The organism is Streptomyces sp. NPDC059875 (assembly GCF_042731085.1).
Lineage (GTDB): Bacteria > Actinomycetota > Actinomycetes > Streptomycetales > Streptomycetaceae > Streptomyces.
The window spans coordinates 1-57,671 of record NZ_JBHWJZ010000022.1 but is presented as its reverse complement, the minus strand read 5'-3'; the positions used below and the strand labels follow the sequence as shown (position 1 = coordinate 57,671).

Below are 57,671 nucleotides of genomic sequence, written 5' to 3'. Positions count from 1 at the left end.
AGCAGGATTCCGTGGACCTCGGGGTCCTCGGAGAGCGCGGTGATGGCGGCGACGAGCTCCTCGGTCGTCGTCGAGGCGGGCAGCTCGACGTGCTTGGAGCGGATTCCGGCCTTCGCGCAGCGGTTCTGCTTCATCTTCACGTACGTGACGGAGGCCGGGTCCTCGCCGACGAGCACCGTGGCGAGACAGGGCGTGACGCCGGTGCGGCGGGTGATCTCGGCGGCGCGGGCGGCGGTCTCCTCGACCGTGCGGCGGGCGAGCGCGGTGCCGTCCATGAGGGAAGCGGTGCTGGTGGACATGGGCCACTCCTGGGCGTCGTGGATGACAGGTGATCGCCCAGGCGCACGGCAGCGACGGGTCCGCGCGGGTGCGTGGAGTCCGCCGGGCCGCTCCCCGGTGGTGATCCACCTCAAGCGCCAGTCACGGCCCGGGCCCCACTCTACGTGAGGCCTCCGTGGGGCCGGGGGGCGGTGTCCGGTCAGGGTGCATATGCCGTGGCGTCCGGACGCTTGTGAGCGGCCCGCGCGAGCACGACGATGACCCCGATGACGACGGACGGCACGGTACACCTCGACGTGGAGGCCGAGTTGAGCGATGCGTGGGTGGCGTCGGAGCCGGATGCCGGGGCGCTCCGTCGGGCGCACGAGGCCTTCACCAGCGGGGGCCGGGTGCAGCTCCCTCCGGTACGGCCGCTGGTGGCCGACTCCTGGCGACGCTCGGCGCGGGCCCGCGTGAGCCCGGACGGCGCGGCCCGCGTGGAGCTGGCCGACGAGGAGCTCGCCGAGCACCGTGAAGTGCATCCGCTGTCGGCCGCCATGCCGGTGATCCGGGAGCTGATGGGCGGGTACGCGACGGATGGCGAGCACCTGCTCGCGGTCTGCGACGCGGCAGGGCGGATGCTGTGGGTGGAGGGCCACCCAGGGACGCTGCGCCGGGCGGGCGCGATGAACTTCGTCGCCGGGGCGCGCTGGTCGGAGTCGGTGGCCGGGACGAACGCGCCGGGTACCGCGATCGCCGTGGACCGGCCGGTGCAGGTCTTCAGCGCCGAGCACTTCCGGCGTCCGGTGCAGGCGTGGACCTGCGCCGCCGCTCCCGTACACGATCCGTCCACCGGACGGCTGCTCGGCGCGGTCGACATCACGGGCGGGGACCGGCTCGCGCATCCGCACAGCCTGGCGTTCGTACAGGCGGTGGCGCGGGCGGCCGAGTCCCAGCTTGCGCTGCTCGCTCCCCCACCGGCCGAGGACCGGGTCCGGCTGACCGCGCTCGGCCGCGACGAGGCGGTGCTGAGCGTGGCCGGCCGCCGACTGCGGATGAGCCGGCGGCACAGCGAGATCCTGGTCGTCCTCGCCCAGCGCCCGGACGGGGTGAGCGGCGACGAACTCCTGACGCTCCTGTACGAGGACGAGTCGGTCACCCCCGTCACCCTGCGGGCCGAGCTGTCCCGGCTGCGCGGGCTGCTCGGCGCGGAGCTGGTGCGCTCCCGCCCGTACCGGCTGGCCGCGACCGTCGACGCCGACTTCGCCACGGTCGACCGGCGCCTGGGTTCGGGCGCGTTGTCGTCGGCCCTGTCCGCGTACGCGGGTCCGCTGCTTCCCGGCTCCCGTGCGCCGGGGGTCGTACGCCTGCGCGACCGGCTCGCGAACCGGCTGCGTGCGGCGCTGGTGGACCGGGGCGATCCGGGGCTGCTGGCGGACTGGACGTACAGCGCGTGGGGCGAGGACGACGTGGAGATGTGGCGGGCGCTCTCGGAGGTCGTGCCGACGGCGGGGCAGGCGCCTGTGCTGGCCCGGTTGCGTGCCCTGGACGCCGAACTGTCGGAGGGCGCAACGGGGTTGCAACGTCCGGCTCCGCACACTCGGCGGTGAGCGCCGGCCAGGGACGGCCGGCGCGGTCCGAGGGAGGCCATGTCCATGACCCGTTACGCCGCACCCGGTACCGAGGGCGCGATCATGTCGTACCAGGCCCGCTACGACCACTGGATCGGCGGTGAGTACGTCGCCCCGGCCCGGGGGCAGTACTTCGAGAACCCGAGCCCGGTCGACGGCCGTCCTTTCACCGAGGTCGCGCGCGGCACGGCCGAGGACGTGGAGCGCGCCCTGGACGCGGCGCACGCGGCGGCACCGGCCTGGGGCCGCACGGCGCCCGCCGAACGCGCCGGGGTGCTGCTGCGGATCGCCGCCCGGATGGAGGAGCACCTGGAGGAACTGGCGGTCGCGGAGAGCTGGGAGAACGGCAAGCCGGTCCGCGAGACCCTGGCCGCCGACATCCCGCTCGCGATCGACCACTTCCGCTACTTCGCGGGGGCGCTGCGCGGGCAGGAGGGCGCGCTGAGCGAGATCGACGACGACACCGTCGCGTACCACTTCCACGAGCCGCTGGGCGTGGTCGCGCAGATCATCCCGTGGAACTTCCCGATCCTGATGGCGGCCTGGAAGCTGGCCCCGGCGCTGGCCGCGGGCAACGCGGTGGTCCTCAAGCCGGCCGAACAGACCCCGGCGTCCGTGCACTTCTGGATGGGCCTGATCGCGGACCTGCTGCCGCCGGGTGTGGTGAACATCGTCAACGGCTTCGGTGCGGAGGCCGGCAAGCCCCTGGCCTCCTCCCCGCGCGTCGCGAAAATCGCCTTCACGGGCGAGACGACGACGGGCCGGCTGATCATGCAGTACGCCTCGGAGAACATCAAGCCGGTCACGCTGGAACTGGGCGGCAAGTCGCCGAACATCTTCTTCGACGACGTGTGGGCGGCGGACGACGACTTCCGCGACAAGGCGCTCGAGGGCTTCACGATGTTCGCCCTCAACCAGGGCGAGGTCTGCACGTGCCCGTCCAGGGCCCTGATCCAGCGCGGCCACTACAGCGAGTTCCTGGAGGCGGCGATCGCCCGCACGGAACGGATCGTCCCGGGCCACCCGCTGGACACGTCCACCATGATCGGCGCCCAGGCCTCCAACGACCAGCTCCAGAAGATCCTTTCCTACCTGGACATCGGCCAGCAGGAGGGAGCCAAGATCCTGACGGGTGGTCAGCGCATCGAGCACGACGGCGAGTTGGCGGGCGGCTACTACGTCCAGCCGACCATCTTCGAGGGCGACAACCGCATGCGGATCTTCCAGGAGGAGATCTTCGGCCCGGTCGTCGCGGTCACCTCCTTCACGGACTTCGACGACGCGATCCGCACGGCGAACGACACCCTCTACGGCCTCGGCGCGGGCGTCTGGACCCGCGACGGCAACACGGCCTACCGCGCTGGCCGCGCGATCCAGGCGGGCCGCGTCTGGACGAACTGCTACCACGCGTACCCGGCGCACGCGGCGTTCGGCGGCTACAAGCAGTCGGGCATCGGCCGCGAGACCCACAAGATGATGCTGGACCACTACCAGCAGACGAAGAATCTGCTGGTGAGCTACTCCCCGAAGAAGCTCGGATTCTTCTAGATACGCCCGCAGGGCGGGGCCGGCGTCGGGCAGGACCGTCAGTCATGTCTGCTGGCCCCCTGTCTGTGCTGTACACGGAGCTGGGTAGAACTCGGCACACGCCGTGCTCCGTGGGGTTTGATGTACTTCAGTCGATCAGCGTTCTCGGTAGCCTGATCATCTACTGCATGGAGTGACCATGCGCCCGGCTGGTCTGTACGAGGGATTCCGGCGGAGAGCAATGAGGCTGCGATGAGTGAACTGACGAAACCCGAGATCGAAGTTCCGGGGGGTGATGCTCCCCAGGAGCTGACAATCCGGGACCTCGTCGTCGGGGACGGGCCTGAGGCGAAGCCGGGCAGGGTTGTCCGGGTTCACTACGTCGGGGTCACGTTCGAGTCCGGAATGGAGTTCGACGCCTCCTGGGACCGGGGCCAGCCGTTCAAGTTCGCCGTGGGTGGTGGCAGGGTCATCAAGGGCTGGGACCGGGGAGTCAGAGGGATGAAGGTCGGCGGTCGGCGCGAGATCATCGTCCCCCCGCGCCTCGGCTACGGCAACCAGTCCCCCTCGCCGTTGATCCCGGCGGGTTCCACGCTCGTCTTCGTGGTGGACCTGCTCTCCGTAGTCTGAGGAAGGCCTGCTCCTCCCCGGCCTCTCCATCGGCCTGCCCGCACGCGTCAGCATGTCCGACGGGATCCCACTCCGTCCCGTCGGCGTCATGCGGTGTCGACCGGCGTGGGTCCGTGTCCGGCGACGCTCTCACGTGCCCTCGGCCGGCGGGTGTCCGGGCTCCGTACCGCCGTTGCTCGCCACGAGGCGGCGGCGTGCCTCCTCCGCCGTCGGGTCTCCGAGGGCCTCCAGGATCGCGACCACCTCTGCCAGGGCCTCCTGGGCCTCGGCCGCGCGGCCGTCGGCGGTGAGCTGTCCGGCGAGCCCGTCCAGCGAGCGGGCCAGCCCGAGCAGGTCGCCGATGCGTCGTCGTACGTCGACAGCCTGCTCGTACCAGCCGGTCGCCTCATCGGTCCGGCCGACCGTCCGGCAGACGTCGGCAAGCCCGTGCAGGGACTTGGCCTCCGTCGGCAGATCGGCCGTCACCCGAGCACCGGCCAGGGCTCTCTCGTACTCCTCGTACGCCGCGGTCGGCCGGCCGAGGGCGAGACTCAGCGCGCCGATCTCGGTCCGTGTGATCGCCTCGTTCCGCCGGTCGCCGTTGCTCCGGTGGATCGGCAGTGCCTCCCGCTGGCGTTCCAGTGCCTCCTCGTGGCGCCCCATGAGGCGGAGCGTCCAGGCGATGTTGTAGATGCTGGTCGCCTGCCAGTGGCTGTCGCCGATGGCCTGGCTGATCGTCAGCGCCTCGGTGAAGTGGCGCATGGCGTCTTCGTGGAGACCCATGTCCGACTCCGCCCCGGCCAAACAGATGAGGCTCCAGGTCTCGGCCCACCGGTCGTGCAGGCGGCGGGCCGCCCGGACGGCGGTGTCCGAAAGTGCCCTTCGGTGGACGTCATGCCGACGCAGTCGCAGGTAGTACACCAGCGCCACCGGCAGCTTCCAGGCCACGTCGTCCAGCCCGAGCTCCACTGCCTGGTCCACGGCGGGTACCAGGCCGGGCAGTTCGTTGTCGCACCACGCGAGGGCCGCCTCGGGCCCTGGGAACGGTGCGGCCTCGCCGTGCGCGTGGCGTTCGAGAGGTACGTGCTGACGCTCGGGGACCAGGACCCGGTCCGCGGCGTCCGCCATCCGTAGATAGTGGGCCAGTTCGCGGCCCAGCGCATGTGTCCGTACCTCCGGGGTCTCCTCCGCCGTGACCCGCTCCCGGGCGTAGTCCCGCAGCAGATCGTGGTAGCCGTACCGTCTCGGTCCGGCCACCTCCAGCATGTTGACCGCCACGAGCCCGCGCAGGACCCGCAGGGTCTCCTGCTGGGGCAGGTCGAGCAGCGCGGCGGCCGCCGATACGGAGAAGTCCGGCCCGGCGTGCAGCGCGAGAAGCCGGAAAGCCCGGGCGCCGGCGGGGGGAAGCTGCTGATAGGACCACGAGAACACGGTGCGCACTCCACTTCGCTCGTCCGGCGTGGACAGCGACTCCAGCCGGCCGCCGTCACGGTCCAGTTCCTCGATCAGTTCGCCCAGACTCGTGCCGGAGCCCGCTTGCTGGGCGGCAATCCGGACGGTGAGCGGGAGGCGGCCGCAGCGCCGCACCAGCCGGGCCGTGCCCTCACCGTCGTCGCCGCCCGAAAGCCTGCGGAACAGCTCCACCGCGTGGGGCGTGTCCAGCGGTCCGATCTGTACGGGCGTGGCACCGTCCACTGCGGTCAGATCGCCGAGCCGGTTCCTGCTCGTGACGATCGTGAAGCAACCGGGCGCGGACGGGAGCAGCGGCCGTATCTGGTCGGCGCTGCCCGCGTTGTCCGCGACCAGCAGCACCCGCTTCCCGTCGAGCAGGGAGCGGAAGAGCGCGGACATGGCGTCCAGTGAGCCCGGCATCCGGTCGGCCGGGGCGCCCAGCGCCGAGAGGAACCCGTGGAGGACCTCCTCGGGCGCGAGGGGCGTGAGCCGGTCGTAGCCCCTCAGATTCGCGTAGAGCTGGCCGTCCGGGTACCGGTCCCGCTCCTGGTGGCCCCAGCAAACGGCGAGGGCGCTCTTGCCCACCCCCGCCGGCCCCGAGACCGTGGCGACCCCGTTCGTCGTCATGGCGACCGCGCTCAGCGCGGCCAGGCCGTCCGACCGGTCGATGAAACAGGTCACCGCTCGGGGAAGTTGCCTCGGCACCGGCAGTGTCGGTGCGGGGAGGGCGCCCCCGTGGCCGTGCACGCCGCCGTAGATGATCCCGGCCTGCACCACATGGGTGGCGCGGCCCGCGAAGGCGTTGCTCCCGTCGTCCGTGTTCACGGAGACGCTCCCGCCCTTCGTGCCGTGGACGCGCGGCGGAGAGCCGCCGTCGGGACCGGGGCTGTCGACAGGCGGTCGGTCGCGGTACGCAGGCCGCTCACGAACCGCGCCCCGGCCGGGGCCAGGCCGGCCTGGGCGGCGAGCGCGTCGACGGCGGCGTCGGCCCACGTCAGGCGGCGGCGGAAGGCAGCGGCGGCCTGTGCCGATCGAAGTCGGTCCCGTCCGCGGAGCGTCTCGCCCGGCTTCGGGCCGCCCCGCGTCTCATGGCGTGGCGGCCCGAGGGCACGCGCACACCAGAGTTCTGCCAGGGCGACCTGGACGTAGAGGTCGTGGAGCGCTTCCTCCACCGGTACGGGGACGTTCGACCAGGGCACGCGGAGGGAGGCGGGCCGGGCGGTGTCGAAGAAGTCGTACACGTCCATCAGCGCGTCGAGTTTGGCGCGCTGGAACTCCTGGAGCAGTGTGGCAGCCACGTCGGTGGTTCCGGTGGCCGTCGCCAGGCTCAGCGCGCCGAACGGTGTCCGCCGGAGGGGGGCGGGTGAGCTCCCGTTCCCCGGCATCGGCCGCAGGGGGACCACGACCCGGAAGGCCGCCCGTAGAGGCGTGGCGTACTCCGGAACCAACAGGGTCAGCTCGCGTCCCGCCCGGCTGAGTGCGACCTGCCAGGCTGTCCACTGTCGCGGGGTGAGACGGCCGAGGGCGACGGGATCGTGCCGGGCCATGGGGCCGTGGCGGGCGACGGGATCGTGCCGGGCGACGTCTTCGACGGGAGCGGCACGGTACGGGTCGAGGTCGTCAAGGACCACGGGCAGCCAGGGCGCGGTCAGCCGCCTGACCCCGATCCAGCCGTGCGGCGGCCGGCCTGTCCCGTCGACAGTCACTTCCGCCGTGGGTCCTGTCTGTTCCACCCGTACCGCGCCCAGGCCCGGCAGGTGCGCGAGTCCGTCCCGTACGGGGAGGGGCAGCCGCGTCGTGACGCCGGCGCGCCAGGCGACGGCCGCCGCGACCCCGGCGATGTGCGCCCGGTCGCGCGGTCCGTCCCCCCGGTCGCCCCGCCGGCCGTCCCCCGCCCCCGCAGCGGCCTCGCGGCGAAGGCACCCCCTCGCCCAGGTCTGGACGAACGGGTGACGGAGGACCTCCGCGGTCTCCGCCGGGTGGCTGCTGTCCAGCTCGATGAGGAGTTGTCGCCCGAGAGCCGCCGCCACCGCCAGGTCCGAGGTGTCGCCGTCGGGTGGCTCAAGGCCCGCGACGAGGGCCCTGGTCAGCGAAGCCTGCATGCCCGCGAGGGCCTCCGTGCCCTGGAGGGTTCCCGCACCCGCGGCGAACCGGTCGAAGGCGCCGTCCGGCAGCTGATGGACGTGGGGCGGGGCTGAATCGGCGTCACGCGGAACCGCGATTCCCCGCATCCGCGCCGCCGGGATCTCCGACGCCAGCCGCTTCAGATCGGCGCAGTACACGGAGGGGTTGTCGAACCCGTTGCCGGGCCGGAAGCGGTGGGCGTAGAGACCTCCCCCGCAGACGCGGACCACCGGGCAGGCGAGGCAGGTGACGCACAGGTCCGCGTAGCCCTGGTTGCGGGCCGCGACCCCGGGATGGCCGGCGAGGTGGTCCACGCTGTGCGTGAAGACGGACATGCCGGTCGCCGGGGCGCCGTCGTAGGCCGCCTTCAGGGAGTCCGCCTGCTCCCACGATCCGTCGGTGTCGACGACGGCGAGGGCGACGGGCCCGAGTCCCACGGCCTCGCTGCCACTCGCACCGCCCCAGGCCGCCGCCGCGAGGGCGTCGAACAGGCGAATCGGAACGGGCCGGCCGTCGGCGATCCAGCGTGCGTGGATACGGCCCAGCCAGTCGGCGTACGGCGCGGGCGCCCCGCTCGGCCGGGGCGGCGGATGCGCCCAGGTGGCATGCGGCAGCAGGAAGTCGAGCCGGGGTGGCGCCTGTTCCAGCAGAGCCTCGTACACGGCGATCGGGTCATTCGCGACGTCGACGGTGCAGAGGATCCCGCCGTAGAGGTCGCGGAACTCCTGGCGGCGCAGCAGGTCCAGACCGCGCAGCACCGCGGCATGGCTGCTACGGCCGTTCGCGTACCGACGGTGCCGGTCGTTCGCGCTCCGGTCACCGTCGAGCGAGACACCCACCCGCACACCCGATGCAGCGAAGAGGTCGAGGAACGCCGTATCGAGCGTCACGCCGTTGGTCTGGACGTGCAGGCCGAGCTGGACGACGTCGTCCAGGACGGTGCGAAGCACGTGGATCAGCTCACGCAGGCGCGCGACGCCGAGAAGGAGCGGTTCGCCACCGTGGAGGGTGATGCGCACCGTGGGGATCGCATGCGTTTCCACGTGTTCCGCGATGCGCTTCGCGACCTGTTCCGCGACGGTCGGACTCATGGTCCGGGGTTTCGTCCGCCAGCTCTGGTCCGCGTGCTCGTACACGTAGCAGTGGTCGCAGGCGAGATCGCAGGTGCCGTGGACCTTCAGGACGTACTGGTCGATGAAGGGAGGCACTCGTCCCCACCGATTTCGGAGCTGAAGGCCGCCATCCGGACGGGGCGCTCCGGGGTGACGACGCTGGTGCGGAATTCGGCGACCAGACCGGCGCGATCCGCGAAGAGGCCGGCCAGGGATACATTCCTGAGATCGGGAAGCGGACGCCCGAGAGGTTCGTTGTCGGTCATGGTCACCTTTTCCGCTGCGGCTGGAGATGATGGCCGATCGAGAGTGCTCAGATCTGCGAAAGATGAAGCAGTGGCAAGAGCGGTGACGAGCGAACTACTCGCGAGCAGGCAGGGAAGCCGGCGAATCGCCCCCTGGCCTTCCAGGCTAGCAGCGTGGCGCCCAGCTGTCCCTGCCCTCTTCCCTCCGTAACTCCCGGCGCTTCCCGTACAATCGGCCGCGTGCGCAGGGGACGTGATCGAGTGTCACAGGTCGTTCTTCGGCCCGTCGTCGAGGCCGACGAGGCGCGATTCCTCGAACTGGCATGTCATAGCGCGGCATTCCACCACCCCTGGGCCGAACTACCGTGCACGCCAGACCTTTTCGCCTCCTACCTGGCAAGATCGGACCAGGTGAAGGCCGCCTGCATGGTGCTGTCCCGTCGGGACCAGGGCGACCTCGTGGGAATGATCAACATAAACGGCATCGTGCGCGGTCCCTATCAGCGGGGCATTCTCGGCTATGCCGCGTTCCTTCCCTATGCGGGCCAGGGATACATGTCCGCCGGAGTGGCACTCGCCGTACACCATGCATTCGAAGTCATGGGGCTGAACCGATTGGAGGCCGATGTCCAGCCGGGAAACGCGGCCTCCCGCGAACTGGTCCGACGGCTCGGTTTCCGGAGGGAGGGCCTGTCGCCGGGCTTCATCAGGATCGCGGGCGTGTGGCGCGACCACGAGCGCTGGGCCATCACCGCAGACATGCCCCTGCCGTCCGTGGACGACGGTGGGGGTGGGGAATGACCCCGCCCCTGCCCTCCGTACGCCGGAGGGCAGGCACGGGGGCGGGGGCACAGCGACGCAGGCCAGGGCCCCCGAGGGAGCGGGGTCACTCCATCCTCAGGCCGCCATGGATCTCGCCCGTCTGCACGACGTTCTTCGCCTGGCCGTGAAAGGAGTTGGCGACGCCACCGGCCGCCGCCTGGTTCCACAGCGTCTCGCACTCCTGCCGGAACGACGCGTCGCGCGTGAACTCCTCATCCAGCGCGGTCGCGATCTCCACCTCCGTATCGGGCATGGTCGCGCGGCCCGCGAAGCGCTCCCGGACACGCCGCCACAGCATGGGCAGGGCCGCTCCGGCGGACTCGCCCGCCCCCGTGGCAACCCCAGCCGCGAGGGCCCCGGCGATGGCAAGAGACAAGGGATCCATGGGTGACCTCCACTCGGCGGGTGTGCCCCGTCCATCATGGAGGTACGGGAGCGCACGCCATAGGCCCAGGACAGGGAAAGCGGCGTCAGCCGTCCTCCTCGGCGCACATTGGCGCTGCGGGCGAGGATGCCGGCCCTTCCTTCTCACCCCGCCATCGGCGCACAGGACGGCGACGAGGGCTGTGGCTGCTTCCACCGAGAAACGGGGGCGAAGCGTGCTGGGCTTGGGGCGGCGTGGGGGGCTGAAAGGTCATCATGGGGCCTCCCCTGTCTGGGCACCCACCGGCTCCGCGGGCGCGGGGTGGGCGGGCCGGACGACGTAGGTGCTGCCGCCCAGCAGCGCGCCCTGGAATTCCTGGAGGACATGGAACTCCACGGGCCGGTCCGCCACGCCCTCGGGCAGCCGGACGTTGACGGCAAGACCGCGCGAGCCGCGCTCGGGGTCGATGCGCACGCCTTTCAGCTCGTTCTTGCGGTGCTCGTCGGGCTTCATCGCGTACGAGCGGGCGAAGTCGAACTTCCGCACCTGTCCATTGCGGTCGGTGAAGGTGGCCGGGAGGATCTGGCCCGGGTTCTCGAGCTGCTCCACTCCGTGGCCGGGCTGCGGCCCCTGCGCGTTGCCGAGCTTCTCGAAGGTGATGTAGAGCCGGGTCCCCTCGGGCAGGCTCGCCCAGTCGAACCGTACGGTGAACGGCTGGGGGGTCTGCTTGGGGTTGTTGAGCATGACGACGAAGGCCTTGGACGGGCTGACGCCGCCGGGAACGGAGTCCTCCACCTGGAGGTTCTTCAGCGCGGCATGCTTCCTCGAGGTCACCAGCGTGCCCACGTCGAAGATCTGGGCGGCCCGGACGGGGTCCTCGTCGCAGGTGGCGACGGCCAGGACGCAGGAGTGCTGGGCGGCGGTGGCCGGGAGGAGGAAGTCCCACTCGGCCACGCCCGGTTCCGCCGCCTCCAGCCGGGCGAACGTCCGGGTCGGCCCGAGCGGCGTGTACGCGGTGGCGACGGGGTCGGCGGCGAAGGGCTTGCCGTTGGACCAGAAGTCCGGGGGCAGGGCGGGCAGGCCGGCGGAGGCGTCGGCCAGGAAGGCCCGCACGCGCACGTTCGTCGCCGTGCTCACGCCCCGGTTGTGCACCTGGACGTAGAAGCGGTTGAGTCGGTCCCGACGCGCGGTGCGGTGGGCGATCGTGGTCAGCGCGACGTAGTCGTCGACCACGGTGGGCGTCTGGTAGTTCGGCTCCGGGGCGTCCACGAGGATGTCGGGGCTCTGCCACCACCACATCGTGCCCGGCGTCGCGCTCGGGTCGAAGGGGTCCGCGACGCCCGAAGGGGACGGCTGGACCCGCCCGGAGTCGAGCACCGTGTCGCGCAGATACAGGTCGACCGTCTTGGGCTGCCCCGCGTCGACGGGCCGCTCCCAGACGCTCCGGCCATGGGTGGCCGCGCGCAGCAGCCGGCTCTTGGCGTGGAGGACGAGGTCGAACACCGGCGCGTTGGGCAGGCCCTGGTCCCAGGGGAGCCAGGTCAGGCCGGCGTCCTCGGTTCGGAAGACGCCGATGTCACCGCCGCAGAAGAGCCGGTTGGCGTTCGCCGGGTCGATGACGATCGAGTTGATGGGATTGGCCTGCGCCAGGCCGTTGGAGCGCGAGGTCCAGACGGTGTCGGTCACCCCCCGCCGGTAGACGTGGTCGTTGCTGAACTCGCCGGGCGCCTCGGAGCTGAACAGGCCCGCGAACGTCACCCAGACGGTGCCCGCGGTATCGACGGCGATGTCCGAGACGCACACCGAGGGGAGGGGACCGGCGGTCAGATCGGTGCGCGTCACGTCCGGGGGATTCCATGTCGCTCCGGTGCGCCGGTACTGGTGGACGTGCCCGTCCTTCGTACCGGCGTACACGATCGTGCTGTCGGTCGGATGGACGGCGATCGCCGTGATCGGCGAACCCGGCGCCGCCCAGACCGCCGACCACGTGTCCCCGCTGTTCGCGCTGCGCCAGAGCAGTCCGCCGCCGAAGTAGCAGGTCGTGGGGGTGGCCGGATCGAGCGCGAACGGACCGTAGAACTCGGCCTTGTCGTCGCTGATCCCGCTCCTCTTGGACAACCACGAGGCGCCGGCGTTGTCGGACCGCAGGATGTCCGTGTAGGTGTACTGCATGAACATCCGGGTGGGCTTCGACGGGTCGATGGCCGTGAAGCCACCGTCCCCACCCCTCGACAGGGTCCAGGCCGGAGTCCCCGCGTAGCGCTGGACGCCGTTGTCCTGGGTGCCGCCCAGCATGACGTTCTCCCACTCGGGATGGAGGGAGAGCGACTCGAACTGCAGCGTCGCCAGGTCGCGGTTGCGGTGGCTCCACGTCACTCCCGTGTCGGTGGAGATCTCGACACCACCGTCGTTGGCCGCCCAGCAGGTGGCGGGGTTGCCGGGATCGAAGACGAGGGCATGGTGGTCGGCGTGGACGTCCGCGATGTGGTCGAAGACGCCGCCACCGGTGCTGGAGCGCCACAGGCTGCGCTCGGCGACGAACACGATGTTGGGATCGGTCGGGTGCACGGCCACGTTGAGGGCCCACCAGCTCTGGTCGGTGAAACCGAACACGGCCGTGTGGGTGTGACCCGCCACATCGTTGGTGGTCAGGGTCACCCTCCCACCGCCGGCCAGACGTGCGAACTCCTGTGCCGTGAAAGAGGCGGTGTGCGTATGGGCGGAGGCTCCGGCCGATGTGCTCGTGTACGTGTGGGGAGCTGTCGGCGCGATCATGTCCGCGGCGGGCACGGTGAACTGATGGACGTGCCCCGCACTCGGGAATGTCGTCGACGCCGCCGGGTAGTTGAGGCGCATCGGGACTGCCGACCACGTGGCGCCTCCGTCTGTCGTCCTGGCGAGCGCGGAGAAGCCCGGGAAGAAGGAGAACAACGCGAGGACCAGTGCGGGGTTCCCCGTCTGCTGAGTCATCGCCACCCGCTCGAAGGTGCCTGCCGTGGGCAGCCCGGGGCTGTTGATCACCGTCCAGGCGGACCACGTCCCGTTGGTCCTGGTGCTGGTCCACAGGGCCTGGCCGAAGGCGGCGGCGATGACCTTGACGGTGCCCTGGGGGCCCGGCATGCGCAGGACCACCATGTCGCTGAACAGGCCGAACTCGTTGAGGACCGTCCAGTTCACGCCGCCGTCGGTGCTCTCGCAGACACCGATGCTGGAGGAGAGCAGCAGGCGCTGGCCCGTCGAGTCCGTCGGATCGAACACCAGGCGGGTGATCTCGGCCCGCTCGAAGTGCCCGATTCCCAGCTCCGTCCAGGTGTCCCCGCCGTCGGTGGAACTCAGCAGCCCGCTGCCGTAGTAGGTGTCGGCCGAGGACTGGAACTCGCCGGTGCCCGCGACGATGTGGAGATGGTCGTTCGGGTCGATGGCCAGGGTGCCGATCGCCAGGCTGCGTTGGAAGTCCGACTTCGGGGTCCAGGTCAGCCCGCGGTCGGTGCTCTTCCACACTCCGCCGTTCGCCGTGCCCAGGTACACCGTCTTGGTGTCGGTGGGGTCGATGGCGATCGCGAGGGAGCGGCCGCCGTAGCCCGTACCGAAGGACACCACCGGTCCTGGGCCCATGGGGGTCCAGTTGGTGTCGCCCGTCACCGGCGGCGCCGGAAAGGTGCCCGGGCCCTGGTCCGCCGTGGCCCGCAGGCCCGCCTCGATGCGGTCCCGACGCTCCCGCAACGCCCTGATCTGCGAGATCTGCGTCTCCCGAACGCCGGGCGGGACGCGGCCGAGGTGGCCGAAGCGGCGCTCCCAGTGGAACCGCTCGCGCTCGAAGGGGCTGTCGCCCTCCTCCTGCTCACCGGCCGCGGCCGCCTGCCCCTCGTCGAGGTCCGCCGGCCGGGCCTCGCCCCCTGGCCTTTCCCCACGCGCCGTGACCACCACGGTGGTGTGCGCGTCGCCCTCGTACCCGTCCTGGGCGAACCCTTCGCCCCTGTCCTCGTATGTCGCCCCGATGTGATGCTCGCCCGGCTCCAGCCGTGCCGTCGAGAGCCGGCAGAGGAAGGTCCCGCTGCCGTCCGGGCGGATCGCCTCGCCCTTGTCGCGGGCGGGATCGGGCACGGTCTGTCCCCGCAGTACGCGGTTGGCCAGGACCGCCTGCCCGTCGACCGTGAGCCGGACGGGCCAGCTCTGCCAGCCTGTGCCGTGGATATCGAGCGGCATGCCCTGCCTGCATTCGTGGAGGCTGGCCTCCAGGAGGGGGGTGGGGGCCGATCCGCCCTCGGACCGGCCCGTGCTGTTTCCGTAGCCGTCGTCCATGAATCTCACGATAGGCGCAGGTCAGAGGCGTCGCCTGTCCAAGCTTCAATGTTTGAACGGGGGTCGATGCCGGTGTTCCGCGGGCGTTCTAGGGCGTGGGGAAGGCCGGGGCACGGGTGGCGAGGGTGTGCGTGTTCCCGGCTCCGTCGGTGATCTGGGCAGTGGTGTCGCGCGGCGGATGGTCCGACGTGAGGCCCAGCAGGAAGCCGCTGTTGCCGGCCGCGACACCGGGGGTGCCGAAGTCGATGGTGAGCCGGTTCCCCCGCTGCGTGACGGAGACGGGCCGGACCGTTCCCGAGCCGCCCTGAGCGATGACGAAGAGGTCCGATCCGCCGGTTCCGTCGTAGTCGACACGGCTGACGGGCCCGAAGTCGAGGCTGAGCATGCGGACGGCCGACGCCGGCAGCGGACCCGAGACCGGTGTCATGTCGACGCGGTACTCGTACGGGTACTTGCCGGCACCGACCGAGCCGGCGATGCCGCGCGGGTACAGACGTGACTGGAGCGAACCCGATCCCGTGGCACCCGCGATCTGGATGGCCGGCGCGATGTCGTTCGGCACGGCCGTGCCCGAAGGATCAAACACGCACTCGATGATGGTGGACGTCACATCCACCGCGCGCAGGGCCCACTCGAACGGCTGCAGCGTGCGGCGGATCACGCCCTGGCACACGGCGCAGAAGGGCGTGAGGTTGCGCATCATGCAGTTGAACGCCGGCCGGTACAGACCGCAGTGGTAGTAGCCCGCCCCCTCGAAGGCGCCGATCGTGCCCGCCGCCACGGGGTTGGCCTGCGGGTCGCACACCGCGCAGTTGGCGTTCTTGGATGTGGGCATCGCGGTCGTCGCCTGCACCAGCGCCGCCCATTTGATCGTGGTGCGCCCGGTGTCCAGGGTGACGTTCGGCGCGGTGGGTTCGGTGCCGGTGTAGGAGTCGTGTCCGGTCTCCGAACAACTGACCCAGGACTCGTACTCGTCGGCGAGTCCGAACCCGGAGTGTCCCAGCTCGTGCGCGGCGACCGTGACCCAGTTGGCGCTCGTCGACGTCACGGCGATGGTCCCGCCCGAGCCTCCGTACTTGGCGCTGTTGACCACGACGATCGCCTGGTGCCAGGCCGGGACCTGGGCCTTGAGCACGCCTTGCACGATCGACGTGTCGGCCGCCAGCAGTCGGGGGAGCCCGCCGAAGCAGTAGGTGGCGTCGAAGTAGGTCTTCGGAGTGGCTCCCGTCCCGCCGCAGGACGCGGGGTCGTCGGCGCCGCTGTCGGTGGAGGTGACGTCCACACGGTGGATGTTGATCCGGCCCTGGACCGCGGGCTCGTTGAACGGCGGCATGGCGAAGAGCTGGCTGACGAAGAACTGCGCGTCCGTGTGCCACTGCACCATCTCGCTGCTCCGGTAGCCCTCCGAGAGCAGAACGAGGTTCCACCGCGAGGCAGTCGGGCCGCTGTTGTGGAGCAGCGTCGTACCGAGGACGGTGCCGTCGCCGGTTCCCATCAGGACCCGCCTCCCTCGGTGCCGTGGCCCAGCTGGTACCGGCCGATCGTCTGTGTCCGCACGGTGGTGCGCAGCAGCGCCACCTCCTTGGCCTCCGCCAACGCGGGCACCAGTGCGAAGAAGCGTCCCTTGGGCTGGTTGATCGGCTTGTGCGTGAACGGCCGGTCCGGATCGGTGGAGAGGACCTCCGCCTCTTCCCTGATCGGGTTGTCCAGCGGACGGCTGTGGATCCGCTGTCCCCGCGCGTTCAGTATGTCCACGCGGTAGCCGACCGATACGTCGGGCTGTTCGGCGGCGGCGGGGCTCAAGCCGATCGACAAGCCCTGCTGTCCGGCGGGAGCGTCCGGAATCACCAGGTCGACCGGCTCGCTGGCCACCAGTTCGATGTGTTGGCCCCGGTACTCAAAGGTGAGCCGTATCGCACCGCTCATCACGCACGCCTCCTCGGATCCGGGTTCGACGCACACGGTCGCCACCCCCAACCGGACCATCATCGGATGCAGCCCGCCACACCGGGCGAACAGCCCTGGGCAAGGTGCGCCGGGCACCGGTGGGTGAACAGGAGGGCGGTCGGGTTACTCCGAACAGGTGGCTCGCTGCCGGTGCCCGCAGGGCCGTGGGCGACCACCGGCGGGCGGCCGATGGCTCCGGGCGCCGACGGCCGGGCTCGTCGGCGTGCGTGCCGGGCGACGCTAGAACCAGTTGAGGGTGAGTGGAAAGGCGGTGCCGGCAGAGGCTCCGGTCGCGTCTGTGGCGGTGACGGTGATCTGAACGGTCCCCGAGCCCCATGGCTTGCCGCTGATCCGACCCGTCGCGGCGTCCAGAGTCAGCCCCCAGGGCAGCCCGCTCGCGCTGTAGCGCAGAGGAGGCCTCCCTCCGGTCGCGGTGAGCTGGATCGTGCAGCTCTGGTTGAACTTGCATGTCTGCGGGCCGGGGTTGGCGACCTTGAGGTCCCCGGTGGGCGGCGGCGTGGTGCCGTCACAGCCGGGAGCAGCCTCCGCGGGCAGCGCCACACGCCAGATCTGGTTGTCGTTCTCGGAACCCACCAGGAGCGTGGCGCAGTCGGCGTACGTCACGATCTCACCCTGGGGCTGGGCGGGCAGCGCCACGTCGGCCAGCTTGGCTCCGGTCGCCGCGTCGTACACCGCGGCCGTGTTCGCCCCCAGGGGACCGCCGCTGCGCAGGATGTAGGACTTTCCGGTGGGCGAGAAGGCACCGTCGGTGGCGAAGACGGGTCCGGGTCGGACCGGGGTGAGGGTGTTGAGCTGTCCGGGCTGCGGCGGCAGCGGCGCCTTGTAGAGCTGACCGGGGGCGCCGATGAGCTTGCTGGCGACGTACAACTGCCCGGTCGCGGGGTCGGCGAGGAGCGATTCGGCGTCATGGCGGCCGTCGGAGTAGGCGAAGCGGTAGGTGACGGGGGTGACGGTGGCGGCTCCCGCGAGCGTGTCGGGTTCGGGGAAGCCGTGGACGGTGAGCTCGGCGCGGCCGCTGAAGTTGTCACCGATGTCACCGACGAGGATCACCGGGCGGCCGGCCGGGTCCTTGCCGAGGGCCAGCGCCTCCCAGTCCGTGTTGGAGGTGCCGGCGACGGTGAGGGTGGCTTTGAGCTGTCCGGTGGGTCCGCTGCAGTCGACCGCGAACACCTGGTTGCTGTTGCCGCTGTCGTTGACGGCGTAGAGGACGCCGGGGTGGCGCGTACTCATGGCGAGCCCGCTGATCTCCGCCAGGCCTGCGGGCAGGGTGCACGTGCGCTCCGGGGCCGAGGGCGCCGACAGCACCGCGGGGCGCCCGGCCTTCCCGGGTGCGGATGCGGGTGCGGACGCGGATGCGGATGCGGCTTGCGGTATCGGCCAGAGCAGGACGAGGCTCGCGGCAGCCGCCGCGACGCGTGAGGGTGCGAGGAGTCGGGACATGCGCACAATGTGGCGGCGAAAGCCGCAGTTCCCAAGCGCCGGACACTGCGCGTTGAGCATGAACCGATGCCGGGCGGGCATGGCGCGCCCGGGGCAACTCCCATGGCCGGCCGGGGGAATCAGCGACTGGGCTCGCGGACGGGCGAGTTGTGCCGAGCGTGTGCGAGGAAGGCCCGCGCAGCACGGCTCAGGGGGCGTCTGGCGTGCACGATTCCCACGGGCCGGAGCAGCGGCGGTGTGAAGGAGCGGACCTCGGCGCGGCGGCCGAAGGCCCGTAAGACGACGTCCCGGTACCAGATGAGCGAGCCCCGGCCGTCGATCACGCCGGTCACCCAGGCCAAGCGTTCGTTGACCTCCAGCGTGGGCGCGGGCCGTACCCCGAGGACGCTGAACATCGCCTCCAGCTCCGTACGGCGGCCCGTTCCCGGAGCCGGCAGCACCATGTCAAGACCGTCGAGCATCCGGAGGGGCAGCGGGTCGGGCAGTTGGGAGCCGAGCGGCGAGATCAGGACGACCTCCCGCTCCTGGATGTGGTGCGCCGACAGCTCCTTGTCCACCGGCAGGTCGACCAGCCCCAACTCGGCGGTGCCGTTGACGAGTTCCTGCACAAGAACCTCCCGGCTGTCGTGCTGGTGCAGGCGTACGTCAATGCCGGGGCTGCGCTCGGTGAAGGCAGGTACGAGATCGACGGCAAGGTCGAGCGCCAGGGTCGGCGTGGCCACGACGTGCAGGGTGGCGCGGGTGTTCTGCCCGTGCGGGGCTCCGACGTCCTCGATCGCCTCCACCGCGTCGAGCACCGTACGGGCGAGCCGGACCACGCGGGTGCCTTCGGGTGTGAGGTCCACGCCGCGCCCGCGCCGGGCGAGCAGCTCCACTCCGAGGTCGCGCTCCATGGCCTGAACGGCCCGGGAGAGGGCGGACTGGGCGACGAACACCGAAGCCGCCGCGCCGGTGATGGAGCGGCAGTCCGCGACGGCGACGAGATATCGAAGCTGCGCGAGTGTGGGGGTCATGACCGGACGGTAACCCCAGGATCGTTCAGGTGTAAGGGGCAGCAGAGTGAACAACCGACCGATTACGGAAGCCCTCATACCAGATCGGCTGCGAGCCATACCGACACGGCATGTCCGGCCGCACGGCCGGGCCGCGCCGCCGTGCGGAAGGAATGGCTCCGGTGCGTGCAACAACGCAGGCCGAAGCGGTGGGAGCGGTCGCAGGCTGCGGATTTCGCAGCAATCGCCGGGCGTCCAGAAGCAAATGGACCCTACCAACACGGCCGTTGACACTCAGAGGCGACCACCGCACGATGCAACGCGGCACGACGAGGTTACCGTCGGTCACCCATGGTGAGTGCCCCTCCGGAGGGGCGTGGGCGGACCCTCGCCACCCCCGTTCACCTGCCCTGGTCCGCGCCGCACCGTCCGCGCCATCGCTCCGAGCCCCGTCTGTTCCGCCCGCTCGCGCTGCCGTTCCCCGGCCCGTTGGCCCAGCCCGTTCACCCCTGCCCGTTCGGCCTGTCAGGAGCGCCTGTGACACCCCAGCCGACCCGTTCCGCCGCCCGCGACCTCGTCGTCGCGGTCAGCCCCTTCGAGGAGCCCAACCCCAGGATCGTCGTGGCCGCCGAGCGCGCCGGCGCGCTCGGCCTGCTCGATCTCGGCAGAGATGCCGGCCTTGCCCGCCGCGCACTGGCCGAAGCTGCGCGGACCCTGCGGCAGCCCTACGGCGTACGCGTGCCGGCCGGCTGCCCGGTCTGGCCGGACGAGCTGCCGACCGAGGTGGACACCGTGCTCCTGGCCGATCCCGCCCAACAGCCGCGCCCAGCAGCCTGGGCAGCCGGCGGGGCCCGACAGGTCTGGGCCGAGGTGACCAGCCCTCAGGAGGCGGCGGACGCCGTGGCTGCCGGAGCGGACGCGGTCGTCGCGAAGGGGCACGAGGCGGGCGGGCGAATCGGCGAACTGACGACGTTCGTCCTGCTGCAGCGACTGCTGGCCGACCCGGACGTAGCGGTCCCCGTCCTCGCCCAGGGCGGCATCGGCCCGCACACCGCGGCCGCGGCCGTCGCAGGCGGCGCCGCCGGGGTGGTGCTCGACGCCCAACTCGCCCTCACCACCGAGGGCGAGGCCGGCCTCCCCGGCGAGATCGCCGCCGCCCTCCGCGCGATGGACGGCAGCGAAACCCTGATCGTCGCGGGCCACCGGATCTACACGCGCCCCGACCTCACCCCGTCCGACCCCGGGGACCTGGTCCACCGGCTCGGCGCCCGCGGACTGCACACCCACGCCCTGCCCGTCGGCCAGGACGGCGCCTTCGCCGCCCGTCTCGCGGCCCGTCACCGCACCACGGGCGGCGTGGTACAGGCCGTACGCGAGGCGGTCACGACCCATCTGGACGCAGCCGTGGAGAGCGCCCCACTGCGGCCGCGATCCTCGGCGCCTCATCTCCCCGTAGCCCAGGGCCCGATGACCCGGGTCAGCGACCAGGCGGCGTTCGCCGAGGCCGTCGCGGGCGCGGGCGGGGTCCCGTACCTGGCACTGGCCGTCATGCCGGGCGACGAGGTCCGCAGCCTGCTCGCCGAGACCGCACAGCGCCTGGGCGCCCGGCCCTGGGGCGTCGGCCTGCTCGGCTTCGCGCCGCCGGAGCTGCGGGCCGAGCAACTGGCCGCGGTGGCCGAGATCCGCCCCCCGTACGCGATCATCGCAGGCGGGCAGCCGGCTCAAGCTGCCCCGCTCGAGGCCGGGGGCACACGGACGTATCTGCACGTCCCCTCCCCCAGGCTGCTGGAACGGTACCTCGCCGAGGGCGCCCGGCGGTTCGTCTTCGAGGGCCTTGAATGCGGCGGCCACATCGGTCCTCGGGCCTCCTTCACCCTGTGGGAGGAGCAGATCGACCGGCTGCTGGTCTGCGAGGACATCCCGGCCCTGGACGTGCTCTTCGCCGGCGGCATCCACGACGAGCGGTCCGCCGCCATGGCCGCCGTCGCCGCCGCGCCACTCGCCGAGCGGGGTGCCCGGATCGGAGTCCTGATGGGCACCGCCTACCTCTTCACGGCGGAGGCGGTCACCGCCGGAGCCGTACTGCCCGGCTTCCAGGCCGCCGCGCTCGACTGCGAGGCGACCGTCCTGCTGCGGTCCGCGCCCGGACACACCACGCGGTGCGCGGCGACCGAGTACGCCGACACCTTCGAGAGGGCCCGGCTGCGGCTGACGGAGGACGGTGCGAGCCCACGCGAGGTAGGGGAAGAGCTGGAGCGGCTCAATCTCGGGCGGCTGCGCATCGCCAGCAAGGGGCTGCGCCACGGGAGCGCAGGACCGGTGCCGGTGACCGAGGAGGAGCAGCGACGCGATGGCCTCTTCATGCTCGGCCAGGCCGCGACCGCCCGGTCCGCCACCACCACGGTCGCGGCCCTGCACGGGCAGGTGACGGACGGCGCGAGCGCCTTCCTGGAGCAGCGGGCGCGGGAACTCGCCCCGGCCGCGCCGCCTTCGGCGGAGGCTGCCGAGCCGCTGGACATCGCGATCGTCGGAATGGCCTGCGCGTATCCGGGTGCGGGGGACCTGGCCGCGTTCTGGGCGAACATCGTCGCGGGCCGGGACGCCGTCACGGAGGTGCCGGAGGACCGGTGGGATCCGGCGCTCTACTTCGACGCCGACCCGGCTCGGGCCGGGGAGCGCACGCCCTCGCGGTGGGGCGGCTTCCTGCCCCCGGTGCCCTTCGACGCACTCGCGCACGGCATCCCGCCGGCCTCGCTGTCCGGGATCGAACCGGTGCAGCTGCTCGCCCTGGAGATCGCGGCCCGCGCCCTCGCGGACGCCGGCTACGGCGGCGAACGCCGGTACGACCGCTCGCGCACCTCGGTGGTCTTCGGCGCGGAAGCGGGCACGGACCTGGCGGGCGCCTACGGGTTCCGCGCCCTCTACCCCGGCTATCTCGGCGAGATGCCTCCGGAACTGGACGCCTCGCTGCCGAGGCTCACCGAGGATTCCTTCCCGGGCGTGCTGGCGAACGTCATCGCGGGCCGGATCGCCAACCGGCTCGACCTCGGCGGCGCGAACTGCACGGTCGACGCGGCCTGCGCCTCGTCGCTCGCCGCGCTGGACCTGGCCTGCCGCCAACTCCGGTCCGGCGACAGTGACATGGCGCTGTGCGGCGGGGCCGACGTGCACAACGGCATCAACGACTACCTGATGTTCGCCTCCGTGCGGGCCCTGTCCCCCACCGGCCGGTGTCGCCCCTTCGACGCGGCCGCCGACGGAATCGCGCTGGGCGAGGGGGTCGCCGCGGTGGTGCTCAAGCGGCTGGAGGACGCACAGCGGGACGGCGACCGGGTGTACGCGGTCGTCAAGGCCGTCGGCGCCTCCAGCGACGGGCGCTCCCTCGGGCTGACCGCACCCCGCGCCGACGGCCAGCGGCGCGCCCTGTCGCGGGCGTACGAGCAGGCGGGCGTCGCACCGGCCGACGTGGGTCTTGTCGAGGCGCACGGTACCGGCACCGTGGTCGGCGACGGCACCGAACTGGCCGTGCTGACCTCGCTGTTCGATGCCTCCGGGAACGCCGGGTGCCCCCTCGGCTCGGTCAAGTCCCAGATCGGCCACACCAAGTGCGCGGCCGGTCTTGCGGGGCTGATCAAGGCCGCGCGGGCGGTCCATGCCGGGGTACGGCCGCCGACACTGCACCTCGACAGCCCGCATCCCGACTGGCGGGCGGGGGCGGGCCCGTTCTTCTTCGACACCGAGGCCCGGCCGTGGGCGGCGCCCGCGGGTCAGCGGATCGCCGGCGTGAGCGCCTTCGGCTTCGGCGGCACGAACTACCACGCCGTGCTGGCGGGTTACGAGGAGGAGCCCCCTCACGGGCTTGAGGCCTGGCCGGCGGAGCTGTTCTGCTTCCGAGGTGCCGACCACCGCGCGGCGGCGAGGGCGATGGACCGGCTGGTGGCGCGGCTGGAGGAGAACGACAGCGCGGGACGGCCCTGGCCGCTGCGCGACCTGGCCGCCGAAACGGCCGCGTCGGCATCCGGCCCCGTACAGGTCTCGGTGATCGCCGAGAGCCTGGACGACCTCGCCGCCAAGCTGGAGCGGGCCCGCGGCTTCACCGCCGGGGACGGGGTGCACGTACGGGCACCGGGGGCGGATCCCGGGAAGGTGGCGTTCCTCTTCCCCGGACAGGGCAGCCAGCGCCCGGGAATGCTGGGGGACCTGTACGTCGCGTTCCCCCCGCTGCGGGGCCTGCTGGACGAGGCTCCGGCGCAGGTGGTGGCAGCGATGTTCCCTCAGGCGGCCTTCACGCCGCAGGAGCGGTCGGAGCAGCGGGCCGCGGTCACCGACACCCGCGTCGCACAGCCTGCGCTGGGTCTGGCGGGCGCGGCAGCGCACCTGCTGCTCGGCTCGCTGGGCGTCCGGCCGGACTGCGCCGCCGGACATTCGTACGGGGAGCTGACCGCGCTGTGGGCCGCCGGCTCCTTCGACACCGCGGCGCTGCTGCGGCTGAGCGGGCGTCGGGCGTCGGCCATCCTGGACGCCGCCGGGGAGGACCCCGGGGCGATGGCCGCGGTGACGGCCGCCCCCGAGCAGGTTCGGGAGATCGCGGCGCGGGCGGGGTGCGTGATCGCCAACCACAATGCGCCGTCCCAGTGCGTGGTCTCGGGTCCGACGCCCGCCGTCGAGGCCGCCCTGGCCGACCTGCACGCCGCAGGGCTGCGCGGCGAGCGCATCCCGGTGGCCTGCGCCTTCCACAGCGAGGTCGTGGCCGGCGCAGTGGACGCCTTCGCCGCCGAGCTGGCCGGGACGGCCGTGGTGGGGCCCACCGTCCCGGTCTGGTCCACGGCCACGGCCCGGCCGTATCCCGCGGATCCCGCGGAGGTGCGCGAGGTGCTCGCCCGGCAAGTGGCCGAACCCGTGCGCTTCGTGGACCAGATCGAGGCCATGTACGCCTCCGGGGTACGGACGTTCGTCGAGTCGGGGCCCGGCCGGGTGCTGACGGGTCTGGCCGACAGGATCCTGGGCGCCCGCCCGCACACGGCCGTCGCCGTCGACGTTCCCGGCGAGCCGGGCCTGCCCCGGCTGCTCGCCACGCTCGCGGAACTGGCGGCGGCCGGGGTACCGGTCGACCCCGAGGCGCTCTTCAAGGGGCGTACGGCCCTGCTGCCCGAGCGGGCGCCCCGCCGGCCCGGCTGGCTGGTCGACGGCCATCTGGTGCGCACGGCCGACGGCTCGCCGGTGGCGGGCGGCCTGCGGCCCGCCCGGCGCGTGCACGTGCCGCAACCCGCGGCCGCGACGGACCGCCGCGAGGAGACCGTACTGGAGTACCTGCGCGGGGCGCGGGAGCTGGTGGCGGCCCAACGCGAGGTCCTGCTGGGCTACCTGGGCACCGACGCGCCCGCGGCGCTGCTTCGTCCGGTCGCACCGCGACCCGCGGTGGCAGCGGCGCAGGCGCCGGCCGAGGAGGCCGAGCCCGCGGTGGTCCCGGCCGACCGGGGGCCGCTCACCCCGCACGAGGTCATGGACGCGGTCCTGGAGATCGTCCACACCCGCACCGGCTACCCGCGGGACATGCTGGACCCCGACCTCGACCTGGAGGCGGACCTCTCGGTCGACTCCATCAAGCGCGTGGAGATCGTCGGGGCCCTGGCCGACCGCATCGGCCTGCCCCGACAGCTCGACGGCGGCACGGAGTCGGCCGTGGAGGAGCTGTCCCGGATCAAGACGCTCCGCGGGATCGTGGACTGGATCGCCGCCCGGGAACCGGCGGCGCCGACCACCACCCCGGACGGGGCCCCGTCCACGCCGGACGCAGTCCCGGACCCGGTCCGGCCCGCTGTCGAGGCCCAGGCCCGGGCTGTGGCCGGGGCCGAACCCGGCAGGGCCCTCGTACGCCGCCCGGTCCGGCTCCGTGTCGAGACGGCCCCCGCGGGGCCGCCCGTCGCGGGCGATCCCGGAAAGGCACTGGCCGGGCGGACGTTCGCCGTGGTCGAGGACGGGCTCGGGGTGGGGCCCGTACTCGCCGCGCTGCTGGAGTCCCACGGCGCACGGGTGCGCACCGTCCCCGCCGATCAGCCGGCGGACGCCGAAGGGGTCGACGGCCTCGTCGATCTGAGTGCCCTGCAGCCCGGGCCGGATCCCGTTCTGCCCGAGGCGTTCGGGAGGCTGCGCGGGGCACTGGTCGGCGGGGTGCGCCGGCTGATGGTCGTCACCGCGGCGGGCGGGGCGTTCGCACACGGCCCGGCCGCGCCCGATCCGGTTCCGGGTCTCGGGCTGCGCGGGTTCGCCCGCAGCGCCGCGCTCGAATGCCCCGGGGTCCTCGTGCGGGCCGTGGACATCGACCCCAAGGACCGCCCGGAACGCATCGCCGCCCACTTGCTCGCCGAACTGTGCGCCCCGGACGAGCCGGTGGCCGTCGCCTACACCAACGGCACCAGGACCGTCCTGCGCACCGTACCCGCGCCGCTCCCGTACACCTCACCCCCGCGGGTGAACCTGGACCGCGACTGCGTGGTCCTGCTCACCGGCGGGGCCCGCGGCATCACCGCCCGCGTCGCCCTCGCCCTGGCCCGCGCCACGGGCTGCCACATCGAACTGATCGGACGTACTCCCCCACCCGAGGCCGCCGAGGACCCCGCCCTCGCTTCGGCACACGACCGCGTCGCCCTGCGCGCCGCACTGATCGCCGGGGGGCTGCGCACCCCGGCGGAGATCGAGGCGGCCGCGTCCGGGATCCTGACGGCCCGGGAGGTACGGGCCACCCTGGCCGCTCTCCTCGGCACGGCGGCGTCCGTCCGCTACCACTGCGCCGACGTCACCGACGAGGCCGCCGTACGCGCGGTCGTGGCCGGCATCCGGGCACGCCACGGCCGACTCGACGGAATCGTGCACGGTGCGGGCCTGCTCCGGGACTCCCTCCTTCGTGACAAGGACCCGGCGTCCTTCGCCGAGGTCTTCGCCACCAAGGTGGACGGTGCCCGCCACCTCGCTGCCGCCGTCGCCGACGAGGGCACGGCAGCCGGGCCCGCCCCGGCCTTCCTGGTCCTCTTCGGCAGCGTCGCCGGCGTGTACGGCAACCGCGGCCAGAGCGACTACGCGGCCGCCAACGACGCCCTGGACACCCTGGCCCACACCTGGTCCGCGGCCTCTCCGGGCCGCGTCCTCGCCGTCGACTGGGGCCCGTGGGCCGCGGAGGCGGGCGGCATGGTCACCCCGGAGCTGGAGCGCGCATACGCCCAACGGGGCATCGCGCTCATCCAGCCCGACGCGGGCGCAGAGGCCTTCCTGGCGGAACTGGCCCACGGCACGGATCCGCAGGTCGTCCTCATGGCCGACGGGACGGACGGGACGGACGGGACGGACGGGACGGACGGGACGGACGGGACGGACGGAACTGACGAGCCGGACGGCCCGGAGAGGGCTGACGCGCCGAACCAGGAGGCCCACCATGGCTGATCCGGATCCGACCGATGCCGCGATCGTGGGCATGGGCGCCGTGTTCCCCGGTGCCGGCGACCTCGCCGCTTACCGGCACAACCTGTTCGCCGGTGTCGACGCGATCACCGACGTGCCGGCCGGGCGTTGGGATCCGCAGGTGTACTACGCCCCCGACGGGCCGCCCGCCAGCGACCGCTTCTACTGCCGCCGCGGCGGCTTCGTCGACGGCCTCGCCGCCTTCGACCCCACCCGTTTCGGCATCATGCCCGCAGCCGTCGCAGGGGCCGAGCCCGACCAGCTGCTGGCCCTGCACGCGACGGCCGAGGCCATCGCCGACGCAGGCGGCGAGGACCGGCTGCCCGCCGACCGGTCCCGGATCGGCGTGGTGCTTGGCCGGGGCGGATTCATGGGCGTGGCGACCGCCCGCCTCGACCAACGGGTACGCACGGCACACCAGTTGAGCGCCACTCTGCGCGAGCTGGCACCGGAGCTTGGCGCCGACCGGATCGCCGCGATCAGGCAGGCCTTCCAGGGAGCCCTGGGCCCGGAGCAGCCGGAGGCGTCCATCGGCCTGGTCCCGAGCTTCACCGCGGCCCGGACCGCCAACCGCCTCGACTTCCGCGGCCCCGCCTACACCCTGGACGCGGCGTGTGCCTCCTCGCTGCTGGCCGTGGACCAGGCGGTCGCCCTGCTGGCCTCCGACCGCTGCGACCTGGTCGTCGCGGGGGCCGTCCACCACTGCCACATCGCCACCCTCTGGAGCGTGTTCACCCAGCTGGGCGCGCTCAGCCCCAGCGAGCGCATCCGCCCCTTCGACCGCCGGGCCGACGGCACACTCCTGTCCGAGGGGACGGGCGTGGTGCTGCTCAAACGGCTCGCGGACGCCCAGCGGGACGGCGACCGGGTGTACGCGGTGATCCGCGGGGTCGGCGTGGCGGGCGACGGCCGCGCCTCGAGCCTGATGAGCCCACTGGTGGACGGCCAGGTCCAGGCGCTGGAGCGGGCGTGGACGATGGCGGGCCTCGATCCGGCGGCCTCCGGCTCGATCGGCCTCCTGGAAGCCCACGGAACCGGGACCCCGGTCGGCGACGAGGCCGAACTCGCCACTCTGGCACGCGTGTTCGGGCCGCCCGCCGCCGGGCCCATCGGGCTCGGCTCGGTCAAATCCATGCTCGGGCACACCATGCAGGCCTCCGGCATGGCCGGGCTGATCAAGGCGGCGCTCGCCGTCCACGAGGGGGTGCTGCCGCCGACCCTCCACCTCGACGATCCGCACGAGGGCCTGGCCCTGACCCGGATGCGCCCGGTCCGCACGGCCGAGCCCTGGGATCCGGGCAGGGAGCCCCGCCGGGCCGCGGTGAACGCGTTCGGATTCGGGGGCATCAACGCCCACGTGATCCTGGAGGAGGCGCCCCGTCCCCGCGCGGTGCGGCTTCCGGTACGCCGCTTCCTCCCGCCGCCCACCGCGCGCACCACGGTCCGCCCGCGGAAGGCCGCCGGCCCGGCGTCCGTGCTCCTCCTCACGGCCGAGAACCCGGAGGCGCTGGCCCGGCTCCTGGCCGCTCCGGACGCGGCGGCCGCCGAGCGCGGCGGTCCGTGCCGGCTGGCGATCGCCGATCCGACCGCGGAGCGCCGGGCACTCGCGGCGAAGGTCATCGCACGCGGCCGCCGCTGGGGCGGCCGGGGCGGCGTGTGGTTCACGCCCCGGCCGCTGCTCGGCCCGTACGCCGCAGAGGCCGGCGGCAAGCTCGCCCTCCTCTTCCCGGGCCTGGAACCGGAGTTCGCACCCGCCCTGGACGAGGTGGCCGCCCGCCTGGGCCTTGCGGCCCCCGCACTCACCGGCGGCGGCGAGCTCGTCGAGCGCGCCCTCGACGCCCTCGCCACCGGCCGCTTCTTCGCCCGGGTCCTGGCAGAACTGGACATCCGGCCGGACCTGTTGGCGGGGCACAGCCTCGGCGAGTGGGCCGCCATGGTGGCCGCGGGGATGTACCCGCAGGAGGCGGTCGACAGCTTCCTCGGCTCGCTGCGGCCCGGCTCGCTCGCGGTGCCGGACCTCGTGTACGCGGCCCTCGCCTGCGGCGCGCCGCAGGCGGCGGCCGCCCTGCACGGCCGGGAGGGCACGGCCGTCAGTCACGACAACTGCCCCCACCAGTCGGTGGTCTGCGGACCGCCACGGCAGATCGCGTCGGTGCTCGACCGACTGGCCGACGAGGGCGTGCTGGGCCAGGAGCTGCCGTTCCGGTCCGGTTTCCACACGCCCATGTGGGAGCCGTACCTCGGCCAGGTGCGGGCCGCCTTCGAGCGCCTGCCGCTCCAGGCGAGCGAGGTCCCCGTCTGGTCGGCCACCACGGCCGCCCCGTACCCGTCCGATCCGGAGGGGATCCGGGAGCTGGTGATCCGGCACCTGCTGGAGCCGGTGGGCTTCCGCGCCCTGACGCTGCGGCTGTACGAGGCGGGCGCACGGGCCTTCGTCTCGGCCGGGCCGGGCAGCCTGACCGGCTTCGTGGACGACACCCTGCGCGGGACCGAGCACCTTGCCGCCGCCGCCTCCACCCCGCGCCTCTCGGGCATGGACGCCCTCCTGCACCTGACGGCTGCGCTGTGGACGGAGGGCCTGCAACCGCGCTGGGACCGGCTCACCGGCCGGCCCGCACCGGAGCGCACCGGGCGTCCGATGCTGCTCGACCTGGGCTCCCCCCTGGTGCACCTGAACGGCGCCGCCGAGCCCCTCCGGAAGCGCGGGCCGCTCTCCGCCCCGCGCCGCCCGGCCGCCTCCGGACGGCCGGTGCTTCTGTCGGCCCTGGACGCCGTCCTCGACGAGACCGAGGCGGCCGCCCACGCCGTCGCCGAAGCCCTGGCCGACGCGCCCCCGGCCCCGGCAGCGGCCTCGGCCGCCCGCGCCGCCGCCGAAGCCCCGGCAGACACACCCCCGGCCCCGGCAGGGGCCGTCACACGAGCGCCCGCCGCCGAGGCGTCGCGCACGGACACCCGCCGGCTCTCCCTCGACACCCTCCCCTCCGTCCGCGACCACTGCCTCTACCTGCAGCCGGAGGACTGGCCGGAGGACTCCGACCGCTTCCCCGTCGTCCCCATGACCACCATGCTGGAGCTGGCGGCCGAGGCCGCGCTCGCCACCCGGCCCGGGCAGCTCGTCACCGGCTTCGACGACATGCGCGCCTTGCGCTGGCTCCCCGTCGCACCCGCCGTCGACGTCGAGTTCACCACCCGCCCGGCCGACGGCGGCCGCGTCCGGGTGGACATCGGCGACTGCGCGTCGGTCACCGTGCGCCTCGGGTCCGGTCACGAGGAGCCTCCCGCACCCGACCCTGCGCCCCTCACCGCCGAACGCCCCGCGCCGGTCTCCGCCGAGGCGCTCTACCGGGACCGCTGGATGTTCCACGGCCCCCGGTTCGCCGGCGTCCATGAGGTCACCGCCGTCGCCGACGACGGAATCCGCGGAGTACTCCGGGCCCTGCCGGCCCCGGGCGCTCTCCTCGACGCCGCCGGGCAGCTCCTCGGCCACTGGATGCAGCTGCGCCTGGACTCCGACCGCCTGGTGTTCCCGGCCGTACTCGAGCGGACCCGCCTGTACGGCCCCCCGCCCGCGGCGGGCACACTGCTCGCGGCCACCGTCCGCATCCGTGAAGTGCGGCCCGCCTCCGTACGCGGCGATGTGGAGCTCCGTACCCCCGACGGCGCGGTCTGGGCACGCCTTGAGGACTGGACGTACCGCCGGTTCGCCGCCGACGAGCGGGTGTGGCCGATGAAGTTCACCCCGGAGGTGTCCGGGATCGGCGAGCCGCAGCCCGGCGGCTGGTGCGCGGCCACGCGTCGGTGGGGCGACCCCGCTTCGCAGGAACTGGTCATGCGCCGCTACCTCGGTGCCACCGAGCGCGCCGCGTACGAGCGGCTGGCGCCGCGCGCCCGCGCCCCCTGGCTGCTGGGCCGGATCGCGGCCAAGGACGCCTTGCGGCAGCTGCTGTGGGACCGGGGCGCCGGCCCGGTCTTCCCGGCCGAGGTCACCGTCGACCACGACGAGGCGGGCCGCCCGGTCCCCGGCGGCCTGGCCCGCGGCCTGCACGTGACCCTTGCCCACAAGGACCGGATCGCCGTCGCCTTCGCGCACCCCGACGCCCCCGTGGGCATAGACGTCGAGCCGGTGGCCGCAGACCCCGGCGCCCTGATCCGCATCGCGCTCACCACCGACGAACACCGCCTCGCCGAGCGGCTCGCGGCCCGGGACGGGACCGGCCTCGCGGCCGCCGTCACCACCGTCTGGTGCGCCAAGGAGGCCGCCGCGAAGGCGGAGGGCACGGGACTCGGTGGGCAGCTCGTGCGCTGGCAGGTGACCGAGGACCCCGCGGGCGGGCTGTGTGTCCTCTCCCCCGCCGGCCGCACCCACCGCGTACGCACGACGACGTACGAGGGCCATGAGGTCGCCTGGACCGTTCCGCATGTCCCGACCGCCCCGACCACGGGCACCGCACCGCCCCCGCAATCCGCCCCCGCAGTCCTTCCGACCCCGACGGAGAACAGCCATGGCATCTGACATCCTCGCCGAGATCACCGGCATGCTCGTCCGGATCGTCGGCGACGAGTTCCTCCTCGCCGACGAGGTCACCATGAAGACCACGTTCAACGAGGATCTGGCGCTGGAGAGCATCGAGTTCGTCGCTCTCGCCGAGCTGCTGCACGAGCGCTACGGGTCCCGGGTCGACCTGATGGGCTTCCTCGCGGAGAAGGACATGGAGGCGATCCTGGCCATGTCGGTCGGCGAGCTCGTCGACCACATCGGGCGGATCGCCCATGGCGCACTGGCCGCCCTGCCGGTCCGCCCGGTCCCGACGGCCTGACCGCCATGGCCGAGATCCTCGCCAACGCGCTGCGGTTCCACGTACAGCGACTGCCCGCGGCCGAAGTCCCGGCGTCCGACGGTACGGAGGCCGGCCCCGGCACCCCTGTCGTGTTCCTGCACGGCCTCGTCGTCGACAACCTCTCCAGCTTCTACTGCCCGCTGGCCGTGCCGCTGGCCCGGGCCGGGCACGAGGTGGTCCTGTACGACCTGCGCGGCCACGGCTTCAGCGAACGCCCGCCCTCGGGATACGACAGCCGCAGCGCCGTCCGCGACCTGTTCGCCCTGCTGTCCGCCCTCGGGCTCGACGCCCGGCCGGTCCACCTGGTCGGCAACAGCTACGGCGGCACGCTCGCCCTGCACGCGGCTCTCGCCCGCCCCGATCTCGTCGCGGGCCTGACCCTGCTCGAACCGCCGCTCAGCGGCCCCTGGGTGGAGAACATGGTCGACACATTGTCCGTCGCCGCGCTCAGCCTGGAGGACAGTCAGGTCCCCGCCGAACTGTCCTCGCTGCGGCTTCGCAAGGCGGCGAAGCTGACAGCCATCGCCGACGCACTCCTGAACCGCACCACCCTCATCGACGACATCGCGGCCGGCCGCGGCTTCACACCCGCCGACTATGCCCGGATCGACTGCCCGGTCCTGGTGGTCTGCGGGGAGCACTCCGAACTGGTCCCGGGCGCCGCGGAACTGGCCCGGCACACTCGGCGCTGCACGCTGCGGATCCTGCCCGGGCTCGGCCACGACGTACTCAAGGAAGCCAGCGGGGTGCTGCGCGAGGCCCTGCTGGCGCACGCCGCGGCCGTGAGCCGGGCCGGGACGGGAGCGCTGATCGTATGAGGTTCCTGTTCGTCGTCCCCCCGCTCGCCGGGCACGTCAATCCGACGGTCGCCGTAGCCGCCGAACTGGCCGCCCGCGGGCACGCGACCGCCTGGGCCGGGCCCGCGGAGGTGCTGTCCGGCCTGCTGCCCGCGCATGCCAGGCTGTTTCCCTCCGGGGACGCCGAAGGTCCGGAACCCGGCGGGTACGCCGCGCTGCACGGGCGGTGGCGCGACCTGCGGGGTGTCGCCGCGCTGCGGTTCCTGTGGGCGGAGGCGCTGGTGCCGCTGGCCCTCGCGATGATGCCGGGCGTCGAGCGGGCCGTCGCGGCCTTCGCCCCGGACGTGGTGGTCGCCGACCAGCAGGCGTTGGCCGGGGCCGTGGTCGCCCGGCGGCGCGGCATCCCCTGGGCCACCTCGGCGAGCACCTCGGCCGAGTTCACCCGCCCCTTCGCCGGGTTTCCCAAGGTCGGCGCATGGGTGGCGGACCAGCTGGCCGGACTGCTCGCCGAGTGCGGGGCGCCGCCCGGCTGGGATCCCCGGTTCTCGGACCGTCTGGTGCTGGTCTTCTCCACGCCGGAGCTCATCGGGGGCGCCGAGCCCTTCCCCGACCACTACGCCTGCGTGGGGCCCGCCTTCGGGTCCCGCCCGCCGGGCACGGACTTCCCTTGGCAGCGGCTCGACTCCGACCGCCGCCGGGTGCTGGTCTCGCTCGGCACCCTCAACCAGGAGACGGGCTCGCGGTTCTACGGCGCGGTCCTGGCCGCCGGAGAACGGATCGCGGACCGGGTCCAGTTGATCGTGGCCGGCCCCCGGCACCTGGTCGGCCCGGTACCGGCGCACGCCCTGGTCCAGGAGGCCGTGCCGCAGCTGCGGCTGCTGCCCCACCTGGACGCGGTCGTCAGTCACGGCGGCCACAACACGGTGTGCGAGGCGCTCGCCCACAGCCTCCCGCTGGTCGTCGCCCCCATCCGGGACGACCAGCCGATCGTCGCGCAGCAGGTCGCCGACGCAGGCGCCGGGATCCGGGTGCGCTTCGGCCGGGCCAGACCGGCCGACCTGTACGACGCGCTCACCGCCGTACTGGAGGACTTCGGTCCGCACCGCCGCGCGGCCCGGCGGATCCAGGCGTCCTTCGCCGCCGCGGGCGGCGCCGCCACCGCGGCCGACAGGTTGGAGAAACTGTCATGAGCCCATGGGTTTCCTTCGCGATCATGGCGGCACTCGGCGCGGGGACGGTACGAGCGCGCCGCCGCCTGCACGAACTGCCGGCCCTGCCCCCCGACGGGGAGCACCCCGCCGGGGAGGCCTCCAAGGGGCCGCGCCGGCGGCTGCTCACCGCGCGGGGCGTCGCGGCGGGCGCGGGGGTCCTCGCGGCCGCCTGCGCCCACGCCGACCGTGAGGGCCTGGACGTGCTGGAGCTGCTGCCGGCGGACCTGCCCGCGGAGGACGCCCTCGGGCTGCTGCGGCTGGTCGCCCCGACCACGTACCGGCAGGACCGGCTGGCCGCCGGGCGCGGCGCGGGGTACGCCGTGCTCGTCTGCGAGGACGTCCTGGAGCGGGCCGGGGTGGATCCGGATCGGCCCTTCGACCGGGTGGAACTCCTGGAGCTCACCCGCCGTTTGAAGGAGTACGCCACCGCCTCGACGGATCTGGCCGTCGCCCCCGGCCTGAGCTCCCGCGTGGTGTCCGCCGGTGCGGGGAGCCGCGTTGCCGAGCTGCGCGCCCAGGGCCTGCCGCCGGGACTGCTGTCGGCGGTCCAGCTGGCCGGTCTCGTGCTGCTGGCTGCGGCAGCCGTACGGGACGGCCGCTGGGGTGTGGCCGCGGCCGGGCTGTACTGGCTGCAGCCCCTGCTGGTGCTGGGCACCGGCGGCCCGCTGCGCCCCGCGGACCTGGCCGGTGCGAGCGCGGCCCGGCCGCTGCGGTCGCTGCGCGCGGCACTGCGTACGGCCGCCGGAGCCCGGCCGCCGCGGCAGGCCGGGGAGGCGGACCGCCGGGCCGAGTACGCCGCCGAACTCGCGGGCGGTACCGATCGGTTCTTCGAACCGCGGCGCGCCGACTGTCCGTGGTGCGGCTCGCCGCGGCCGGTGGTGCGGGTGCGGATGCCGGATCTACTGCAGGGCAAGCCGGGCCGTTTCACGCTGGAGGAGTGCGCCTCCTGCGGGCACGTCTTCCAGAACCCCCGGCTGACGGTGGAGGGGCTGGACTTCTACTACCGCGATTTCTACGACGGCCGGGGCGGCGAGGGCGCAGGGGTGGTCTTCGGCCGGCTCGGCGCCTCCTACCGGGCGCGCGCCGCGATGCTCGTCCCGTACGCGCGCCCCGTCTCGTGGCTCGATGTCGGCACCGGTCACGGGCACTTCTGCGACGTCGCCCGTGACGTGTGGCCGGACACCCGCTTCGACGGGCTCGACATGGGCGACGGGATCCGGGAGGCCGAGCGGCGGGGCTGGGTCGCCACCGGCTACCAGGGCCAGTTCCCGGACCTCGCCGGCAAACTCGCGGGCCAGTACGAGGCGGTCAGCATGTACCACTATCTGGAGCACACCCGCGACCCGTTCGCGGAGCTCGACGCGGCCGCGCAGGTTCTGGTGCCCGGGGGGCACCTGCTGATCGAACTGCCCGATCCGCAGTCGAGGATGGCCCGTCTGCTGGGTCCGCACTGGCTACCGTGGTTCCAGCCGCAGCACCAGCACCTGATCCCGGCGGCCAACCTCCGCGCGGCGCTGGCCGAGCGCGGCTTCACCGTACTGGCCGAGGAACACGGGCCCGCCCATCAGCACAACGATTTCGTGGGCGCCGTGGCCCTCGTCGCGAACCGGCTCGCCCCCGACCCGCACAGCCCGTGGGCGGACCCGTCCCTGGCCCGGCCCGCGCGGCGCGCGGCCCGGCAGGCGGTGCGGGCGGCCGCGGTGCCGTGCCTGGCCGCGGCGGGCGTGCTGGACGCCGTACGCAGTGCCGTGGCCCGTCGCACGGACGGCGGCAACGCGTACCGGCTGCTCGCCCGCAAGGAGTCGCGGTGAACGCCCCGACCGCGGCGGCGGGTGTGCCGCAGCCGCTGTCCCACCGGGCCACCGCCGACCCGCTGTTCCGCCTGGTCGCCCATGCGCTGGAGACCGCTCACGGCCGGCCGCCGGCCGCGGTGTGGAGCGCCCCGCACGCCTTCCACCTCGGCTCGCCGGGCCTGGTGGCCGCGGCCGGCTGGCCGGTCGCGGCCGCCGCGGCCCCGCGCGAGGACGGCTTGGTACGGCTGAGTTCGCTCAGCCATCCCGCGCAGAGCTGCGATCTGGCGCTGGCCGGCCCCTACCCGGACACCCCGGACTGGGCGGCCCGCCCCTACGCCCTGCTACGGGCCCTCGCCCGGGCCGGGTACGGACGCGCCGGCACGGACCTGCACGTCCAGGGCACCCTCACCGAGGCCGCCGGACTCCGCCTCCCGGAACCGCTCGACTGCGCGGTCGCGCTCGCCGTGGCGGACGTACACACCGCGGAGGGCGAGGCACGGCCCGAAAGGGAGCAACTCGCCGCGCTGATCAGGGAGGTGGCTCCGCGGGACGACGACGCCCTGCGCAGCGCCGTGCTGTTCGCACGGCCCGGTACCGCCCTGCACATCGGGTCGGGCGGAGCTCGGCGGAGTGTGCCCTTCGACCCGCCGTCCTCGGGGACGCGTCTGGTGCTCATGGCCGTGCGGGGATCCGCGGAGGACCGCAGGGACGGCCTGGCACGGGCCGTGGAGTGCGCCCGACGGGCAGGCGCGCTCAGCGCGTGGCCGCCGGGCAGCCGGCCGGGCCGCAGCGTTCTGATGCTGCTGCCCGCGGACCGGCTGACGGCGGTGCGGGCGGCGGTCGCGGACGAGTTCCGCGGCCTGGACCGGCCCGTGCCGCGCTTCGTGAACATCGCCGTGGCCGGAGCGGCCCGGCGAGAGGAATGACCGAGAACCCGAGAACGCGGGAGGCATCAGCCATGCGAACCAGAAAACCGGCACCGGACATCCCGGTCACACCACTCCGTGGGCGAGGCAGGAGGTGGCGGGCCTCCGCGACCGGCCTCGCCTGCGCCCTCGGCCTGGTCGGCGCCATGACCATCGGCAGCTCCGAGGCTGCCGACGTCACTGCGGCGCCGGCGGCCGCGGCCGCCGCGGCCCTGCCGAGCTACGACCACGTGGTGGTGGTCGTCTTCGAGAACAAGCAGTACGGCGAGATCATCGGCAGCGCCAATGCCCCGTACGTCAACCAGCTGGCCAACGCCGGCGCGAGCCTCACAGCGATGAAGGCGCTGACCCACCCCAGCCAGCCGAACTACTTCAACCTCTTCTCGGGCGGCACCCAGGGCATCACCGGCGACGGCTGCTACACGCCGCAGTCGATGACCGCGCCGAATCTCGGCCAGGAACTCATCGCGGCGGGCAAGACGTTCGCCACGTACAACGAAGACCTGCCGAGCGAGGGGTCCACGGTCTGCACCAACGGCCAGTACGCGCAGAAGCACAACCCCTGGTTCGCCTTCAAGAACGTGCCGCTCAACACCGGCAAGACCTGGGCGCAGTTCCCGCGGACCGATTTCAACGCGCTGCCGCAGCTGTCGTTCATCGTCCCGAACCAGTGCAACGACATGCACTCGTGCTCGGTGAACACGGGCGACACGTGGCTCAAGAACAATCTCGACGCGTACGCGCAGTGGGCGAAGGCCAACAACAGCCTCCTGGTGCTCACCTGGGACGAGGACAACTTCCTGGGGTCGAACCAGATCGCCACGGTCTTCTACGGCGCGCACGTCAAGCAGGGCCGGTACGGCAGCGCATACAACCACTTCAACCTGCTGCGGACCTTCGAGGACCTCTTCGGGACGGGGCACGCGGGCAATGCGGCGAGTGCCCAGCCGATCGCGGAGGTCTTCGGGGCCGGCGGTGAGGAGCCGCCGCCGGGCGGCGGCCCGGTCGTCGTCAACCCGGGTGCGCAGACCTGCAAGTTCAACCAGTCCTGCACGATCCAGGTCACGGCCACGGGCGGCTCCGCCCCGCTGCGGTGGACCGCGACCGGGCTGCCGTGGGGTCTGACCATGGATGCCTCGACCGGCCGGATCAGCGGAAAGCCGTGGGGGTCCGGGACGCTCCAGATCACCGCCTCGGTCACCGATGCGGCGGGCAAGTCGGCCGGCACCACCTTCCCCCTCACTCTCAACTGGTTCTGACGGAACCGGAAGGAGGCATCCGTGTACCTGTCGGCCAACCGCGCCGCCGATGCCGCAAAGGGCGTACCGCGCCCGGCGGCCGGCCCGGCCGTCGCGGGGAACGTGCTCGTACTCGGCCTGGTCAGCCTGGTCACGGATGTCTCCGCCGAGATGGTCACTGCGGTCCTGCCGCTCTACCTCGTCGTGGGCCTCGGCATGTCGCCGCTGGCCTTCGGCGCACTCGACGGGTTGTACCAGGGCGCGACCGCCCTCCTGCGGCTGGCCGGCGGCCAGATCGCCGACCGGACAGAGCGCCACAAGCTCGTGGCGGGTACGGGCTACGCCCTGTCCGCGGTCTGCAAGCTGGGGCTGCTCGCGGTCTCCACCCCGTTGGCGGTGGCGGCGGTCCTGACCGCCGACCGAACCGGCAAGGGCCTGCGTACCGCGCCCCGCGACGCGCTGATCTCCCTGTCCGCCACGCCGGAGGGGCAGGGCCGGGCCTTCGGAGTGCACCGGGCCATGGACACGGCGGGCGCGCTGCTCGGCCCGCTCGCGGCCTTCGGGGTGCTGTGGGTGGCGCACGACGCCTACGACGCCGTGTTCACGGTGAGCTTCTGTGCGGCGGCCTTCGCGGTGCTGCTGCTCGCGCTGTTCGTACGGGACGTCCGCTCCCGGCCGGCCCGGACTCCCGCCGCGCCCGGCGCGCGGGGGCTGACCGCCGTGCTCCGCGACCGCGGTGTGCGGCGCCTCGCGCTGGCGGCGGCCCTGCTCGGCGTGTTCACGGTCGGGGACTCCTTCGTCTACCTGCTGCTGCAGCGGCGGCTCGACCTGCCCGCCACGGTCTTCCCCCTGCTCCCGGTGGCGACGGCGGCCGGCTTCCTGCTGCTCGCCGTCCCGTTGGGCAGGCTCGCGGACCGGGCCGGGCGCGGCCGCGTCTTCCTTGCGGGCCATGCCGCGCTGGCAGCGGCGTACCTGCTGCTCCTCTCCCCGCTGGGCGGCGCGGCCCCGGCCGTGCTCGTCCTGTTCCTCCTCGGCACGTTCTACGCGGCCACCGACGGCGTCCTGATGGCGGCCGCGGGACCGCTGCTGCCCGTGCGGCTACGGGCGAGCGGCCTGGCCCTGGTCCAGACGGCGCAGGCGCTGGCCCGCTTCGCGGGGGCGCTGCTCTTCGGCGCCGGCTGGACGTACGCGGGTCCCGGCGCCGCGCTGGCCGGCGCGGCCATCGGTCTCACCCTGTCACTGGCGACGGTCGGGGTGCTCGGCAAGGGAGCTCTGCGATGACGCACACCCTGCGGAAGGTCCTCCTCCTGGTCCTGTTCTCCGCCCTGCTCGCGGCGACGGCCGTGGTCGCCGTGGTCCGGGCCTCGGACCGGGCCGGCGATCGCGAAGTGGCCCGACCGGGCGAGCCCCGCGCTCGGTCCGGCGCGGTGAGCCTGAAACAGCCGGGCCGGCTGCTCTTCCGCAATCTGGCGTGGGGACCGGGCCGCGACATGATCGCCTCGGTGCCGCTGGCCGCGCCCACGGGTGCGCGTACCACCGCGCCCCAGGACTGCCTGCGCTTCCACGCGGCCGCGGGCACGGGCGTCTGCCTGCGCCGCGCGGGCGGGGTCGTCCCCCGCTACGAGGCGCTGGTCCTCGACTCCGCGCTCCGGCGGGTCCGTTCGTTCGACGTCCCGGGCACGCCCACCCGCGCGCGGGTCTCCCCCAGCGGCCGGCTGCTCGCCTGGACGGTGTTCGTCAGCGGGGACTCGTACGCGGGCGGCAACTTCTCCACCCGCACCGCCCTCTACGACACCCGGTCGGGCACGCTCGTCCCGAGCCTGGAGGACTTCGCGGTATTCGACGGGGGCAAGCGCCGCCGGGCGGCCGACCACAACTTCTGGGGGGTGACCTTCGCCGCCGACGACAACCGCTTCTACGCGACCCTCGCCACGGGAGGCCGGACCCACCTGGTCGAGGGCGACCTGCGGGCTCGCGAACTGCGCGTGCTGCGCGCCAACGCGGAGTGCCCCTCCCTCTCCCCCGACGGTACCCGGATCGCGTTCAAGAAGCGGGTGGCCGGCCTGCCGGCAGAGGCCCCTTGGCGGCTGTACGTCCTGGATCTGCGCACCGGCGCCGAAACCGCGCTGGCGGAGCAGCGCAGCGTCGACGACCAGGCCCTCTGGTACGACGACCGGACGCTGCTCTACTCGCTGCCGGGCGATTTCGGCGGCGACCTGTGGTCACTGCCTGCAACGGGCGGGGGAATCCCACGCCTGCTGTTGAGGTCCGCCGTCTCCCCGGCGGTTCAGCCCTCGTGACGGCCCCGGGCGCCGGGGCTCGGCCACCAGTGGGCCATCACCCACGTGACGAAGGTCGAGGGTTCGAGCCCGAGCGCGACCATGACACTCGTCAGCACACGGACCGCCAGGTCGCGCCGACCTCCAGCTGAATCCTGCGCGGCGGGGCCGATGCAGTCGATGCAGTCGTAAGCGGCGATGTGGCTTCCCATCGGACCGACAAGGCTTCACGGGCGTGGCCTGCTTGACCCGCCGGGCCACCGCCTGCAGAGTCGGAATGCGGTCCCGTAGCAACGCCTCACCCCTACCGACCGGCCCCCTGCCCATACGTGGCGCACAGCCCCGAGTCCCAGGAGCGCCTGGTCCGATGGTCCTCGACCTGATTGTGATCGGTACGGCGATCACCCTGGGGCCCTTGCACAACAGCGCCTTCATCCTGCTGCTCTCCTCGCGGCGCGGCGTTCGTCACGGTCTGGCGTTCCTGCTGTCGTGGATGGCCAACCTGGTGACGGTGATCGCCGTCGTGGTGCTGCTGACCGGCGGTCAGCCCCCGGCCCGTCACAGCGCGCCATCGACCGCCGCGATCGCCGCGAAACTCGCCATCGGCCTGGCGCTGGTGCTGTTCGGCGCGTACCGGCACCGCCGACCGCCCCGCCCGCACGGCCCGCCACGCTGGACCGCCCGGATCGACAACGCATCACTGGTCACGGCAGCCGGTCTGGCGTGGCTGCTGCAGCCCTGGGGACTGGTCGGCGCCGGCGCCGCGACCGCCCTCGACGCGAACCTCTCCACCCTCACCGACTGGCTCGTTCTGACCGGCTACTGCCTGCTGGCCACACTCAGCCTCATCGTCATGGAGATGTACGCGGTCTGGGCGCCCGCGGCCGCGAACGCCCGCTTGAACGCCCTGCGGAGCTGGCTGGAGCAGCACCAGGAACAGCTGGTAGTCACGCTCGCCCTGCTGATCGGCCTGTGGCTGATGGCCCGGAGCATCTACGAGCTGGTCGACTGACGCAGGCAGCCCGAGTGGCGATCACCCTCATCCGGCTCGATAGGTACTGGGGCCTGCAAGGTCATCATCGTGAGGGACCAGAAGCCGTCGACGGGCGGGGTTTCCCGGCGTCCAAGTGCAGGACGTAGGTGGTGGCACCGTTGAGGGGTCGGCCGTCGGCGTCGGTGGTGGCGTGCGGGTACAGGGCGTCGGCGTCGAGGTTGGCTCCGTACCCGAACCGGGTGATGACCGCGCGCTTGGCGTAGTCGGTTCCGTAATCACCCAAGCCTCGGTGCACGGTCCACCCACCGGAGTTCGCGGACTCCGCTCGGGCGAGCAGAGTGCGCAGGACCTCCGGGCCGTGCTGCGCACCCGCGTCCAGGGTGGCGAGCTCCTCGGAGGACAGGTCGTCCAGGCTCGCGCCGGGTGCGATGCCGAGTTTGGCGAGGCTGCCCAAGAACGGGGCATCGGCAGGGGAGGGCTGTCCACCATCATCCGGTTGAGGAGCGTGAAATACTCGCGGCCGCTGAGAGCGTGGACCTTGTCGACGGGGGGCGTCGTGGCGTCGGCGTCGGCGGGAACGGGGACGTCGGTGGGAGGGGAGTAGTCACCCGGGTCGCCGGTCCACTCCGACAGCGGAATCAGCCGCGTGCCGTCCTGGAGCTGGTTGACGGACGGGAAGTCCGACGGGCCGCTCGTCGCGTACCAGGCGGTGATCCAGTTCACGGTGGTGGTCGACTTCAACAGGGTCAGTCCGGACGGGGTCGCTCCCGACCAGGATGGCCCGGCGATCAGGAACGGGCCAGTGGATGGGCCGTTCTTGTTTCTCCATCCACTCGTCCGTCATCGACTTCTCCCAGGTGCTACGGCGAACTCCGTCGGCCCGACGCTATGAGCGCCACCTGCCTCCCGCGCGGCGAGTCCGCCAAGCGGGTGGCGCGGAGGGAAACGACGGCCCGACCGGCAAACTGCGTATCGACGCTCGGCCGGCAGCGCACGCATCTCACCGATCGCGCGGGTGACCGTGGAACGATCAACACAGGCCCTGGGCTCCAGGCTGGGGTTGGCCGGCGGCAGGAGGCGCCGCAGCGCCGGCTCCGCCGCCGGCACCCCGCCCCCAGCCAGTGCAGCTGGGCGTTGAGGCATTCCTCATGTAGAGGCGGGGTGTCGAGGGCCGAGTCGCTGCGGGGGCGACGTCCACGGAGGCCCGCCGCCGGCGGACCGGGCGCTGCTGGTCGCCGTGTACTACCGGACGAGCCATGGCCGCAGTCGAACCCCGCCCGCGTCCAGGGCGTCAGGTGGGTGTGTGGGCGGCTTTGTTCGTCGTGGTGCCGTCTTCGTCCTGGGCCTCCGACGCAGCAGGCTGTTGCGGAGCAGGCGGCGTGCGGATCAGCAGCGCGACCAGCACGGACAGGGCGCCGATCACGGCGCCGATGCCGAATCCCCACCGGATGCCCGTGGCGAGGGCGCCGGTGGCGTCGGCGCCATCGGCTGCTGCGGTGGCGGCCTGTCCCGACATGACACTGATGACCAGGGCGGTGCCGGCGGCGGCCGCGACCTGTTGGAGCGAGCCCAGGATGGCGGAGCCGTGGGGGTAGAGGTGCGGCGGCAGTACGGACAGGCCGGAGGTGAAGACGGGGGTGAAGACGAACGCCATGCCCGCGCTCAGGGCCACATGAAGGGCGAGCACCAGCCACGGCGAGGTCTGTTCGCCCGTGAGGGCGAACAGCGCGAGGCAAAGCGCTGTGAGTACGGCTCCGGGTACGACCAGGCGTGGTGCGCCGAGTCGGTCGTAGAGCTTGCCGACCTGCGGTCCGAGCAGGCCCATGGTCAGGCCGCCGGGGATGAGGAGCAGCCCGGTCTGCAGTGAGGTCAGGCCGCACACCTCCTGCAGATAGATCGGCAGCAGGATGAACGCACCCATGAGGGCCATGAAGGACAGGCACATCAGGCCGAGTGCCACAGAGAAGTGACGAAATGTCAGGGCTCGCAGGTCCAGCAGCGGTGTGGACGAGCGCTGCAGTGACAGCTGTCGCCATACGAACAGGCCGACCAGCACGGCTCCGGCCAGGGTCACGGCCGCCGGGGGCAGGGGGGCCTGGGACGCGTCCCCGGCACCGAGCTCGCTCAGGCCGTAGACCAGGGCGCCGAAGCCCGCCGCCGCCAGCGGGACGGACACCCAGTCGATCGGGCCGGCCTGCGGCTCGCCGATGTCGACCAGCTTGCGCAGACCGAATATGGCCATGGCTCCGGCGATGGGCAGCACGGCCAGGAACAGCAGGCGCCATGTCCCCAGCTGCAGCAGCACACCGGAGGCCGCAGGGCCGAGGGCGGGTGCGACGGAGATGACGAGGGTGATGTTGCCCATGACACGGCCGCGGTCGTGCGCGGGCACGAGGGTCATCAGCGTCGTCATGAGCAGCGGCATCATGACGGCGGTGCCGCTGGCCTGGATGACGCGGGCCGCCAGCAGTACGGGGAAGGCGGGCGCGGCCGCGGCCAGAGCCGTGCCGGCGAGGAAGAGTGCCATGGCCAGGCCGAAGGCGGTCCGAGTCGTGACGCGCTGGAGGAACCACCCCGTCACCGGGATGACGACGGCCATGGTGAGCATGAAGGCCGTGGACAGCCACCCTGCGGCTGCCGCGGTGACCTCGAACTCGCGCATGAGCCGCGGGATCGCGTTGACCATGATCGTCTCGTTGAGGAGGACGACGAAGGTGGACAGCACGAGAATCCGCAGCACGGCGGTGACGCGGGCGGGCGAGAGAGTGGGTGTTGCGTGTGGTGCGGGCATGGCGCCTTCCGTCATGTGAGTGTCCTCCGCACGTGGGCAGGTCACACTGACAGACCGCGGCGCCGGGAAGAACTCATCGGTGTTCCCCGATCCTGTCGGTGCCGCCGCCCAAGCTCAAACCATTTTTCCGACCCGGAACGGCCAGGACATGGCTTCTGACGCAGACCCGCGACGCCGTCAACTGGCGGCTACCAGTTCCCCGGATCAGTCCTTGGGTCGACCCCGCCTTGTCCATTCCGCCGTCCACCGCTCCGCTTCCAGACGTAGGCGGTACAGCCGGTGGCGTACGCCGTCGTCGACGCGCAGTGACGAGAAGTTCGGCACCGGGTTCCCCGCCGGGCGGGGAACCAGGCTCATTCGTCGTTCAGTCGCAGCAGTCGCAGCAGCACTTGCACGGGTTGCAGCAGCCACCGCCACCGCAGCCGTCACCCGAGCCACCGCCGGAACCACCAGAGCCACCGGACCCATGACCGCCGCCCGAACCACCGGAGGAGCCACCGGAGTTGCCGCCGCCCTGGCCGCCGAACCAGCCGTCACTCCCGGAACCGTCCCTGCCGGAACCCTCCCGGCTCGAGCCGCCGTTGCGGTTGCCGTCGCCGAACTGCACGGGCTCTCCGTCATCCTGGCCGGCGTCTTCGCTGCAGCGGCAGCATCTGAAGCACAACCTGCAATCGCCGCACACCCGGCCCCACTCGCGACACCGCCGGCACTGCCCCTCCGGCGGCCGGCCCGACGCCATCGCACCGCCCTCCGGGGCCGTGCCCGCAAGCTCCCCTGCGCCGCAGGCCGTGCCGGTGCCGGTACCCGAGGGCGTTTCCGTCTCCGCACGGCGTCCCAGCCAGGGCAGCATGCGCAGGCCCCGCGCCTGGCGGCGGTGCTGATGGTGACGATGCCGAGGGTCGAAGACTCGATCGATGGCACGCTCCAACTCGCCGCCCAGAAGCGCCCGTACCAGCCGTCCGTCGACGAACACGGCGTCGGACAGGGCGAGTCGGATTCCACGGACGGCGTCGTCGCAGAGCCGGCGCACCTCGGCGCGGTCCGCGCCGGTCACGGCGATCGGATTCCACGCGCCGGACGCCACGTCCGCGTCCAGGTCCTCCACCGCGTCCAGCAAATGCGCCAGCCGACCGAACAGGCGGCCGGCTTCCGCCAGCGGTTCGGCGTTGCCCGGGCGGTCCGTGAGCACTGCGGTGTACGCGAAGGCGGCTGCGGTTGCCGTCTCCGTGGGCTCCGTGACCGTCAGCAGCGAGCCACCGGGGCCGGTCGACCGCTCGACGTCCGGCTGGCGCTCGACCGCCCCGAGCAGCACCGCGGTGTCGAAGCCGAGTCGTTGGCCGCCCGCGACGCCCGCACGGTCCCAGCCGTGGGCGATCCGGCGTGCCGCCAGCGCCACCGGGCGGCGTCCCATCAGGCCGTCGCCGTCGGCCACATGGTCGCGTATCTTCGCTGCGGCCAGCACCAGCGACACCGTCGCCGCCAGCCGCGCACCCTCACCCTGCGCCACGTCCGCCGACCGCATCCCGCGCAGGGGGCACGGACCGGCACCACGCCGCCAGTCCCCTGTACGCTCCGACTGCGCTTCGGTCAGCACCGAGACGATCAGGCCGTCGTAGTTGGTGGCCACCCTCGCGAACTGCCCGTACTCGCTGCGCAAAGCCAGGCACAGCCCACACAGATGCGCCATCCACTCGGTACGCAAGCCCTCGCCCAGGCGATGACGGCATGGCCTGATGATTCCGAACACCGAAGTTCTCCCCCATAGGAACAGCTACCCGGACGCATCCGGTCGGACGGCTCACGGACGCGAGACTGCACATGAGGCACGACCCCGCGTGACGTCAACCGCATGTGACAAACGCGCGGCCGACATCCTAGATGGTCACTTCCGAGGGGTGCCTGCGGAGTCGAGTACGACAGCGTCCGAGGTCTCTGCGTGACGAACAACCAGGAACGCCCTCGCAACAGCCTGCCCGACGCAATCGACGACCTGCTGAAGGGGCGGCGGCCGGACTGGGCACCAGTCCGCCGAACGCGCCGTATTGCCGCGCGCCCGCTCGTCGACCGCCGTGCCCTCTCGCATCTCCGGGCCCCTGATGCTGTCTGACAAAGACCGCGCGAACCGAGGGGCGCAGAGGCGGAGTTCATGGAGTCCGGACGTGGCGGTGTTGTGCCATGGCAGGATTCCGCCCTTCCTCTTCCCTGTCACAGCGGCGACTCCTGGCTTCAGTGTGCTCCCTGTGAAGTTCGCGACACCTTCAGGGAGTTGGTACAGCGGATGAGATCGAGATCAAGGACCGCGGTCGTCGTCGCGGCCGGCGCCGTGGCGCTACTGGCCACCGGGCTACCCGCGGCGGCCGAGCCGGAGGCCCGGCCGGGCGCTGCCCACGCGACCGTGCCAGGTGGTGCCCTGCCCGGGCAGACGACCGTCACGCTGGTGAGCGGGGACCGGGTCAGTTTCGCCGGGAGTGGGAGCGAGCTACAGGTCAGTGGAGTGACTCCCGGTAGAGGCCGGGAGCACATCGCGTTCACACGGGCCAGGGTCGACGACCACGAGTACGTCATCCCCGTCGACGCCACGCAGGCCCTCGCGGACGGGCGCGCGGACCGGCAGCTCTTCGACGTCACCGCGCTCGCCGCGCAGGGGTACGACGATGCCGCCCGATCGGACATCCCGCTCATCACGACAGCACAAGGCGGGCCCGCGCTGCGAGGCTCGGCCCAGCGGGAGACGTACCCGGCGCTCGGGCTGACAGCCCGTACCGTGCGCAAGTCGGAGGCGGCGACGGCCTGGCAGGGCTTCCTCGCGGGTACGGGCGACGGCACGTCCCGTACCGCCCCCTCCGGGAAGCTGTGGCTCGACGCCAAGGTGGCGGCGAGCCTGGACCGGTCCGTCGCCATGACCGGCGCCCCCGAGGCCTGGCGCAAGGGCCTCGACGGCAAGGGCGTGAAGGTCGCGGTCCTGGACACCGGCTACGACCCGGCCCACCCGGACCTGAAGAACAAGGTCACCGCGGAGCAGAACTTCACCTGGGACGAGAACGTCGCCGACCTCAACGGCCACGGCACGCACGTGGCGTCGACCGTAGCCGGCAGCGGCGCCGCCTCGCAGGGCCGGTACAAGGGCGTGGCGCCGGGAGCCGAGCTGCTCGTCGGCAAGGTCCTCGACGGGGGCGGCTCCGGTTACATCAGCTGGATCCTCGAGGGGATGGAGTGGGCGGCCGCCCAGGACGCCGACATCGTCTCCATGAGTCTCGGTTCCAATCTGCCGAGCGACGGCAGCGATCCGCTGTCGCAGGCGGTCGAGACCCTGTCGGCCGGCGGCGGGCCGCTGTTCGTCGTCGCCGCGGGCAACGACGGCGCACCGCGCACAATCGGCTCGCCGGCAGCGGCGCCCAGCGCCCTGACGGTCGGGTCGGTGACGAAGGAGGGCGCCATGTCCTCGTTCTCCTCCCGCGGTCCCGCGGTCGCCGACGGCGGCGTCAAGCCCGAGATCACCGCACCCGGCAGCGCGATCACCGCCGCCCGCGCGGCGGGGACTCTCGACGACGCCGCGGACAGCGAGTTCTACGCGACGATCAGCGGCACGTCGATGGCGACTCCTCATGTCTCCGGCGCGGCCGCCATCCTCAAGCAGCGGCACCCCGACTGGGACGCCCGGCAGCTCAAGGCCGCGCTGATCGCCACCGCCGACCCGGTCGACGGCGCGGGCGTGTACGAGCAGGGCTCGGGCAGCGTGGACGTGCCCGGCGCGCTCGCGTCCCGGATCACCGCCACCCCCGCGGCGGTCTCCGCCGAACTGGCCTGGCCGTACGCGGGCGCTCCGACGCGTACGGTCACGTACCGCAACAGCGGCGGCAAGGACGTCCGACTCAGCCTCTCGCTGAGCGGGAATGCTCCGGTCTCGCTCACTCCGCGACAGCTGACGGTCCCGGCCGGCGGCAGCGCCTCCACGACCGTACGGATCGACACGAGCAGGGTCTCCCCCGGCGCCCACAGCTCCTGGATCATCGCGTGGGGCAGCGACGGCAGCACGGCGCGCACGCCCGTCGGCCTCGACGCGGAGGGGCCGAGTGCCACGCTCACCCTCGAACCCGCCGCGCCGCGGGTCGGCGTCGAAGCGGCGTACACGAACCTCGTGGTGCAGAACGAGAAGACGGGTGAGTCGCAGCTGGTCGGCCTCACGACGGAGCCCGAGGAGATCCGGCTTCCGGTCGGCGACTACCGGGTCTTCGGCGGGGTGTGGGAGTACGTCGCGCACGGCGGGGCCAGCGTGCCCGAGACCTCCGTCGTCGTCGCACAGCGTGTCTCTCTGACCGGCGACCGCACGCTCAAGACCGACGTGTCCGCGGCGAAGCCGGTCACCATGGGCATCGACGACCCGGAGATGCGGATCGACGAACAGGGCTCGGCGACGGGCATTGTCTCGTCGACCGGGGCGGGCAGGCCGACGGGCTTGGCCGCCCCGATCTTCGGCGGCGCGTACAGGTCGTACGCCGTGGGCAGCGCCCGGATACCCGGGCTGACGTACTTCTCGGCCGCCTCCTGGGAGCAGCCGTACGTTCTGGCCACGACGGTCGGCGGCACCGCGGCCCCGGTGGACGTGCCGGTGCGGCTCTTGTCCTGGGGTCGGCTGGACTGGGACCTGGAGAAGCGGGTCGTCGACGCGGGCAGCGGCGAGGACCTGTCGGGCCTGGAGCTGAAGGACCGGATCGTGCTCTTCGAGACGGGCTGGCCCGTGCCCTGGGAGGAGCAGGACCGGCGCTACGCGGCGATCAAGGCGCAGAAGCCGGCGGCGATCCTGATGTCCGGGTACGCGTCGTTCGACGTGGCGGACCCGCCGCTGGGCATCTACGCACACGGCGTGGCGCTGCTGCGCGAGCGGCTCGCCAAGGGCGAGGTGACGCTGCGGATCAAGGGCGAACGGAACGGTGACCGCACCTACTTCACCTTCCACAAGCACGACGACGGGGTCCCGGCCGGTGCGCGCTGGCAGGACCGGCGCCGCGACCTGGCCGCTGTGGAGCACAGCTTCCGCACCACCGGATTCCCGAACGACCCGAAGGGAATCTACGGCTGGGTGACCCACCAGGGCTTGCGTCTGGCGCAGCAGTCGACGTTGTTCCGTACCCCGCACCGAATGACGGCGTACTACACACCGGATGTGCCGTGGACGACGGCCACGTTCGAGTACGCGATCGACGCCGACGGCCCGCTCGGCGTGCAGTACTCGAATCCGACCGTCTACCGGGAGGGGCGTACGGTCAAGGACAACTGGCTGACCGGTCCGTTCAACCCGTCGCTGTCGGTGACCGGCCCCGACGGCCGCGCACAGGCCACGCGTGTCGGGGACAAGCTGCGCCTGGCGCTGCCGATGTTCTCGGACGCGGCGGGCCACCGGTCGGATCCGGCGAGGGATCTGGAGTCGGGTGAGACGGTGCTGCGCGAGGACTCGGGCCGAGTGGTCGCGCGCAACGACCAGCCGGGGCAGGGCGTCTTCGACGTACCGCGCCGCGGGCAGTGGTACGAGCTGACGTCGACGGCACACCGCGACCACCCCGACTGGTCCCTGGGCACGCATGTCTCGGACGTCTGGCGGTTCCGCTCGGAACACACCGCCGGCGAGACCCCGCTGCCGCTCCTCGACACGCGCTACGACATGGCGGGGCTCGACGGCGACAACTCGGTCCCGGAGGACAGGGAGTTCACGTTCGGTCTGGGCATCGGGCGCCAGGCGGGTGTGCGCGGCGGTGCGGACGTGGACCGGGTGTCGGTGCAGTACTCCACGGACGACGGCGCCACGTGGCAGGCGGCGCGGGTCACCGGACGGGACGACGAACGGCGCGTGACCGTACCGGCGATGAAGACCGGCTGGGTCTCGCTCAAGGTCACCGCCGAGGACCGCTCGGGCGCATCGGTGACGGAGACGGTCACCCGGGCCTACCGGGTCGGCTGCCCCGAATACTGGTGCTCGTACGCTCCGACATGGCCGCACTGGCCGGCACCGTAAGGCGACGCATGTGACGGAGGCTGTGGGCCGCCCTTCGGGGTGGCCCACAGTGTTTTGGTGTCGGGGAGGCTTTCGGATCACCTGCGGACACACGGTCGCGGCCAGGACGAGACGCCGCTGCCGGCGCTCCGCGCGAGGCGTGCGGGGCGCCGAACGCCGCGCCGTGAGCTGGTCGGCTCAGTCCCCGATCGCGGTGGCGATGAGGGCCTGGAGCTGGGCCGCGGTGCGGTCGAGGGGCGCGGTGCTGCGCTTGGCGCGGCACATGGCCACGGTGCCCTCGACGGCGGCGACGATGAGCGTGGCGATCTGCGCGGCCCGCTCGGCCTCCGCGCCGTGCTCCCGCAGGGAGCCGGCGAGCAGGCTCTCCCACGTCTCGAAGACCTCCGCGGCGGCTGCCAGGGCGGGCGGGACTTCGTCGGTGGAGGGTTCCTCGATGGCGACTGCCAGGACGGGGCAGCCGGCGTGGAAGTCGGTGTCGACGACGATCTTGCGCCACAGGGCGAGAAAGGCGTTCAGCCCAGCGGCCGGGCCCGCTTCCAGCTCCTTGCGCAGGCTGCGAGCCACCCAGTCGCCCGTGTGACGGACGGCCTCCGAGGCCAACTGCTGCTTGCCCTCGGGGAAGTAGTGATAGGTGGAACCGAGCGGCGCCTTGGCGTGCTTGGCCATCTCCCGGATGCTCGTGGCGCTCAGACCGCGCCGGCTGATCATGTCCGCGGCGCCGGCCACGATCCGCTCGCGGGACGGCGTGCTGCTCTTGGGCACCTGTCTCCACTCTCCTCTGGCTATAACGCTCGTCATAGTCTAGCGTGACCATCGCTTATAACGACCGTCATAGCGCGACAGTGTCGCGAGATGGAGGAGCTGCCATGCCGATGATCAGGCTGACCGTCCCGACCGGTGCCCTCACCGATCAGGGACGCGCGACCGTTCAGCGTGACCTCGCCCGAGTACTGCTGCGCTGGGAGGGCGCGCCGGACACCGCCTTCTTCCGCGCCCAGGCGTGGAGCTACCTGACGGAGCTGTCCGAGGGGGCTCAGGTGACCGCGGAGGACGACGCGCCCCGCTTCCTTGTGGAGGTGACGGTTCCCCAGGGTGCGCTGTCCGAGCGCCGCAAGACCGGCCTTGTGGAGGACGCCACCAAGACCGTGCTCGCGGCCGCCGGGCTGTCCCCGGCCGACGCGCCGCGTGTGTGGGTGCTGGTCCACGAGCAGCCGGACGGCACGTGGGGTGCCGGCGGCTCCGTGATCCGCTACGCCGACCTCGTGGCCCTCGCGAAGGGGATAGGCCGATGCGTGAGCTGACCTATGTCGCGCGACGCGCCGTCGAGTGGCGCGAGGCCCCCGACCCTCGGGTCCAGTCGGCCTGCGAGGCGATCGTGGCACCGGTCGCGGCCACCTCCTGCGACGTGGACTCCATGATCCTGGCCGGACACGGCTTCATCGACCCCCCGTTCGCGCTCGGCCACGAATGCGTGGCCCGGGTCGTCGACGCCGGCGACGCGGTGACAGCCGTGGCCCCCGGCGACTTGGTCGTCGTCCCCTGGTCGATCAACTGCGGCACCTGCGACCACTGTCGGGCCGGACTGACCGCCCACTGCGGCTCCGTGCCGCACATGGCCATGTACGGCGCACCGATCGGCGGCAGCTGGGGCGGGCTCTTCTCCGACCTGGTCCGCGTCCCGTACGCGGACGCCATGCTGGTGCCGCTACCCCCGGACTCGACCCGGTGGCCATGGCCTCGGCCAGTGACAACTGGTCGCTGTCCTGGCGCCTGGTCGCCCCGCACCTCAGGACCCGCCCCGGAGCACGCGTCCTGGTCGTGGCGCGCGGCAGCATCGGTCTGTACGTGTGCGATATCGCCCGCGCGCTGGGCGCATCCGACGTTCTGTACGTCGATCCCGACCCCACGCACCGGGCCCTCGCCGAGAGCTACGGCTCCCGTACCGCCGAGACCCTCGAACCGGTACGGCACGGCTTCGACCTCGCCGTCGAGGCAACCGGCCGCGTCGACCAGCTCGCCCTCGCCGTCCGCTCCCTCGCCCCAGAAGGCATCTGCGAATCGGCGGGCAACCACTTCCGGCCCGGCGAACTGCCTCTGCTCGACATGCACCTCACCGGCGTCACCCTGCGCATCGCCCGCGACAACGTCCGCGCGCACATCCCCGACGCCCTCGACCTCGCCCTCACGGGGAAGGTCGCACCCGAGCGCGTCGTCTCCCAGGTCCTCGACTGGGAACAACTCCCCGACGCACTCCCGGAGAACCACCTCAAGCCCGTCTTCGTACGCACCATCGCCTGAGCCGCCCGACCTCACCACCCCTGCCCCACCGAGAAGGCCGATGCAGCCCGTACGAACTCGCGGACGCGCTCTGTGGTGTTCCCTTCCAGCCAGACCGGTCCCCGTTCGATCGGCTGTGCGTCGTGCAGAGGCACATAGGCCACGTCGGGTCGAGGGTAGTAGCGCCGGGAATGTTCTCCGACCGGCAGGACGCCCTTGCCCATCGCCACCAGCGTGAGCATTTCGGAGAACGATCCTCCGGTCGGCCCCTTCGGAACTGGCCTGCCCGACGGGGTGTAGTCCGGTGTGCGATCCCGCTTGAACCCCGCTGAGGTCACCTCCGGGTACTGCACCACGGGGTGTTCCGCGAGCACTTCGAGCGACACCGGCTCCTCGCCCGCGAGCGGATGCCCGGCCGCAACGGCGAGCACCCGTTTCTCCGTCAGCAGTACTGGCCCACAGGCCATTCCATCGAAAGGGTACGAAGCAATGAGGACGTCTATCGAGCCGTCAAGCAGGCTCGTACGGGAGTTGGACAGCTGAACCTCCCTCACATCGACCCTGCAATCGGGGTGGCGCTCGCTGAACAGACCCACCACCTTCAGGAGTGCGGGTGCCGTCCACTCGCCGAGGAAGGCGACCCGCAGTTCTCCCGTGACTCCGCGACATGCATGGGTGGCCCTTCGGAGCGCCTCCTCCATCCCGGCGACCAAGGGCACCAGGTCCTCGGCCAACTGCCGCCCGACTGCCGTGAGTCGAACTGTTCTGCTGGTCCGCTCGAACAGCGTGCCGCCGATCCGCCGTTCGAGCTTCTTGATCACCTGACTGACCCGCCCAGTCGTGACGCAGAGGCGCTCGGCGGTACGGCCGAAGTGCAGCTGCTCGGCAAGCGTCAGGAACGTCTCGATCTCCACCCGTTCCAGCACGATCCCCCCATTCGTTTAATCAGGCTCAACGATCTTATTCCGATCGTGCCTTGATGGCGGACTCCCGTCGGCGGATCGTAGACATCGCCCACCTGGACTCCGCCATCGAAGGAAGCCCCATGAACGTCTCGGACCTCACCACCTACCCGGCCCAGGCCGACGAGCCCCTGCGGGAGCACGGCCACCCCGCACCGAGCCTCGGCGACAAACCCGGGTTGTCCTCGCTGCGCGTGAAGGCTTTCGACCATCTGGTCCTCAACGTCGAGGATGTCGAGCGGTCCCTGGACTTCTACGCCGGACTCCTCGGCCTGGAACCGGTACGCGTTGCCGAGTGGCGAGCGGGAGAGGTCCCGTTCCCATCGGTGAGAATCACCCCTGAGACCATTATCGACCTGGTCAGTCGCCCTCGGGGAGAGTCCAACGTCGACCACATCTGTCTCACCGTGGAACCGCTGGACTGGGAGGAGTTCATCTCTTCGGGAACCTTCACCGTCCTCGAAGGTCCCGTCGACCGCTTCGGCGCACGGGGCACCGCCACGTCGGTCTACGTCCAGGACCCGGACGGCAACACCGTGGAACTCCGCTGGTACCCGCAGGACGCCGCAGCCTGACCGCGCTCTGTCACGCAGGTCAGCGTACGAAGTCGCGTGATGCGGAAGAAGTCGCGTGATGCGGAAGAAGCCGGCCACGTATCCGGTCCGGAGTCACAGCGGGCCCAGGACCTCTCGGGGTACGGCTGCCAGCTCAAGGGTTTCGAGCACAGTGAGCAGTTGCCGCTCCTCGTATCGGAAGTGGTTCTCCATGATCGCGGCGATGCCTTCGAGGTGTTGGTCAAGCTCCTCAGGCGGCGCGGCCCGGTCGACCGCGGCGCGGAGGCTGCCGATCAGGTGGGCAATCATCGAGTGATCCTGCTCGAGCGAGCGCAGCACCGGGCGCAGCTGCGGATGCGCAGCTGCGATGGCAGGAAACAGGGTGCGGTCTTCGCCCTGATGGTGGCCGTCGAGAGCCGTGCAGAAGCCATGGCAATACAGCAGCAGTTCACGGGTGGCCGCCTCACCGGGGGTGCCGTCGGCGAGGGAGGCGCGGGTCACTGACAGGGCTTCTCTCAGTCGGCCGTGCACCCGACGGAGTTCTTGGCTCCAGGCGACGAGCCTGGTCGTCTCGCGCTCAGTCACGCGAGAGCGAAGGGTGCGACGCGTACAACGTCGGCCTCCTTCGATCCGGCGCCTCCATGCCTGGCACGGCCTGCCACCGGCACGCGACGCTTCCCAGACACTAGCGCCTGCTCCCCCGTCGACACCACCGCCGTCCCGCACGCCGAGCGTGACCCGCGTAACACCTGATGGATCGTGAGTCGCACCCTTCCTGCGGCTACGGCAGCGACCACCGTCGGCGTCAGCGCGTACGCGGGCGATCGAGGTGTACCCGGTCGCCAACGGTGACGCCAGCTCGGCCATCCGCGGGTCTACTCGTGCGGGGTCAGCAGTGCGGCCGTGCATTCCTCCGTCAGGTCCTCGGCGTGGGGCGGCAGCGGCTGCCCTGCGCGCAGGTGGCGGCGGACCACGGAGAGCGGCAGGTCCACCAGGGCCAGGGCGATGCGCTCTCGGTCCTGCGGGCCTGTCGCGCCGAGGGCTTCCGCGAGGGTGTCGAGGGAGGCGTACACGCGCCGGTTGCCGGTGTCGGCGCGCCGGGCGTGCTCCTGGGACCAGTCGGCGTGGCCGAACTCCCCTGGGCCGTAGAGGAGGAGGGCCGCCTCCTGCGGGTGGGCACGGCTCCACGAGACGACGTACCGGGCTGCCGCGCGGGCGGCCCGGTATGGGTCCGGGTCGCTGTCGAGCGTGTCGAAGTAGCCCTCTTGAAAGCGCTCGACGGTCCGTAGCCACACCTCGGCGAGCAGCGCGGGGCGCCCGGCGAAGCGGTGGTAGACGGAGCCGCTCGGTGCGCCGACGGTCTGGGCTACCGCCGACATGGTCACGGCGGCCGGCCCGCCGGCGGCGGCGAGGCGGACGGCGGCGTCGAGGAGCTGGTCGGTGTCGAAACGAGGTGGCCTTGCCATGAATCAGAGAGTAGTCTCCATTTTATTAGAGGGATTCCTCTAATACCCGAAGAGGGGAGGACGCATGGGCGTCTACAACGTGCACGAACGCCTGCTGCCCGCCGGGGAGGGGGAGGTGGGCGGGCTCATCGACACCCTGGCCGGCGGGGACGCCGACAGGCTGTGGCCCGGCCGGGCCTGGCCCCGGCTGACGCTCGACCGTCCGCTCACGGTCGGCGCGGTGGGCGGCCACGGCCCGGTGCGCTACACCGTCGCCGCGTACGTGCCCGGGAAGTGGGTCCGGTTCAGGTTCGACGCACCTCGGGGCTTCCACGGCTTCCACGAGTTCGCCGTCCTGCCCGTCGACGCGGAGCTCACCGCACTGCGGCACACCCTCGCGATGACGGCGCGCGGCCCGGCCCGTATCGGCTGGCCGCTGCTCTGGCGGCCGCTGCACGACGCGCTGATCGAGGACAGCCTGGACCGCGCCGAGACCGCCTGCGCCGGCAGGGCCACCCGACCGGCGCGCTGGTCCCCGTACGTCCGGCTGCTGCACGGCCTGATCGGGCGCGCCGGGCGAAGGAGGGACACGGCTTAAGGGTGCCGTGCCCACCTGCTGGCGTCATCGAGCGCGCCTTCGAACTCAGCGCGACTACGGAGGCGGGGCCCGAGGCTCCCGCCGCTGGGCGTCCGTTCGTAGCCCCCCGCACCCTCATCGAGGTGAGCAGGCCCCCTCCCGCGTCGCCCGCGTCAGTCGGGGCCCGTGGGAAGTTCGCCGCGCAGGCGTTGGGCGCGGAGGACGAGGAGCATCTCGAAGCGGCGGTCGGGGTCGTCGATGGCCTCACCCCACAGTTCGCGGATCTGGCGCAGTCGGTAGCGGGCCGTCTGGGGGTGCACGCCGAGGCGGCTCGCGACCTCCGGGGCGCCGCCGGAGGTCTCGATCCAGGCGAGCAACGTCGCGGCGAGGCGTCGGGCCTGGGCCGGGCCGACGTCCTGAAGCGGGGTCAGGCAGCGCGGGGCCGCGGCGTCGATCAGCTCCCGGGAGGGCAGCAGGACGAGTTCCTCCGTGCGATCGGTGCAGTACTGCACCTCGCCCCGGGGCAGGAGGCCGTCCTCGATCAGCCGCACGGCGGTCTCCGCCCACCGCAGCGACGTCGCCGCGGCCGCGAGCGGCACCGAAGGACCGATCGCTCCGGACCAGCCCGTCGTGGCCCTGCGCACCAGGTCCGCGCGGCCCGCGGTGTCCGGCTCGGGGATGACCATGCGGGGCTGTTCGCTCTCCATGTCGAGCAGGATGCCCTGGCCCACGGCGGGGGCGACGGCCTCCCTCGCCGGCCGGATCAGCACGCCGACGGCGATGGTGGCGGGCAGCTCCCAACCGATGCGGGCAGCGCGTTCGCCCAGGGTGTGGGGGTACGCGGGGTCACCCTGCTGCCCGGACAGCAGACGGTCGATCAACTGCCGTTGCAGCCGCAGGCGTTCGCTAGCCTGCCGGGCGGCCGCCTCCGCGTATCCGCGCACCGACTGCTCGACGAGACCGTCCAGGTACTCGAAGCCGGATTCGGCGAGTTCGTACATGGCGGGCGCGGCGATGTCGACCTGCTGGCCGATCTCGGCGAACCTGCGCCAGGCGAGGCGCACCCCGAGCCGGTAGACGGCCTGGAGGGAGTCGAGGCTGCGCCCGTTCAGCCCCTCTCCCCTGCCGAACTCCTGGAAGACCTCGGGCGGCACCCTGGGATCGGCCGCCCCGGACGCCAGGTGCTGGACGAATCCCTCGATGGCGCGCCGGATGCCCACGAGCGCCATCGGCTCGCCGGACTCGCCCTCCACGAGCCGTAGTTCGGGGAATTCGCTCCGGATCTCCCGCAGGATCGCCTGGGCCAGATCCGCCGCCCCGGCCAGGGCGATCGCGGCGAACCGCTCCACCTTCGGCTTGGGCACCTCACTCCAGGCAGGACAGCTCATCGGAGCGGCTGGGCCGTGTCGTAGGTGATCAGGGGGACGTTGGGCTGCTCGGGGGTGGCATCCAGCAGTGCCACGATCCCGAAGGCGGTGCCCACGGCGAGTGCCGCGGCGATCACCGCGGTGGTCGATGCGGCGAGCAGTCTGCGCATTGTGTCGGGTCAGCTCCTCGTTGGAGACGATCCCACCCCGGCCGGCCCCCACCGGTCGAACGTCAGTTTTGACGGGTCGTTGACAATCCGTCAAGGGGCTCCCTACCGTCTTCAGCCACAAGGGCTCGACCGGCCCTGGGGTCCGTGCGTCTCCGTGCGAGTTTCTCGAAACAGGAGTGCCCGGATGCGTCGTACCGCTTCACCCATGTCCCTGATCCTGCTGGGAGCTGGGGTGTTTCTGCTGGTCCTCGCCCCGTTGCTGGTGACGTACGTCCAGCCGCACGCCAAGCGCACCCCGGTCGACGTCGACACGACGACCGTCTTCACCGGCACCGGCAGTTACTTCGACACCTCTCTGCTCAAGACCGTGCACGACCGGCGGATCACCATCACACGCCAGGTCCGCGGCGACGTCGCGGACAGCGTGCGGAGCGGCAACGCGGTCTGGGACGTGTCCACCTCGGTCGACACCGACGCCACTCTGCCGGCCGCCGACACCCGCGACTCCCTCCAGTGGACGCTCGAGCGCTGGGTGACCGACCGGCGGACCAATGAACCGGTGCACTGCTGCCGCGAGTCGCCCGCCTTCGACGGCGAGGCGTACCTGAAGTTCCCCTTCGACGTCGAGGAACGCGGCTACCGCTGGTGGGACGGCACGCTCGGCGGTGTCGTACGACTCCGCTACGCGGGCCCCGGCACCGTGCAGGGCTACGAGGGTCTGCGCTTCACCGGCAGTGTCCCGCCCACCAGGACGGGTGTGCGGCAGGTGCCGGGGCGGCTGGTCGGCAGGCCGAGGACGCCCCAGGTGCTCGCCGAGGAGTGGTACGCCAACAGCCGGATCGAGCTGGTCGCGGACCGGCGCACCGGCCGCATCGTGTACGCGGCCATCGGACCGCGGAAGACGCTGCGCGCTCCGGGCTCGGAGAAGGACGCGGTCGTGCTGCTGTCGAGCGACAAGATCGCCTTCACGGCGCGTACCCAGCGACAGCAGGTGGAGCTGGCCTCGGCGGACAGCAGGAAGCTGGAGCTGCTCGGCAGCACGGCGCCCCTAGGGCCTGTCCGGAAAGTCATGGCAGCCAGAGTCGGAGGCAGGCGAGGGTGACCATGGCTTGGTAGTGGCTGGCGCGTTTGTCATAGCGAG

Annotated in this window: 38 protein-coding genes, 3 pseudogenes and 1 riboswitch (1 of these 42 running past the window's edge); of the genes and pseudogenes, 21 read left to right on the top strand and 20 right to left on the bottom strand. The window is 72.4% G+C overall.

The window, feature by feature from the left end; genetic code table 11:
* Positions 1 to 299, bottom strand: partial view of a bifunctional 5,10-methylenetetrahydrofolate dehydrogenase/5,10-methenyltetrahydrofolate cyclohydrolase gene (locus tag ACFV9D_RS25215; protein ID WP_385150408.1) — the 5' portion only. 556 nt of this gene lie to the left of the window's left edge; the window shows 299 of its 855 coding nt (coding positions 1-299); it begins with the start codon at positions 297 to 299; its stop codon lies beyond the left edge, outside the window.
* A gap of 28 nt (positions 300 to 327) precedes the next feature.
* Positions 328 to 434: riboswitch (ZMP/ZTP riboswitch) on the bottom strand.
* 153 nt (positions 435 to 587) lie between these two features.
* Here ACFV9D_RS25215 and ACFV9D_RS25210 point away from each other — a divergent pair.
* From ACFV9D_RS25210 to ACFV9D_RS25200, 3 genes are all read left to right on the top strand, one after another.
* Positions 588 to 1,868 carry a GAF domain-containing protein gene (locus ACFV9D_RS25210; RefSeq protein WP_385150675.1) on the top strand — a complete coding sequence of 427 codons (1,281 nt, stop codon included), beginning with the start codon at positions 588 to 590 and terminating at the stop codon, positions 1,866 to 1,868.
* A gap of 45 nt (positions 1,869 to 1,913) precedes the next feature.
* Complete coding sequence (locus ACFV9D_RS25205; protein ID WP_385150405.1) at positions 1,914 to 3,437, top strand: aldehyde dehydrogenase family protein; 1,524 nt, start codon at positions 1,914 to 1,916, stop codon at positions 3,435 to 3,437.
* A gap of 231 nt (positions 3,438 to 3,668) precedes the next feature.
* A complete protein-coding gene (locus ACFV9D_RS25200; RefSeq protein WP_385150402.1) occupies positions 3,669 to 4,046 on the top strand; it encodes an FKBP-type peptidyl-prolyl cis-trans isomerase in 378 nt (125 codons plus the stop codon).
* Positions 4,047 to 4,175: 129 nt separating this feature from the next.
* On the opposite strand, the gene ACFV9D_RS25195 is transcribed toward ACFV9D_RS25200, so the two are convergent.
* The gene (locus tag ACFV9D_RS25195) at positions 4,176 to 6,302 is read right to left on the bottom strand and encodes an ATP-binding protein (RefSeq protein WP_385150399.1); all 2,127 of its coding nucleotides are present in this window, start codon (positions 6,300 to 6,302) and stop codon (positions 4,176 to 4,178) included.
* Positions 6,299 to 8,809, bottom strand: coding sequence for an FxsB family cyclophane-forming radical SAM/SPASM peptide maturase (locus ACFV9D_RS25190; protein WP_385150396.1), 2,511 nt, complete (start codon positions 8,807 to 8,809; stop codon positions 6,299 to 6,301). The genes ACFV9D_RS25195 and ACFV9D_RS25190 overlap by 4 nt, the downstream gene beginning before the upstream one ends.
* 389 nt (positions 8,810 to 9,198) lie before the next feature.
* Here ACFV9D_RS25190 and ACFV9D_RS25185 point away from each other — a divergent pair, with 389 nt between their 5' ends.
* Positions 9,199 to 9,759: a GNAT family N-acetyltransferase gene (locus tag ACFV9D_RS25185; protein WP_385150393.1), complete on the top strand. Its 561-nt coding sequence runs from the start codon at positions 9,199 to 9,201 to the stop codon at positions 9,757 to 9,759.
* An 85-nt stretch (positions 9,760 to 9,844) separates the two neighbouring features.
* On the opposite strand, the gene ACFV9D_RS25180 is transcribed toward ACFV9D_RS25185, so the two are convergent.
* From ACFV9D_RS25180 to ACFV9D_RS25155, 6 genes are all read right to left on the bottom strand, one after another.
* Positions 9,845 to 10,165 carry a hypothetical protein gene (locus ACFV9D_RS25180; RefSeq protein ID WP_385150390.1) on the bottom strand — a complete coding sequence of 107 codons (321 nt, stop codon included), beginning with the start codon at positions 10,163 to 10,165 and terminating at the stop codon, positions 9,845 to 9,847.
* A 252-nt stretch (positions 10,166 to 10,417) separates the two neighbouring features.
* Positions 10,418 to 14,446 (bottom strand): glycosyl hydrolase, encoded by a 4,029-nt coding sequence (locus tag ACFV9D_RS25175; RefSeq protein ID WP_385150387.1) that lies wholly within the window; start codon positions 14,444 to 14,446, stop codon positions 10,418 to 10,420.
* 88 nt (positions 14,447 to 14,534) lie between these two features.
* Positions 14,535 to 15,941: a M64 family metallopeptidase gene (locus ACFV9D_RS25170; protein ID WP_385150384.1), complete on the bottom strand. Its 1,407-nt coding sequence runs from the start codon at positions 15,939 to 15,941 to the stop codon at positions 14,535 to 14,537.
* Positions 15,941 to 16,372: a hypothetical protein gene (locus ACFV9D_RS25165; RefSeq protein WP_385150381.1), complete on the bottom strand. Its 432-nt coding sequence runs from the start codon at positions 16,370 to 16,372 to the stop codon at positions 15,941 to 15,943. Before ACFV9D_RS25165 ends, ACFV9D_RS25170 begins: the two co-directional genes overlap by 1 nt.
* Positions 16,373 to 16,633: 261 nt before the next feature.
* Entirely contained in the window at positions 16,634 to 17,854 is a 1,221-nt protein-coding gene (locus ACFV9D_RS25160; RefSeq protein ID WP_385150378.1) for a putative Ig domain-containing protein, read from the bottom strand.
* Positions 17,855 to 17,973: 119 nt separating this feature from the next.
* Positions 17,974 to 18,867, bottom strand: a complete 894-nt coding sequence (locus tag ACFV9D_RS25155; protein ID WP_385150375.1) for a LysR family transcriptional regulator — start codon at positions 18,865 to 18,867, stop codon at positions 17,974 to 17,976.
* 516 nt (positions 18,868 to 19,383) lie between these two features.
* Here ACFV9D_RS25155 and ACFV9D_RS25150 point away from each other — a divergent pair.
* Genes ACFV9D_RS25150 through ACFV9D_RS25105 form a run of 10 tightly spaced genes read left to right on the top strand, consistent with a single transcriptional unit; the run spans position 19,384 to position 39,404 of the window.
* Positions 19,384 to 26,283, top strand: a complete 6,900-nt coding sequence (locus ACFV9D_RS25150) for an SDR family NAD(P)-dependent oxidoreductase (RefSeq protein ID WP_385150372.1) — start codon at positions 19,384 to 19,386, stop codon at positions 26,281 to 26,283.
* Positions 26,276 to 30,814, top strand: coding sequence for a beta-ketoacyl synthase N-terminal-like domain-containing protein (locus tag ACFV9D_RS25145; protein ID WP_385150369.1), 4,539 nt, complete (start codon positions 26,276 to 26,278; stop codon positions 30,812 to 30,814). The genes ACFV9D_RS25150 and ACFV9D_RS25145 overlap by 8 nt, the downstream gene beginning before the upstream one ends.
* Positions 30,804 to 31,118, top strand: coding sequence for an acyl carrier protein (locus ACFV9D_RS25140; protein WP_385150366.1), 315 nt, complete (start codon positions 30,804 to 30,806; stop codon positions 31,116 to 31,118). The genes ACFV9D_RS25145 and ACFV9D_RS25140 overlap by 11 nt, the downstream gene beginning before the upstream one ends.
* A 5-nt stretch (positions 31,119 to 31,123) precedes the next feature.
* Positions 31,124 to 31,957: an alpha/beta fold hydrolase gene (locus ACFV9D_RS25135; RefSeq protein WP_385150363.1), complete on the top strand. Its 834-nt coding sequence runs from the start codon at positions 31,124 to 31,126 to the stop codon at positions 31,955 to 31,957.
* Entirely contained in the window at positions 31,954 to 33,126 is a 1,173-nt protein-coding gene (locus tag ACFV9D_RS25130; protein ID WP_385150360.1) for a glycosyltransferase, read from the top strand. Before ACFV9D_RS25135 ends, ACFV9D_RS25130 begins: the two co-directional genes overlap by 4 nt.
* Positions 33,123 to 34,958, top strand: coding sequence for a methyltransferase domain-containing protein (locus ACFV9D_RS25125; RefSeq protein WP_385150356.1), 1,836 nt, complete (start codon positions 33,123 to 33,125; stop codon positions 34,956 to 34,958). Before ACFV9D_RS25130 ends, ACFV9D_RS25125 begins: the two co-directional genes overlap by 4 nt.
* On the top strand, positions 34,955 to 35,866 hold the full coding sequence (locus ACFV9D_RS25120) for a galactokinase (protein ID WP_385150353.1): 912 nt from the start codon (positions 34,955 to 34,957) through the stop codon (positions 35,864 to 35,866). Before ACFV9D_RS25125 ends, ACFV9D_RS25120 begins: the two co-directional genes overlap by 4 nt.
* A gap of 32 nt (positions 35,867 to 35,898) precedes the next feature.
* Positions 35,899 to 37,125 (top strand): alkaline phosphatase family protein, encoded by a 1,227-nt coding sequence (locus ACFV9D_RS25115; protein WP_385150351.1) that lies wholly within the window; start codon positions 35,899 to 35,901, stop codon positions 37,123 to 37,125.
* A 21-nt stretch (positions 37,126 to 37,146) separates the two neighbouring features.
* Positions 37,147 to 38,385, top strand: coding sequence for an MFS transporter (locus ACFV9D_RS25110; RefSeq protein WP_385150348.1), 1,239 nt, complete (start codon positions 37,147 to 37,149; stop codon positions 38,383 to 38,385).
* On the top strand, positions 38,382 to 39,404 hold the full coding sequence (locus tag ACFV9D_RS25105) for a TolB family protein (protein ID WP_385150345.1): 1,023 nt from the start codon (positions 38,382 to 38,384) through the stop codon (positions 39,402 to 39,404). Before ACFV9D_RS25110 ends, ACFV9D_RS25105 begins: the two co-directional genes overlap by 4 nt.
* On the opposite strand, the gene ACFV9D_RS25100 is transcribed toward ACFV9D_RS25105, so the two are convergent.
* Complete coding sequence (locus ACFV9D_RS25100) at positions 39,392 to 39,595, bottom strand: hypothetical protein (protein ID WP_385150342.1); 204 nt, start codon at positions 39,593 to 39,595, stop codon at positions 39,392 to 39,394. The genes ACFV9D_RS25105 and ACFV9D_RS25100 overlap by 13 nt on opposite strands.
* Positions 39,596 to 39,750: 155 nt before the next feature.
* Here ACFV9D_RS25100 and ACFV9D_RS25095 point away from each other — a divergent pair, with 155 nt between their 5' ends.
* On the top strand, positions 39,751 to 40,395 hold the full coding sequence (locus ACFV9D_RS25095) for a GAP family protein (RefSeq protein ID WP_385150339.1): 645 nt from the start codon (positions 39,751 to 39,753) through the stop codon (positions 40,393 to 40,395).
* Positions 40,396 to 40,459: 64 nt separating this feature from the next.
* Here ACFV9D_RS25095 and ACFV9D_RS25090 read toward each other — a convergent pair whose 3' ends face one another.
* From ACFV9D_RS25090 to ACFV9D_RS25075, 4 genes and pseudogenes are all read right to left on the bottom strand, one after another.
* Positions 40,460 to 40,831: a hypothetical protein gene (locus tag ACFV9D_RS25090; protein ID WP_385150336.1), complete on the bottom strand. Its 372-nt coding sequence runs from the start codon at positions 40,829 to 40,831 to the stop codon at positions 40,460 to 40,462.
* Positions 40,832 to 41,070: 239 nt separating this feature from the next.
* Positions 41,071 to 41,166: pseudogene (locus tag ACFV9D_RS25085) on the bottom strand (hypothetical protein); the annotation flags it as partial.
* Between the two features lie 502 nt (positions 41,167 to 41,668).
* Entirely contained in the window at positions 41,669 to 43,168 is a 1,500-nt protein-coding gene (locus ACFV9D_RS25080; protein WP_385150333.1) for a DHA2 family efflux MFS transporter permease subunit, read from the bottom strand.
* 364 nt (positions 43,169 to 43,532) lie between these two features.
* A complete protein-coding gene (locus ACFV9D_RS25075; protein WP_385150330.1) occupies positions 43,533 to 44,915 on the bottom strand; it encodes a DUF5685 family protein in 1,383 nt (460 codons plus the stop codon).
* A gap of 747 nt (positions 44,916 to 45,662) precedes the next feature.
* Between ACFV9D_RS25075 and ACFV9D_RS25070 the strand changes: the two genes are divergently transcribed.
* The gene (locus ACFV9D_RS25070; protein ID WP_385150328.1) at positions 45,663 to 49,178 is read left to right on the top strand and encodes a S8 family peptidase; all 3,516 of its coding nucleotides are present in this window, start codon (positions 45,663 to 45,665) and stop codon (positions 49,176 to 49,178) included.
* A 177-nt stretch (positions 49,179 to 49,355) separates the two neighbouring features.
* Here the strand turns inward: ACFV9D_RS25070 and ACFV9D_RS25065 are convergent, their stop codons facing one another.
* Entirely contained in the window at positions 49,356 to 49,940 is a 585-nt protein-coding gene (locus tag ACFV9D_RS25065) for a TetR/AcrR family transcriptional regulator (RefSeq protein WP_385150325.1), read from the bottom strand.
* Positions 49,941 to 50,044: 104 nt separating this feature from the next.
* Here ACFV9D_RS25065 and ACFV9D_RS25060 point away from each other — a divergent pair, with 104 nt between their 5' ends.
* A complete protein-coding gene (locus tag ACFV9D_RS25060; protein WP_385150322.1) occupies positions 50,045 to 50,479 on the top strand; it encodes a 4-oxalocrotonate tautomerase family protein in 435 nt (144 codons plus the stop codon).
* Positions 50,467 to 51,476: pseudogene (locus tag ACFV9D_RS25055) on the top strand (zinc-binding dehydrogenase). Before ACFV9D_RS25060 ends, ACFV9D_RS25055 begins: the two are co-directional and overlap by 13 nt.
* A gap of 11 nt (positions 51,477 to 51,487) precedes the next feature.
* On the opposite strand, the gene ACFV9D_RS25050 reads toward ACFV9D_RS25055, so the two are convergent.
* A complete protein-coding gene (locus ACFV9D_RS25050; RefSeq protein WP_385150319.1) occupies positions 51,488 to 52,381 on the bottom strand; it encodes a LysR family transcriptional regulator in 894 nt (297 codons plus the stop codon).
* Between the two features lie 224 nt (positions 52,382 to 52,605).
* Here ACFV9D_RS25050 and ACFV9D_RS25045 point away from each other — a divergent pair, with 224 nt between their 5' ends.
* Complete coding sequence (locus tag ACFV9D_RS25045; protein WP_385150672.1) at positions 52,606 to 52,992, top strand: VOC family protein; 387 nt, start codon at positions 52,606 to 52,608, stop codon at positions 52,990 to 52,992.
* Between the two features lie 93 nt (positions 52,993 to 53,085).
* On the opposite strand, the gene ACFV9D_RS25040 is transcribed toward ACFV9D_RS25045, so the two are convergent.
* Entirely contained in the window at positions 53,086 to 53,556 is a 471-nt protein-coding gene (locus ACFV9D_RS25040) for a hemerythrin domain-containing protein (protein ID WP_385150316.1), read from the bottom strand.
* Between the two features lie 290 nt (positions 53,557 to 53,846).
* Positions 53,847 to 54,437 (bottom strand): TetR/AcrR family transcriptional regulator, encoded by a 591-nt coding sequence (locus ACFV9D_RS25035; protein WP_385150314.1) that lies wholly within the window; start codon positions 54,435 to 54,437, stop codon positions 53,847 to 53,849.
* Between the two features lie 64 nt (positions 54,438 to 54,501).
* On the opposite strand from ACFV9D_RS25035, the gene ACFV9D_RS25030 reads away from it, so the two are divergent.
* Positions 54,502 to 55,014, top strand: a complete 513-nt coding sequence (locus tag ACFV9D_RS25030) for an SRPBCC family protein (RefSeq protein ID WP_385150311.1) — start codon at positions 54,502 to 54,504, stop codon at positions 55,012 to 55,014.
* 152 nt (positions 55,015 to 55,166) lie between these two features.
* Here ACFV9D_RS25030 and ACFV9D_RS25025 read toward each other — a convergent pair whose 3' ends face one another.
* Together ACFV9D_RS25025 and ACFV9D_RS25020 are read right to left on the bottom strand one after the other, a co-directional pair.
* A complete protein-coding gene (locus tag ACFV9D_RS25025) occupies positions 55,167 to 56,381 on the bottom strand; it encodes a helix-turn-helix domain-containing protein (RefSeq protein ID WP_385150308.1) in 1,215 nt (404 codons plus the stop codon).
* Positions 56,378 to 56,530 (bottom strand): hypothetical protein, encoded by a 153-nt coding sequence (locus ACFV9D_RS25020; RefSeq protein ID WP_385150305.1) that lies wholly within the window; start codon positions 56,528 to 56,530, stop codon positions 56,378 to 56,380. The genes ACFV9D_RS25025 and ACFV9D_RS25020 overlap by 4 nt, the downstream gene beginning before the upstream one ends.
* A 184-nt stretch (positions 56,531 to 56,714) precedes the next feature.
* Here ACFV9D_RS25020 and ACFV9D_RS25015 point away from each other — a divergent pair.
* Positions 56,715 to 57,617, top strand: a pseudogene (locus tag ACFV9D_RS25015) (DUF3068 domain-containing protein); the annotation flags it as partial.
* Between the last annotated feature and the right edge of the window lie 54 nt (positions 57,618 to 57,671).

Excerpts from the sequence above, each read along its gene's own strand:
- ACFV9D_RS25140 (WP_385150366.1), top strand. The coding sequence starts at position 30,804 with ATGGCATCTGACATCCTCGCCGAGATCACCGGCATGCTCGTCCGGATC.
- ACFV9D_RS25125 (WP_385150356.1), top strand. The coding sequence starts at position 33,123 with ATGAGCCCATGGGTTTCCTTCGCGATCATGGCGGCACTCGGCGCGGGG.
- ACFV9D_RS25170 (WP_385150384.1), bottom strand. The coding sequence starts at position 15,941 with ATGGGAACCGGCGACGGCACCGTCCTCGGTACGACGCTGCTCCACAAC.
- ACFV9D_RS25205 (WP_385150405.1), top strand. The coding sequence starts at position 1,914 with ATGACCCGTTACGCCGCACCCGGTACCGAGGGCGCGATCATGTCGTAC.
- ACFV9D_RS25160 (WP_385150378.1), bottom strand. The coding sequence starts at position 17,854 with ATGTCCCGACTCCTCGCACCCTCACGCGTCGCGGCGGCTGCCGCGAGC.
- ACFV9D_RS25030 (WP_385150311.1), top strand. The coding sequence starts at position 54,502 with ATGGGCGTCTACAACGTGCACGAACGCCTGCTGCCCGCCGGGGAGGGG.
- ACFV9D_RS25145 (WP_385150369.1), top strand. The coding sequence starts at position 26,276 with ATGGCTGATCCGGATCCGACCGATGCCGCGATCGTGGGCATGGGCGCC.
- ACFV9D_RS25175 (WP_385150387.1), bottom strand. The coding sequence starts at position 14,446 with ATGGACGACGGCTACGGAAACAGCACGGGCCGGTCCGAGGGCGGATCG.
- ACFV9D_RS25060 (WP_385150322.1), top strand. The coding sequence starts at position 50,045 with ATGCCGATGATCAGGCTGACCGTCCCGACCGGTGCCCTCACCGATCAG.
- ACFV9D_RS25095 (WP_385150339.1), top strand. The coding sequence starts at position 39,751 with ATGGTCCTCGACCTGATTGTGATCGGTACGGCGATCACCCTGGGGCCC.
- ACFV9D_RS25105 (WP_385150345.1), top strand. The coding sequence starts at position 38,382 with ATGACGCACACCCTGCGGAAGGTCCTCCTCCTGGTCCTGTTCTCCGCC.
- ACFV9D_RS25130 (WP_385150360.1), top strand. The coding sequence starts at position 31,954 with ATGAGGTTCCTGTTCGTCGTCCCCCCGCTCGCCGGGCACGTCAATCCG.
- ACFV9D_RS25080 (WP_385150333.1), bottom strand. The coding sequence starts at position 43,168 with ATGCCCGCACCACACGCAACACCCACTCTCTCGCCCGCCCGCGTCACC.
- ACFV9D_RS25035 (WP_385150314.1), bottom strand. The coding sequence starts at position 54,437 with ATGGCAAGGCCACCTCGTTTCGACACCGACCAGCTCCTCGACGCCGCC.
- ACFV9D_RS25100 (WP_385150342.1), bottom strand. The coding sequence starts at position 39,595 with ATGGGAAGCCACATCGCCGCTTACGACTGCATCGACTGCATCGGCCCC.
- ACFV9D_RS25200 (WP_385150402.1), top strand. The coding sequence starts at position 3,669 with ATGAGTGAACTGACGAAACCCGAGATCGAAGTTCCGGGGGGTGATGCT.
- ACFV9D_RS25155 (WP_385150375.1), bottom strand. The coding sequence starts at position 18,867 with ATGACCCCCACACTCGCGCAGCTTCGATATCTCGTCGCCGTCGCGGAC.
- ACFV9D_RS25115 (WP_385150351.1), top strand. The coding sequence starts at position 35,899 with ATGCGAACCAGAAAACCGGCACCGGACATCCCGGTCACACCACTCCGT.
- ACFV9D_RS25180 (WP_385150390.1), bottom strand. The coding sequence starts at position 10,165 with ATGGATCCCTTGTCTCTTGCCATCGCCGGGGCCCTCGCGGCTGGGGTT.
- ACFV9D_RS25135 (WP_385150363.1), top strand. The coding sequence starts at position 31,124 with ATGGCCGAGATCCTCGCCAACGCGCTGCGGTTCCACGTACAGCGACTG.
- ACFV9D_RS25020 (WP_385150305.1), bottom strand. The coding sequence starts at position 56,530 with ATGCGCAGACTGCTCGCCGCATCGACCACCGCGGTGATCGCCGCGGCA.
- ACFV9D_RS25165 (WP_385150381.1), bottom strand. The coding sequence starts at position 16,372 with ATGAGCGGTGCGATACGGCTCACCTTTGAGTACCGGGGCCAACACATC.
- ACFV9D_RS25025 (WP_385150308.1), bottom strand. The coding sequence starts at position 56,381 with ATGAGCTGTCCTGCCTGGAGTGAGGTGCCCAAGCCGAAGGTGGAGCGG.